56 protein-coding genes and 2 pseudogenes (2 of these 58 running past the window's edge) are annotated in these 57,420 nt (G+C 54.6%); 22 read left to right on the top strand and 36 right to left on the bottom strand.

Translation table 11 applies throughout. From position 1 onward, the window contains the following. On the top strand, positions 1-868 hold the 3' end of the coding sequence (glgX, locus tag QLG09_RS16705; RefSeq protein ID WP_032680984.1) for a glycogen debranching protein GlgX. 1,208 nt of this gene lie to the left of the window's left edge; only the last 868 of its 2,076 coding nucleotides appear in the window; its start codon lies off the left edge, out of view; it ends in the stop codon at positions 866-868. Here glgX and QLG09_RS16700 read toward each other — a convergent pair whose 3' ends face one another. Beyond that, positions 869-1,417 (bottom strand): winged helix DNA-binding protein, encoded by a 549-nt coding sequence (locus QLG09_RS16700; RefSeq protein ID WP_047744670.1) that lies wholly within the window; start codon positions 1,415-1,417, stop codon positions 869-871. Positions 1,418-1,661: 244 nt separating this feature from the next. On the opposite strand from QLG09_RS16700, the gene QLG09_RS16695 reads away from it, so the two are divergent. The 3 genes from QLG09_RS16695 to QLG09_RS16685 are packed head-to-tail and all read left to right on the top strand — an operon-like array spanning position 1,662 to position 4,389. Beyond that, positions 1,662-2,384 (top strand): DUF969 domain-containing protein, encoded by a 723-nt coding sequence (locus QLG09_RS16695; RefSeq protein WP_282489112.1) that lies wholly within the window; start codon positions 1,662-1,664, stop codon positions 2,382-2,384. Further along, positions 2,381-3,367 carry a DUF979 domain-containing protein gene (locus tag QLG09_RS16690; protein WP_014170090.1) on the top strand — a complete coding sequence of 329 codons (987 nt, stop codon included), beginning with the start codon at positions 2,381-2,383 and terminating at the stop codon, positions 3,365-3,367. The genes QLG09_RS16695 and QLG09_RS16690 overlap by 4 nt, the downstream gene beginning before the upstream one ends. A gap of 26 nt (positions 3,368-3,393) precedes the next feature. Beyond that, a complete protein-coding gene (locus QLG09_RS16685) occupies positions 3,394-4,389 on the top strand; it encodes a DUF2891 domain-containing protein (protein WP_182268588.1) in 996 nt (331 codons plus the stop codon). Positions 4,390-4,424: 35 nt separating this feature from the next. On the opposite strand, the gene QLG09_RS16680 is transcribed toward QLG09_RS16685, so the two are convergent. Next, positions 4,425-5,834 (bottom strand): MFS transporter, encoded by a 1,410-nt coding sequence (locus tag QLG09_RS16680; RefSeq protein WP_138013850.1) that lies wholly within the window; start codon positions 5,832-5,834, stop codon positions 4,425-4,427. A gap of 116 nt (positions 5,835-5,950) precedes the next feature. Here QLG09_RS16680 and QLG09_RS16675 point away from each other — a divergent pair, with 116 nt between their 5' ends. Continuing rightward, complete coding sequence (locus QLG09_RS16675) at positions 5,951-6,874, top strand: LysR family transcriptional regulator (protein WP_282489111.1); 924 nt, start codon at positions 5,951-5,953, stop codon at positions 6,872-6,874. Here QLG09_RS16675 and QLG09_RS16670 read toward each other — a convergent pair. Together QLG09_RS16670 and silR are read right to left on the bottom strand one after the other, a co-directional pair. Then, positions 6,861-8,321 carry a Cu(+)/Ag(+) sensor histidine kinase gene (locus QLG09_RS16670; RefSeq protein WP_282489110.1) on the bottom strand — a complete coding sequence of 487 codons (1,461 nt, stop codon included), beginning with the start codon at positions 8,319-8,321 and terminating at the stop codon, positions 6,861-6,863. The two genes, QLG09_RS16675 and QLG09_RS16670, sit on opposite strands and share 14 nt — an antisense overlap. Continuing rightward, entirely contained in the window at positions 8,311-8,994 is a 684-nt protein-coding gene (gene silR, locus QLG09_RS16665; protein ID WP_032670366.1) for a copper/silver response regulator transcription factor SilR, read from the bottom strand. Before silR ends, QLG09_RS16670 begins: the two co-directional genes overlap by 11 nt. Positions 8,995-9,184: 190 nt before the next feature. Here silR and QLG09_RS16660 point away from each other — a divergent pair, with 190 nt between their 5' ends. From QLG09_RS16660 to QLG09_RS16640, 5 genes are all read left to right on the top strand, one after another. Next, the gene (locus tag QLG09_RS16660) at positions 9,185-10,570 is read left to right on the top strand and encodes an efflux transporter outer membrane subunit (RefSeq protein WP_282489109.1); all 1,386 of its coding nucleotides are present in this window, start codon (positions 9,185-9,187) and stop codon (positions 10,568-10,570) included. A gap of 33 nt (positions 10,571-10,603) precedes the next feature. Further along, a complete protein-coding gene (gene cusF / locus QLG09_RS16655; protein ID WP_014170083.1) occupies positions 10,604-10,945 on the top strand; it encodes a cation efflux system protein CusF in 342 nt (113 codons plus the stop codon). An 11-nt stretch (positions 10,946-10,956) separates the two neighbouring features. Next, positions 10,957-12,207, top strand: a complete 1,251-nt coding sequence (locus QLG09_RS16650) for an efflux RND transporter periplasmic adaptor subunit (RefSeq protein ID WP_282489108.1) — start codon at positions 10,957-10,959, stop codon at positions 12,205-12,207. A 10-nt stretch (positions 12,208-12,217) separates the two neighbouring features. After that, positions 12,218-15,352 (top strand): Cu(+)/Ag(+) efflux RND transporter permease subunit SilA, encoded by a 3,135-nt coding sequence (gene silA / locus QLG09_RS16645; RefSeq protein WP_282489107.1) that lies wholly within the window; start codon positions 12,218-12,220, stop codon positions 15,350-15,352. 221 nt (positions 15,353-15,573) lie between these two features. Next, complete coding sequence (locus QLG09_RS16640) at positions 15,574-15,885, top strand: hypothetical protein (RefSeq protein ID WP_049022559.1); 312 nt, start codon at positions 15,574-15,576, stop codon at positions 15,883-15,885. A 155-nt stretch (positions 15,886-16,040) separates the two neighbouring features. On the opposite strand, the gene QLG09_RS16635 is transcribed toward QLG09_RS16640, so the two are convergent. Together QLG09_RS16635 and QLG09_RS16630 are read right to left on the bottom strand one after the other, a co-directional pair. Then, entirely contained in the window at positions 16,041-17,243 is a 1,203-nt protein-coding gene (locus tag QLG09_RS16635; protein WP_282489106.1) for a serine hydrolase domain-containing protein, read from the bottom strand. Positions 17,244-17,320: 77 nt separating this feature from the next. After that, positions 17,321-17,836: pseudogene (locus tag QLG09_RS16630) on the bottom strand (putative quinol monooxygenase); the annotation flags it as partial. A 1-nt stretch (position 17,837) separates the two neighbouring features. Here QLG09_RS16630 and QLG09_RS16625 point away from each other — a divergent pair. Further along, positions 17,838-17,927: pseudogene (locus QLG09_RS16625) on the top strand (LysR family transcriptional regulator); the annotation flags it as partial. 49 nt (positions 17,928-17,976) lie between these two features. On the opposite strand, the gene QLG09_RS16620 reads toward QLG09_RS16625, so the two are convergent. Together QLG09_RS16620 and QLG09_RS16615 are read right to left on the bottom strand one after the other, a co-directional pair. Next, complete coding sequence (locus QLG09_RS16620; protein WP_049022561.1) at positions 17,977-18,561, bottom strand: hypothetical protein; 585 nt, start codon at positions 18,559-18,561, stop codon at positions 17,977-17,979. A gap of 292 nt (positions 18,562-18,853) precedes the next feature. After that, positions 18,854-20,473, bottom strand: coding sequence for a mechanosensitive ion channel domain-containing protein (locus tag QLG09_RS16615; RefSeq protein WP_049022562.1), 1,620 nt, complete (start codon positions 20,471-20,473; stop codon positions 18,854-18,856). Between the two features lie 224 nt (positions 20,474-20,697). Between QLG09_RS16615 and QLG09_RS16610 the strand changes: the two genes are divergently transcribed. After that, complete coding sequence (locus tag QLG09_RS16610) at positions 20,698-21,060, top strand: DUF4406 domain-containing protein (RefSeq protein ID WP_020884136.1); 363 nt, start codon at positions 20,698-20,700, stop codon at positions 21,058-21,060. A 60-nt stretch (positions 21,061-21,120) separates the two neighbouring features. Here QLG09_RS16610 and QLG09_RS16605 read toward each other — a convergent pair whose 3' ends face one another. Beyond that, a complete protein-coding gene (locus QLG09_RS16605) occupies positions 21,121-21,894 on the bottom strand; it encodes a DeoR/GlpR family DNA-binding transcription regulator (RefSeq protein ID WP_020884137.1) in 774 nt (257 codons plus the stop codon). An 86-nt stretch (positions 21,895-21,980) separates the two neighbouring features. Between QLG09_RS16605 and QLG09_RS16600 the strand changes: the two genes are divergently transcribed. Further along, positions 21,981-22,565, top strand: a complete 585-nt coding sequence (locus QLG09_RS16600; protein ID WP_014170069.1) for an NUDIX domain-containing protein — start codon at positions 21,981-21,983, stop codon at positions 22,563-22,565. Between the two features lie 82 nt (positions 22,566-22,647). Next, positions 22,648-23,406, top strand: coding sequence for a trans-aconitate 2-methyltransferase (gene tam / locus QLG09_RS16595; RefSeq protein ID WP_282489104.1), 759 nt, complete (start codon positions 22,648-22,650; stop codon positions 23,404-23,406). A 6-nt stretch (positions 23,407-23,412) separates the two neighbouring features. Here the strand turns inward: tam and QLG09_RS16590 are convergent, their stop codons facing one another. From QLG09_RS16590 to QLG09_RS16570, 5 genes are all read right to left on the bottom strand, one after another. Beyond that, entirely contained in the window at positions 23,413-24,603 is a 1,191-nt protein-coding gene (locus tag QLG09_RS16590; RefSeq protein WP_063435114.1) for a cytochrome c biogenesis protein/redoxin, read from the bottom strand. Between the two features lie 137 nt (positions 24,604-24,740). Then, positions 24,741-26,039, bottom strand: coding sequence for an ATP-binding protein (locus tag QLG09_RS16585; RefSeq protein WP_049022781.1), 1,299 nt, complete (start codon positions 26,037-26,039; stop codon positions 24,741-24,743). After that, positions 26,036-26,776: a response regulator gene (locus QLG09_RS16580; RefSeq protein WP_025204193.1), complete on the bottom strand. Its 741-nt coding sequence runs from the start codon at positions 26,774-26,776 to the stop codon at positions 26,036-26,038. The genes QLG09_RS16585 and QLG09_RS16580 overlap by 4 nt, the downstream gene beginning before the upstream one ends. A gap of 44 nt (positions 26,777-26,820) precedes the next feature. Beyond that, a complete protein-coding gene (locus QLG09_RS16575) occupies positions 26,821-27,816 on the bottom strand; it encodes an alpha/beta hydrolase (RefSeq protein WP_282489103.1) in 996 nt (331 codons plus the stop codon). A gap of 145 nt (positions 27,817-27,961) precedes the next feature. After that, a complete protein-coding gene (locus QLG09_RS16570) occupies positions 27,962-28,402 on the bottom strand; it encodes a GNAT family N-acetyltransferase (protein WP_047356495.1) in 441 nt (146 codons plus the stop codon). Positions 28,403-28,545: 143 nt separating this feature from the next. On the opposite strand from QLG09_RS16570, the gene QLG09_RS16565 reads away from it, so the two are divergent. Continuing rightward, complete coding sequence (locus QLG09_RS16565; protein WP_282489102.1) at positions 28,546-29,094, top strand: GNAT family N-acetyltransferase; 549 nt, start codon at positions 28,546-28,548, stop codon at positions 29,092-29,094. On the opposite strand, the gene QLG09_RS16560 is transcribed toward QLG09_RS16565, so the two are convergent. From QLG09_RS16560 to sad, 9 genes are all read right to left on the bottom strand, one after another. Continuing rightward, positions 29,082-29,996, bottom strand: coding sequence for a bestrophin family protein (locus QLG09_RS16560; RefSeq protein ID WP_014170060.1), 915 nt, complete (start codon positions 29,994-29,996; stop codon positions 29,082-29,084). The two genes, QLG09_RS16565 and QLG09_RS16560, sit on opposite strands and share 13 nt — an antisense overlap. Before the next feature lie 202 nt (positions 29,997-30,198). Next, positions 30,199-31,650 (bottom strand): tagaturonate reductase, encoded by a 1,452-nt coding sequence (locus tag QLG09_RS16555; RefSeq protein WP_282489101.1) that lies wholly within the window; start codon positions 31,648-31,650, stop codon positions 30,199-30,201. A 117-nt stretch (positions 31,651-31,767) separates the two neighbouring features. Next, on the bottom strand, positions 31,768-32,295 hold the full coding sequence (locus QLG09_RS16550) for a GNAT family N-acetyltransferase (RefSeq protein ID WP_032678147.1): 528 nt from the start codon (positions 32,293-32,295) through the stop codon (positions 31,768-31,770). Between the two features lie 82 nt (positions 32,296-32,377). Beyond that, a complete protein-coding gene (locus QLG09_RS16545; RefSeq protein ID WP_014170057.1) occupies positions 32,378-33,343 on the bottom strand; it encodes a sensor domain-containing diguanylate cyclase in 966 nt (321 codons plus the stop codon). A gap of 109 nt (positions 33,344-33,452) precedes the next feature. Further along, entirely contained in the window at positions 33,453-34,898 is a 1,446-nt protein-coding gene (locus tag QLG09_RS16540) for a sensor domain-containing diguanylate cyclase (protein WP_282489098.1), read from the bottom strand. Between the two features lie 113 nt (positions 34,899-35,011). Beyond that, the gene (locus QLG09_RS16535) at positions 35,012-35,368 is read right to left on the bottom strand and encodes a DUF4186 domain-containing protein (protein WP_282489097.1); all 357 of its coding nucleotides are present in this window, start codon (positions 35,366-35,368) and stop codon (positions 35,012-35,014) included. Continuing rightward, positions 35,368-36,294 carry a glutaminase B gene (gene glsB / locus QLG09_RS16530; RefSeq protein ID WP_025204200.1) on the bottom strand — a complete coding sequence of 309 codons (927 nt, stop codon included), beginning with the start codon at positions 36,292-36,294 and terminating at the stop codon, positions 35,368-35,370. Before glsB ends, QLG09_RS16535 begins: the two co-directional genes overlap by 1 nt. Positions 36,295-36,356: 62 nt before the next feature. Continuing rightward, positions 36,357-37,946 carry a methyl-accepting chemotaxis protein gene (locus QLG09_RS16525; RefSeq protein WP_040017476.1) on the bottom strand — a complete coding sequence of 530 codons (1,590 nt, stop codon included), beginning with the start codon at positions 37,944-37,946 and terminating at the stop codon, positions 36,357-36,359. Between the two features lie 116 nt (positions 37,947-38,062). Beyond that, on the bottom strand, positions 38,063-39,451 hold the full coding sequence (sad, locus tag QLG09_RS16520; RefSeq protein ID WP_041162600.1) for a succinate-semialdehyde dehydrogenase: 1,389 nt from the start codon (positions 39,449-39,451) through the stop codon (positions 38,063-38,065). 99 nt (positions 39,452-39,550) lie between these two features. Between sad and QLG09_RS16515 the strand changes: the two genes are divergently transcribed. After that, positions 39,551-40,429: a LysR family transcriptional regulator gene (locus tag QLG09_RS16515; protein WP_078774042.1), complete on the top strand. Its 879-nt coding sequence runs from the start codon at positions 39,551-39,553 to the stop codon at positions 40,427-40,429. Here the strand turns inward: QLG09_RS16515 and QLG09_RS16510 are convergent. After that, on the bottom strand, positions 40,383-40,865 hold the full coding sequence (locus QLG09_RS16510; protein WP_014170050.1) for a GNAT family N-acetyltransferase: 483 nt from the start codon (positions 40,863-40,865) through the stop codon (positions 40,383-40,385). The two genes, QLG09_RS16515 and QLG09_RS16510, sit on opposite strands and share 47 nt — an antisense overlap. Positions 40,866-40,926: 61 nt before the next feature. Next, entirely contained in the window at positions 40,927-41,838 is a 912-nt protein-coding gene (locus QLG09_RS16505; RefSeq protein ID WP_226778048.1) for a LysR family transcriptional regulator, read from the bottom strand. A 92-nt stretch (positions 41,839-41,930) separates the two neighbouring features. On the opposite strand from QLG09_RS16505, the gene QLG09_RS16500 reads away from it, so the two are divergent. Next, positions 41,931-42,893 (top strand): NmrA/HSCARG family protein, encoded by a 963-nt coding sequence (locus QLG09_RS16500; protein ID WP_282489094.1) that lies wholly within the window; start codon positions 41,931-41,933, stop codon positions 42,891-42,893. Positions 42,894-42,944: 51 nt separating this feature from the next. On the opposite strand, the gene QLG09_RS16495 is transcribed toward QLG09_RS16500, so the two are convergent. Further along, on the bottom strand, positions 42,945-43,745 hold the full coding sequence (locus QLG09_RS16495; RefSeq protein WP_032681016.1) for a PhzF family phenazine biosynthesis protein: 801 nt from the start codon (positions 43,743-43,745) through the stop codon (positions 42,945-42,947). A 27-nt stretch (positions 43,746-43,772) separates the two neighbouring features. Beyond that, positions 43,773-44,561, bottom strand: coding sequence for a PhzF family phenazine biosynthesis protein (locus tag QLG09_RS16490; protein ID WP_020884156.1), 789 nt, complete (start codon positions 44,559-44,561; stop codon positions 43,773-43,775). Positions 44,562-44,738: 177 nt separating this feature from the next. Between QLG09_RS16490 and QLG09_RS16485 the strand changes: the two genes are divergently transcribed. Then, positions 44,739-45,935, top strand: a complete 1,197-nt coding sequence (locus tag QLG09_RS16485; protein ID WP_020884157.1) for a sugar transporter — start codon at positions 44,739-44,741, stop codon at positions 45,933-45,935. 58 nt (positions 45,936-45,993) lie between these two features. On the opposite strand, the gene QLG09_RS16480 is transcribed toward QLG09_RS16485, so the two are convergent. Continuing rightward, positions 45,994-46,659 carry a MarC family NAAT transporter gene (locus QLG09_RS16480; protein WP_014170045.1) on the bottom strand — a complete coding sequence of 222 codons (666 nt, stop codon included), beginning with the start codon at positions 46,657-46,659 and terminating at the stop codon, positions 45,994-45,996. 256 nt (positions 46,660-46,915) lie between these two features. Here QLG09_RS16480 and marR point away from each other — a divergent pair, with 256 nt between their 5' ends. Genes marR through marB form a run of 3 tightly spaced genes read left to right on the top strand, consistent with a single transcriptional unit; the run spans position 46,916 to position 48,002 of the window. After that, positions 46,916-47,350, top strand: coding sequence for a multiple antibiotic resistance transcriptional regulator MarR (gene marR, locus QLG09_RS16475; RefSeq protein ID WP_020884159.1), 435 nt, complete (start codon positions 46,916-46,918; stop codon positions 47,348-47,350). Between the two features lie 20 nt (positions 47,351-47,370). Next, entirely contained in the window at positions 47,371-47,751 is a 381-nt protein-coding gene (gene marA / locus QLG09_RS16470) for an MDR efflux pump AcrAB transcriptional activator MarA (protein ID WP_008502237.1), read from the top strand. A gap of 32 nt (positions 47,752-47,783) precedes the next feature. Further along, a complete protein-coding gene (gene marB, locus QLG09_RS16465) occupies positions 47,784-48,002 on the top strand; it encodes a multiple antibiotic resistance protein MarB (RefSeq protein WP_014170042.1) in 219 nt (72 codons plus the stop codon). A gap of 38 nt (positions 48,003-48,040) precedes the next feature. Here marB and eamA read toward each other — a convergent pair whose 3' ends face one another. Continuing rightward, complete coding sequence (gene eamA / locus QLG09_RS16460) at positions 48,041-48,940, bottom strand: O-acetylserine/cysteine exporter (RefSeq protein WP_282489091.1); 900 nt, start codon at positions 48,938-48,940, stop codon at positions 48,041-48,043. A gap of 152 nt (positions 48,941-49,092) precedes the next feature. Between eamA and ydeE the strand changes: the two genes are divergently transcribed. Beyond that, the gene (gene ydeE / locus QLG09_RS16455; RefSeq protein WP_309217783.1) at positions 49,093-50,382 is read left to right on the top strand and encodes an efflux MFS transporter YdeE; all 1,290 of its coding nucleotides are present in this window, start codon (positions 49,093-49,095) and stop codon (positions 50,380-50,382) included. A 48-nt stretch (positions 50,383-50,430) separates the two neighbouring features. Here the strand turns inward: ydeE and zinT are convergent, their stop codons facing one another. From zinT to QLG09_RS16420, 7 genes are all read right to left on the bottom strand, one after another. Beyond that, positions 50,431-51,069: a metal-binding protein ZinT gene (gene zinT / locus QLG09_RS16450; RefSeq protein WP_251884457.1), complete on the bottom strand. Its 639-nt coding sequence runs from the start codon at positions 51,067-51,069 to the stop codon at positions 50,431-50,433. A gap of 52 nt (positions 51,070-51,121) precedes the next feature. Further along, positions 51,122-51,820, bottom strand: coding sequence for an urea ABC transporter ATP-binding subunit UrtE (urtE, locus tag QLG09_RS16445; RefSeq protein ID WP_014170038.1), 699 nt, complete (start codon positions 51,818-51,820; stop codon positions 51,122-51,124). 9 nt (positions 51,821-51,829) lie between these two features. Then, complete coding sequence (gene urtD / locus QLG09_RS16440) at positions 51,830-52,627, bottom strand: urea ABC transporter ATP-binding protein UrtD (RefSeq protein WP_282489089.1); 798 nt, start codon at positions 52,625-52,627, stop codon at positions 51,830-51,832. Further along, entirely contained in the window at positions 52,627-53,700 is a 1,074-nt protein-coding gene (gene urtC, locus QLG09_RS16435; protein ID WP_050736783.1) for an urea ABC transporter permease subunit UrtC, read from the bottom strand. The genes urtD and urtC overlap by 1 nt, the downstream gene beginning before the upstream one ends. Then, entirely contained in the window at positions 53,700-55,274 is a 1,575-nt protein-coding gene (gene urtB, locus QLG09_RS16430) for an urea ABC transporter permease subunit UrtB (protein WP_282489087.1), read from the bottom strand. The genes urtC and urtB overlap by 1 nt, the downstream gene beginning before the upstream one ends. A gap of 24 nt (positions 55,275-55,298) precedes the next feature. Further along, a complete protein-coding gene (gene urtA, locus QLG09_RS16425; RefSeq protein ID WP_020884166.1) occupies positions 55,299-56,570 on the bottom strand; it encodes an urea ABC transporter substrate-binding protein in 1,272 nt (423 codons plus the stop codon). A 203-nt stretch (positions 56,571-56,773) separates the two neighbouring features. Then, a protein-coding gene (locus tag QLG09_RS16420) for a cobalamin-independent methionine synthase II family protein (RefSeq protein ID WP_047356507.1) crosses the window boundary here: on the bottom strand, positions 56,774-57,420 show its 3' portion. Its footprint extends 457 nt past the window's final position; the window shows 647 of its 1,104 coding nt (coding positions 458-1,104); the start codon falls outside the window, past its right edge; the stop codon is at positions 56,774-56,776.

The following is a 57,420-nucleotide window of genomic DNA, read 5'->3' as shown; positions in this document are numbered from 1 at the left end:
AGGCTGGGGGGAGTGGAACGACAAATACCGCGATACCGTACGTGAGTACTGGAAGGGCGATAACGTGTCTAACGACTTCGCCGCGCGCCTGCTCGGTTCCGGTGACTTGTATGACCTGCGCGGACGCCGTCCGTGGGCCAGCATCAACTTTATTACCGCCCACGACGGCTTTACGTTGAACGACCTGGTGTCTTACAACGAAAAACATAATGCCGACAATGGTGAAGACAATAACGACGGACATAACGATAACCGGTCGTATAACTACGGAGAGGAAGGGCCGACAGAGAATCCGGATATTATCGCTACCCGGGAGCGGCAGAAGCGTAATTTCCTCACCACGCTGTTGTTCTCTCACGGCACGCCAATGCTGCTGGCCGGGGACGAGTTTGGCCGAACGCAAAAGGGCAACAATAACGGGTATTGCCAGGACAGCGAGATCTCCTGGATCGACTGGAAGGGGTTATCGGAAAACGACACCGCCCTGCGCGACTTTACCCGCCATCTGATTGCCCTTCGCGCGAAACAGCCATTGCTGCGGCGAGAAAGCTGGCGCGACGGACTTGAGATCCGCTGGTTTAACGCCGGCGGCGGCCCGCAGCAGGATGAGCAGTGGGATGAAGGTTCAACCCTCGGCGTATCCATCAGCAGACCGGACCTCAGACAGGAGCCGGGCCTCTGGCACGATGTGCTGATGCTGTTTAACCCGTTTGAAGGCACCGTGCCGTTCCAGATCCCCCAGTTTGGCGAAGGAGGCTGGGTACTGGAACTCTCCACGGCGGATGACGTTGTCCCCGGGACGGTCATCACCAAAGCCGTGGAATACCATCTGGCCGGACGAAGTATTTCGCTTTTCAGACGCCCTTAACTACAGTGATGCCGCCGCCCGCGCGGCGGTGTCATACAGGGAAGATATGGTCCGGAGCAGCTGGGCGGTGTCACCAATAGACGCTCCGGAAATCCCGCTCTCCGCATGGATATTGATCAGACACGCTTCCCGCACGTCGCGGTATTTCATGCATAGCGCTTTCCCTTCCTTCGTCGTTGAGAAATAGAGCTCTTTTCCGGCTTTTTCACTCGTCACGTAGCCCGCCTTGACCAGCTTCTTCAGTGCATACGTCACCACATGGGTATCTTCCACGTTCAGGACAAAACAGATGTCGGCCAGCTTTTTCTTGCGATCGCGGTGGTTCACGTGATGCAGAAGCGAGACATCAAAAGCGCCCATATCTGGCTCACCGGCGGCGGTCATGCAGCGCACCATCCATTTGTTAAACGCGTTGCTGGTCATGATCAACGCGTACTCCAGCTCTGATAATTCCGCGCAACGTTCCGATACCAGATGGCGAGAGGACACGATACGGCCATCGGTTATATCGTCGTGATTTGATGATCCAGCACTCTTCTTTGCAGTCATAACGTTCCTTACGGGGGGTGACGTTGGCCCGGAAATGTAAACTCATCGATAAAATAAGAACATTTTATTGATAAATTGTTTACATGTTTTTGTGGTTCAGATATAGCTTTTTAGTGCAGGTTCTGCGGAGCCTGACGCAAAACACAACATCGCGCGCCGCACTGCATCCCGCTTCGCCATGATGCGAAGTATTAAAAAAATAGCCGCCGGCGCGCAACGCTCACTTTGGATAGGGTAAACGTTTATGGACGGTTCGACACTGTTGCCGCTCATCGGTATACCGGTGGTGGTTATTGGTTTTGCTCTGCGTTTCAACCCGCTACTGGTGGTTGTGGTGGCGGGGCTGGCTACCGGACTGCTGATTGGCATGGATTTTGGGATGTTGCTGGAGACCTTTGGCGAGAAGTTCGTCAACAGTCGTTCCCTGGCGACCTTTATTCTGATCCTGCCGGTTATTGGCCTGCTGGAATATTACGGGTTGAAAGAGCGGGCGCAGGCGTGGGTGGCAAAGATTGCCAGCGCCACCTCGGCACGTATTCTGATGCTCTATTTTGTGGCGCGTGAAGGGACGGCCGCGCTGGGATTGATGTCGCTGGGTGGGCATGCTCAGACGGTTCGTCCGCTGCTGGCACCGATGGCCGAAGGCGCAGCGCTCAATGAGTATGGCGAACTGCCGCAACATATCCGGGACAAGATCAAAGCGCATGCCGCGGCGTGCGACAACATTGCGGTTTTCTTTGGCGAAGATATTTTTATCGCGTTTGGCGCGGTGCTGCTGATAGACGCTTTCCTGAAAGAGAATGGGATACAGGGCATTGAACCGTTGCATATCGGCCTGTGGGCCATTCCGACCGCCATCGCGGCATTGATTATTCATATGACGCGCCTGTTGCGTCTGGATGCCAGCATCCGTCGTGACGTTATGTCCTGGCGCGCTGAGCAGGGTACACAGGAGATCGCGCCATGATGACCCTGATCACCATTAACCGCGTGTATTACCTGATCGGCTTTGTCGTGATGCTGCTGGTCGTGATGACCCTGCGCGATCGCGCGAATCCTAAACGTTTTACCACCGCGCTGTTCTGGTTCCTGTTCGGCGGGATCTTCCTGTTTGGCGACCTGATGGTGCAGGAGCTGGGAAAATCCCTTGCTTATCGAATTATCGGCGGCTGCGTCATTGTGATTGCTCTGCTGGCGGGCTTTGGTCTGGTCGGGAAGGGGCATTATAAAATGGCTACCGATGCCGAGCGCGAAGCCTCGTCAACGCGGCTGAAAAACTGGTTGTTCCTGCCTGCGCTGATGATCCCGGTGGTTACGGTGATCGGGACATTATTCCTGAAAGGGGTGTCGATAGGGGGCGTATTCCTTCTTGACCAGAAACAGCTCACGCTGGCGGCACTGTGTGTCGCCTGTGTGGCGGCGATCCTGACCGGCTGGTGGCTGACAAAAGGCACGCCATTGCAGGCTATTCGCCAGTCCCGACGCCTGGTCGACACCATTGGCTGGGCGGTGATATTGCCACAGATGCTGGCCATGCTGGGCGGGGTGTTTGTGGTGGCGAACACCGGCGAGTCAGTCCAGAAGGTCGTAAGCCTGTTTGTGAACCCCGACAGCCGGTTCATGCTGGTGGTGATTTACTGCGTGGGCATGGCGCTTTTCACCATGATCATGGGCAACGCCTTCGCGGCATTCCCGGTGCTCAGCGCCGGTATCGCCTTGCCGTTTCTGATTAACGTTCACCATGGTAACCCGGCACCGCTGCTGGCGATTGGCATGTACGCGGGCTATTGCGGCACGCTGATGACGCCGATGGCGGCCAACTTTAATATCGTTCCGGCCGCGCTGCTGGAGCTTAAAGATAAGTACCAGGTGATCAAGATCCAGATCCCAACGGCGTTAACCCTGCTGGTGGTCAACGTGTTCTTAATGTATTTCCTCGTTTTTCGCTAAGCGCGGCAACGATCTAAGGAGCTGATATGGAATTAACGCAACACCAGGCCGACGCGTTTGCCCGCATGCCTTTGACCTATTTACGCCAGGAATATCCGAACCACATTATGCACCTGCTTAATGATGATGGTGATGTCCTGCCACCCCGCGAACTGCACCCCATTTTTTATGGCTGCTTCGACTGGCACTCGGCGGTGCACGGCTACTGGCTGCTGCTGCGCTGCGTGCGGCTTTACCCTGAACTGTCGTGCCGGGATGAAATTGTCGCCCTGTTTGATGAACACATCACGCAGGAGAAGGTGGCGAAAGAGCTGGCCTATTTCAAGGCACCGTTTCGCGCCTCGTTCGAGCGCCCTTATGGCTACGGCTGGCTTCTGGCGCTGACGCAGGAGCTGAAGCAGTCCGCGTTACCTCAGGCCGCCAGCTGGTATCAGACACTGCAGCCGTTAACGCAGGACATTCGCGACAGACTGGTGGATTACCTCAGCAAGCTCACCTATCCGATCCGTGTCGGTACGCATTACAACACCGCTTTTGCCCTGGCGCTGGGGATTGATTACGCCCGTGAAGTGCAGGATAACGCCCTTGAACAGGCTATTCTGACGGCGGCGACGCGCTTTTATCTGGCTGACACGCATTACCCGGCCCACTATGAACCGGGTGGTGATGAGTATATTTCCGGCGCGCTGACGGAAGCGCTGTTGATGAGTAAGGTGGCGGAGCATTTCCCGACGTGGTTTGACGCCTTTCTTCCTGATGTGGGGTCTGTTTCGGCCCTGATGCACCCGGCAGAAGTGAGCGATCGTACCGACCCGAAAATTGCCCATCTGGATGGGTTAAACCTCAGCCGCGCCTGGTGCATGAAGCATATTGCCCGCGCGTTGCCGGATAACCATCCGGGACAACAGGCGCTGCGCGAGGCAGTCAACCGACATCTGGCGGCAAGCGTCGAGCATGTGGTGGGAAGCCACTACAGCGGCGGACACTGGCTGGCGAGTTTTGCGCTGCTGGCGCTGGAGTAAATCACAGGTGCAGCGCGTAGTGCGCTGCACCGTGTTTATGCCGTAGCCTGACGCGTGGCGCGCAGCCGGCTCACGCTAAACACGACAGAAACCGCTGAAGCAATGACCGCAATCCACAGTGCATAATGAACGGCCCGATCGTCAAAAGCCGGCTGATTCTGCGTTGTGGCCAGCAGAACGCCGACCACGGCAGCCCCCAGGCATTGTCCAAACGTCCGCACGATAGCCAGTACACCGGATGCGTAGCTGGCATACTCCCGTACCACGTTAGAGAGCATTTCCCGGTTATTGGGACTCTGGAAACAACCAAAACCGATCCCGCACACCAGGCTTCGCAGGCATATATTCCAAGCGGAAGGGCTGGCGGGCAGTGTCGCGAGCAGGATCAATCCCACCACAAACACGATAAGCCCGAGGGTAGATATTAGCGGGGCTGAAATTGTGTCTGCCCAGCGGCCCGCATGCGGCGCAATCAGTACGATACCTATCGGCCAGGGTGTGAACAGCAGCGCGGAGACCACCGGACTGTAGCCATATACGCTCTGAAACAGGAACGGCAGGGCGATAAAGGTGATGCCTTGGCTCACAAACGAGGCCAGCGACGTGAGCGCGGCGAGCGTAAAGCGTCCGTTGTGAAAAATAACGGGAGGCAGTATGGGGCTTCGGGCGCGGCGAATATGCCAGACAAAGGTGATGGCGCTAATCGTGGCGAGCAGCGCCCAGCTGATAGCCTCGTGGCTGATGTGGTGCGAAGCACGCTGGAAACTGTTGGCCGTCATGATCATTGCCCCCAACAGGACCGCGGAGAGCAGTGCCCCCGGGGCATCGAACGGAGAAGGATCTAAAGCCGGCTGTCGTGGTAAGGCCTTCCAGGCCAACAGCAGGGCAATCGTTCCGGGAACAAGGTTAATGGCGAATAACCACTGCCAGCGCAGTACGTCCAGGATCGTCCCGCCCAGTACGGGTGCAATGGCCGTGCTGGAGGCTATAAGCAGGGCGTGCAGTCCCAGAATGCGGCCAAGCAGTCGACCGGGGAAGACGGCGCGCAGTATCGCCGGGGCAATACTCAGTGTGGCCGCCCCGCCAATCCCCTGCAAAATCCGCATCCCGATCAGCATGTCCGGGGTGCGGGCCAGCGCGCAGCCGAGCGAGGTGAGTGTAAAGACGGCAAGTCCGGTCAGAAACACCGGGCGGTAGCCAACGCGGGCCGCCAGGGCAGCGAAGATGGCCAGAGTCATGGCCGCGGACAACAGATACCCATTGGCGAACCAGACGGCTACATTCGCGGGCACCTGCATCGCGCTGGCCATCGAAGGCAAGGCGATGTTGATCATGGTGCCATCAAAAACGCCCATCAGCGTGGTGGTCATTACCGCGGCCATCACCCGGGCGCGTTCATGGCCGGGCAATCCTTCGTCGCCGGGCTGGTTTGAAAATAGCGTCATCGTCGTAACTCCGGAAAGAATGTTGATGACGAAACTATAATCATGGGATATACAAGGCGGAAGACGCAGCAGTTGCACTGTTCAGTTGCATACAACGCCTTATCTGAGGATGCATCATGTCCGATCCGGATTTTAATTTACTTGTCGCCCTCGACGTTCTGCTGGCCGAAGCCAGCGTGGCGGGCGCGGCGCGGCGTTTAAACCTGAGTACGTCAGCCATGAGCCGTACTCTGAGCCGGCTGCGAGAGGTGACCGGCGACCCTATCCTGGTGCGGGCAGGGCGTAATATGGTGCTGACGCCCTGGGCCGAGGCCACCCGGGAGCGAGCCAGAGGGGCCGTGTATGAGGCAAGAGCCGTATTGCAGCCCTCCACTGAAACGCTGAAGGTGGAAAACCTCGAGCGGCTGTTCACCATCAGAGCCAATGATGGTTTTGTGGTCGCATTTGGCCCATTGCTGATTGCCGCCGTGGCCGAAGCTGCGCCCGATGTGTGTATTCGGTTCTCGCCGAAGCCCGAGAAAACGTCACGCTATCTGCGGGAAGGGCTGGTTGACCTGGAAATTGGCGTGCAGAGCAACATGGGACCTGAAATACGCCTGCAGCGATTATTTCAGGATCGGTTCATTGCCGCGGTGCGTAAGGGACATCCGCTGGCGGCACAACCCACGGTCAGCCTTCACGATTATGTTTCCTGGGGCCACGTGGTTGCCGCGCCCGACGGGTCGCTACACGGCTTTGTCGACGATGCGCTGGCAGAAGTGGGGATGAAGCGCAAAATTGCCAGCGTCGTGCCCGGTTTCCCGACGGCGCTATCCGTGGCGCTGGCGTCCGATCTGATCGCTATGGTTCCGGCATTGTATCTGCTGAACCAGCCGATGGCGCAGAGTGTGCATGTTTTTGAACTGCCGTTTAAAACCCGAACCATTACGGTATCGCAGATGTGGCACCCGCGAATGGAAAGGGATCCGGGGCACCGCTGGCTGAGAGAGAAAGTGCTGGACGTGTGTCGGGCTGTGCAGCAACCACTCAGTGATGAGTAACCCGCTTAGGCACGGACAAGATAAAGCGTGTCGACTGAGCATCCGATTCGACGCGGACTTTGCCATGATGCGCGGTGACAATTGACTTCACAATTGCAAGACCAATCCCGCTGCCTTCGCCTTTTCGCTGCCTGGAAGGATCCACCCGGTAAAAACGGTCAAACAGCCTGGGTAGATGTTCTTGCGGGACAGGTTTCCCGGGGTTGGCAATCATCAGCTCAAAATCGTTTTCCCGTTCGGCGATTGAGACGGTTACCGTCTTGCCTTCCGGCGTATAGCGCAGGGCATTGGATAACAGGTTGTTGATTGCGCGTCTGAACATCTGCGGATCGCCTTCGATCAGGCAGGGCATCCCGTGAAACGTCAACGTGATATGACGTTCTTCCGCCCAGGCCTCGAAGAAATCAAAGACTTTAATGACCTCCGCGCTTAAATCAAACATCACCCTGTCCGGGATCAGCTGATTATTATCCGCCTGCGCCAGGAACAGCATATCGCTGACCATCCGGGTCATCCGGTTATACTCTTCAAGGCTGGAGTAGAGGATATCTTCCAGCTCTTTCGGCGTCCGGTTCTGGCTGAGTGCGATTTCAGTCTGGGTCACCAGATTGGTGATGGGGGTTCTGATTTCGTGGGCGATATCGGCAGAAAAATTCGCCTGGCGGGTGAACACATCTTCAATCTTTTCAATCATATGGTTGAACGAAATCACCAGTTGCTCCAGTTCAACCGGAACGCGTGACGGTTCCAGCCTCGCATCGAGATTTTCAGAGGTGATATTTTTAATGGCATTGCTGACGTTACGCAGCGGCAGGTGTCCCTGACGGACCGCGATTCGAATGATAAGAATAATCAGCAGGCTGATCACCACGGCAATCGCAATCAGGTTCTTTTTCAGCGCATCGAGGTAATGGAGATGGAAATTAATAGAAAGCCCGATCAGCATAACGTAATTCTGCGCTTTTCCCTGCAGCGTTGCCGTGCCTGACGAGGCGATAATCCGGTACGTGTCACTTTTCATCTCAGCGCCGGAATGACGCTGCAGGGTGGGGGCATCTACCGTCCAGAGAAACACATCCCGTGCCCGACTGTGCGTGCTGAACGCCGCCGTGTTCACGGCAGGGCGTAACGCTGACCCCTGCGCCGTACTGAACAACACCTCCCCACGCGCGTCGAGAAGCAGAACCGCAACGTTACGATAGCTGGCAATTGACTCTTTGATTTTACTGATTTTCTTCTCGTCCGGATCTGCCGGGGACTGCAGGATACGGTGCATCGCGGTACTGATTTGCTGCAGATCGTTGATATCCTGCTCGGCAAAATGCTTTTCAACGGAGTGCAGCATAAACCAGGTGAAGGCGAAAAATGCCAGTATCGTGGAGAGGCTGATAAAAAACGTTAGCCTGAGGGCTAATGAAAAAGGGCGTCTGGGTAATTTAACGCGCATCCGGTGCCTCCAGCATGTACCCCACGCCGCGGACCGTCTGGATCAACTTCGGCTCATAATCATTGTCTATTTTCGCGCGAAGCCGTTTGACGGCGACATCAATCGCGTTGGTGTCGCTGTCAAAATTCATGTCCCAGACCTGGGATGCAATCAGGGAGCGGGGCAGCACTTCCCCCTGGTGTCGCATAAAAAACTCCAGCAGGCTGAACTCTTTACTGGTCAGCAGGATGCGGTTTCCCGCGCGGCTCACCTTTCTGGACACGAGATCAATCATCAGATCAGCCACCTGAAACTGGCTTTCCGTGATCACCGTATTGCCCCGTCGCAGAAGCGTCCTGACGCGGGCGAGAAGCTCCGCAAAGGCAAAGGGTTTGATCAGGTAATCATCCGCGCCCAGTTCAAGACCCTTCACCCGGTGTTCAATAGTGCCAAGGGCTGAGAGTAACAGAACCGGCATTCCCTTCCCGGCGGAACGTAGCATGCGGATGATATCCCAGCCGTTCACGTCGGGAAGCATGATATCCAGAATCAGGAGGTCATACTCGGCGGTCATGGCGAGATGATATCCGGTCAGGCCATTGTCAGCGTGGTCCACCACAAACCCCGCCTCAGTCAGCCCCTTGCTGAGGTACTCCCCGGTTTTTATCTCGTCTTCAACGATCAGTATTTTCATCTTACTCCCCTGACTGGCTGCTCTGGACATTCTAGAGAGCCTCAAACCGTTATCAATGACTTACGTTAAGAATGACAACATTGTCATTATCCTGTCACCAGGCAAACAGGAAGCACTCTGTAGAGTAACCCTGGTAATACTCTGGACTTCATTTGAAACATTTACCAGGTCTGCCTGGACGAGAAGCGTGATGTGCACATTAAAACGACTTAGCATTAGCACAATATTTTTCCTGGCAGGCTGCGTCTCGCTGGCACCAGAATATGCGCGTCCGCCAGCACCGGTTCCGCAGCAGTTCTCTTTATCCCGAAATAGCCTCACGCCGGTGGTGGCGGGGTATCACAACAGCGGATGGCGTAGCTTTTTTACCGATCCTCAGGTCGCAGCACTGATCGCCGAAGCCCTGAATAACAACCGTGATTTAAAAATGGCCGCCCTCAAGGTTGAAGAGGCGCGTGCGCAGTTCAACGTGACGGATGCCGACAGGTATCCGCAGGTGAATGCCTCGTCAGGTGTAACCTACAGCGGTGGGCTGAAAACGGACAAGCCGACCACACAGCAGTACGACGCAGGGTTGAACCTCAGTTACGAACTCGATTTCTTCGGCAAACTCAGGAATATGAGTGATGCTGACAGACAGAACTATTTTGCCAGCGAGGAGGCTCGCCGTGCCGTGCATATCCTGCTTGTCTCCAGCGTGTCGCAGAGCTATTTCAGCCAGCAACTGGCCTACAAACAACGTCGTATTGCCCGCGATACGCTAAAGAACTATCAACAATCCTGGGCTTTTGTTGAACAACAGCTGGTAACGGGCAGCACCAACGTTCTGGCACTTGAACAGGCCCGGGGGCAGATTGAAAGTACCCGTGCAGAAATAGCGAAAAGAGAAGGCGAGCTGGCTCAGGCCAATAATGCCCTGCAGCAGGTTCTGGGAACCTATCGCGCGCTGCCGGCAGAGAAAGGAGGCGGCGTCGATGAGATTACACCCGTCAAACTGCCGCCTCGTCTGCCGTCAGAAATATTGCTTCAGCGCCCGGACATTATGGAAGCGGAGTATCAACTGAAAGCGGCTGATGCCAATATTGGCGCGGCGCGCGCCGCCTTTTTCCCGTCCATTACGCTAACCAGCGGGCTTTCAGCAAGCAGTACGGAATTATCCAGCCTCTTCACCGCAGGAAGCGGGATGTGGAATTTTATTCCGAAAATTGACATTCCTGTTTTTAATGCCGGAAGGAATAAAGCCAACCTCAAACTGGCTGAAATTCGCCAGCAGCAGTCAATCGTCAATTACGAACAAAAAATTCAGGCGGCTTTTAAACAGGTCGCCGACGCGCTCGCATTGCGGGACAGCATCAGTCAGCAACTCGACGCCCAGCAGCGTTATCTTGATTCGCTACATATCACCCTGCAGCGAGCCAGAGGTTTATATTCCAGTGGCGCGGTCAGTTACATTGAAGTGCTTGATGCCGAACGTTCTCTTTTTGCAACACAACAAACCATTCTCGACCTTATCTATTCCCGACAGGTGAATGAAATTAACTTATTCACCGCGCTGGGCGGCGGTTGGGTTGAGTAATTTCTTTTAATTACTCCATCAGGAAATCAAAAAATGAACAGTTTATTTAACGCGGTCGTACTGGGCGCACTCTCCGTTATATTTTCTGCAGGCCTGCATGCTGAAACACATCAGCACGGGGAGATGAGCACAGCAGCACAAGCCACGCCAGAGCAGGTCATCGCGGGAACCGGCGTGGTGAAAGCGGTTGATCTGAGCACTAAAAAAATCACTATCGCGCACGATGCTATTCCAGCGATTGGTTGGCCCGCCATGACCATGCGTTTCACCTTTGTCCAGGCAGACGAAACTATTCTCGCCTTAAAAGCCGGCAGCCACGTTAATTTTACGTTTGTTCAGCAGGGCAATATCTCTTTACTCAAGAGCATTAAATAGCGAGAAAAAGCATGGCCTCTTTAAGAATAAAGTTTGCTGCCGTCATCCTCGGCAGCCTTATTGCAGGAGGGCTGATTTCAGTTATCGCCTGGCAGTCGGTGCATCCCGCAGAAAAAACAGAACAGACCACGACGGAGAGAAAAGTTCTTTTCTGGTATGACCCGATGAAGCCGGATACCCGGTTTGATAAACCCGGCAAGTCTCCGTTTATGGATATGGATCTGGTGCCGAAATATGCCGATGAAAATGACGAAAAAAGCAGTGAGGGTATTCGTATTGACCCGACGCAGGTTCAGAACCTGGGACTCAAAACGCAGAAAGTGACGCGGGGAGCGCTGAATTACGCCCAGACCATACCGGCCAACGTCAGTTATAACGAATATCAGTTTGTCATTGTGCAGGCGCGTTCTGAGGGTTTCGTTGAGAGAGTGTACCCACTGACCGTGGGCGATCATGTTAAAAAAGGGACGCCGCTTATCGATATCACCATTCCGGAATGGGTAGAAGCGCAAAGCGAGTTCCTGTTGTTATCGGATACCGGCGGAACCCCAACCCAGATAAAAGGTGTTCTGGAGCGACTACGTCTTGCCGGCATGCCGGAAGAGGATGTTCAACGACTGCGTGCGACCCGGAGTATCCAGACCCGTTTTACTATCAAGGCCCCTATAGATGGCGTGATTACGGCGTTTAACCTGCGCGCGGGCATGAACATTACCAAAGATAATGTGGTGGCACAAATTCAGGGGATGGATCCGGTCTGGATCAGTGCGGCCGTGCCGGAATCCATTGCGTATCTTCTCAAAGACAGCTCGCAATTTGAAATTTCAGTGCCCGCGTACCCGGATAAATCGTTTGCCGTTGAAAAATGGAACATTCTCCCCAGCGTGGATCAAACTACCCGCACGCTGCAGGTCCGTCTGCAGGTCTCCAACCAAGACGAAAGCCTGAAACCCGGCATGAACGCCTACCTGAAACTGAACGCCAGGAGCCAGGAGATGCTGCTGATCCCATCCCAGGCCGTGATTGATACGGGCAAAGAACAGCGGGTGATTGTGGTCGATGCGGAAGGGCGTTTTGTGCCAAAAAACATTCATGTTCTGCATGAATCTCAGCAACAGTCCGCGATTGGCAGCGGACTGAACGAAGGCGATTCTGTCGTGGTCAGCGGTCTGTTCCTGATTGACTCCGAAGCCAATATTAGCGGTGCGCTGGAGCGCATGCGTCATCCTGAAAAAACTCACGACGCGCATTCGGGCCATTAAGGAGACGATGATGATTGAATGGATTATCCGGCGCTCCGTCGCCAACCGTTTCCTGGTGATGATGGGCGCTTTGTTTCTCAGCGTCTGGGGAACATGGACTATCATCAATACCCCTGTGGATGCATTGCCCGATCTGTCTGATGTGCAGGTGATCATTAAAACCAGCTATCCCGGTCAGGCTCCGCAGATTGTTGAAAATCAGGTCACGTATCCGCTCACGACAACCATGCTGTCGGTACCCGGCGCAAAGACCGTGCGTGGTTTTTCCCAGTTTGGTGACTCCTATGTTTACGTCATTTTTGAAGACGGTACTGACCTCTACTGGGCTCGCTCGCGCGTTCTGGAATACCTGAACCAGGTTCAGGGCAAATTGCCTGCCGGTGTAAGCTCAGAAATAGGACCAGATGCCACCGGTGTCGGCTGGATATTTGAATATGCCCTGGTGGATCACAGTGGAAAACACGATCTTGCAGAACTGCGTTCCCTTCAGGACTGGTTCCTGAAATTCGAACTGAAAACCATCCCTAACGTCGCGGAGGTTGCGTCAGTAGGCGGCGTGGTTAAGCAGTATCAGATTCAGGTTAACCCGTTGAAGCTGGCGCAGTACGGTGTCACGCTGCCCGACGTTAAACAGGCTCTCGAATCATCTAACCAGGAAGCAGGGGGATCATCCATTGAAATGGCGGAAGCGGAGTACATGGTCCGCGCCAGCGGTTACCTTCAGTCCATTGATGATTTCAATAATATCGTCCTGAAAACGGGCGAGAACGGCGTGCCGGTTTATCTGCGCGATGTGGCCCGCGTGCAAACGGGCCCGGAAATGCGGCGTGGCATTGCAGAACTTAACGGCCAGGGCGAAGTTGCTGGTGGCGTCGTGATCCTGCGCTCGGGGAAAAACGCACGTGAAGTTATTACCGCAGTGAAAGACAAACTGGAGACGCTGAAAGCCAGCCTGCCAGAGGGTGTCGAGGTGGTGACCACCTACGATCGCAGCCAGTTAATTGACCGCGCCATTGATAACCTGAGTAACAAACTCCTTGAAGAGTTTATCGTGGTGGCCATCGTCTGTGCGCTGTTCCTCTGGCATATCCGCTCTGCGCTGGTGGCGATCGTTTCTCTGCCGCTTGGCCTGTGCATTGCCTTTATCGTCATGCATTTCCAGGGGCTAAACGCCAATATTATGTCTCTGGGCGGGATTGCCATTGCCGTGGGGGCGATGGTGGATGCCGCCATTGTGATGATTGAAAATGCGCATAAACGGCTGGAAGAGTGGGATCATCAACACCCTGAGGAGCAGATAGACAACGCAACCCGCTGGAAGGTCATTACCGATGCGTCCGTTGAAGTGGGCCCGGCGCTGTTTATCAGCCTGCTGATCATCACCTTGTCGTTCATCCCCATTTTCACGCTTGAGGGACAGGAAGGGCACCTGTTTGGGCCGCTGGCCTTCACGAAGACGTATGCCATGGCGGGCGCGGCCGCGCTGGCGATCATCGTCATTCCTATACTGATGGGGTTCTGGATCAGAGGGAAAATCCCCGCGGAGACCAGCAACCCGCTGAACCGACTGCTGATTAATGCCTATCACCCGTTATTGCTTCGCGTGCTCCACTGGCCGAAAACGACCTTGCTGGTTGCGGCGTTAACTATTTTTACGGTCATATGGCCGCTGAGTCAGGTCGGGGGGGAATTTCTGCCAAAGATCAATGAGGGCGATCTGCTGTACATGCCTTCAACGTTACCTGGCGTATCGCCGGCAGAGGCTGCCGCGCTCTTGCAGACGACAGACAAATTAATCAAAACCGTCCCTGAAGTGGCCTCCGTATTTGGTAAGACCGGTAAGGCCGAAACGGCGACCGACTCCGCGCCACTGGAAATGGTCGAAACCACCCTTCAGCTTAAACCTGAAGATCAGTGGCGACCAGGAATGACGATTGACAAGATCGTTGATGAACTGGATAAGACCGTGCGTTTGCCCGGCCTGGCTAACCTCTGGGTACCGCCGATCCGTAACCGTATAGATATGCTCTCCACCGGCATTAAAAGCCCAATCGGTATCAAGGTGTCTGGCACCGTTTTGTCTGATATTGATGTCACGGCACAACGTATCGAAGCGGTGGCCAAAACCGTGCCGGGCGTGGTTTCAGCACTGGCAGAACGTCTGGAAGGCGGACGCTACATCGACGTGGATATCAACCGCGAGAAAGCATCCCGATACGGAATGACGGTGGGTGATGTGCAGCTGTTTGTCTCATCAGCCATCGGTGGCGCAACAACCGGCGAGACGGTTGAGGGCGTAGCCCGTTACCCGATCAATATCCGCTACCCTCAGGATTACCGAAACAGCCCACAGGCACTGAAACAGATGCCCATTCTGACGCCCATGAAACAGCAAATTACCCTGGGCGATGTCGCTGATATTCGTGTCGTTTCCGGACCTACCATGCTGAAAACGGAAAATGCCCGTCCTGCCAGCTGGATTTATATTGATGCTCGTGGCAGGGATATGGTGTCGGTTGTAAACGACATTAAAACCGCTATCAGCCAGCACGTAAAATTAAGACCGGGCACCAGTGTCTCTTTCTCCGGACAGTTTGAATTGCTGGAGCACGCCAATAAAAAACTGAAACTGATGGTGCCAATGACGGTAATGATCATATTCATTTTGTTATATCTGGCATTCCGTCGTGTTGATGAGGCACTGCTTATTCTGATGAGTCTGCCATTCGCACTTGTCGGCGGAATTTGGTTCCTGTACTGGCAGGGCTTCCATATGTCCGTGGCGACCGGAACCGGCTTTATTGCCCTGGCCGGGGTGGCAGCAGAGTTTGGCGTGGTGATGCTGATGTATTTGCGTCATGCCATTGAAGCCCATCCGGCGCTTGCCCAGCGGGAAACCTTTACCGCGGAAGGGCTCGATGAAGCCCTTTATCAGGGGGCGGTACTCCGCGTGAGACCGAAAGCGATGACCGTGGCGGTTATCATTGCCGGTCTGTTGCCCATCCTCTGGGGAACCGGTGCGGGCTCAGAAGTCATGAGCCGGATAGCCGCGCCGATGATTGGAGGAATGATTACGGCTCCGCTGTTATCCCTGTTCATTATTCCGGCCGCCTACAAATTAATCTGGCTGCGAAGACATAAATAAACGCGCGACGATATTAAAAGGACACGCTGGAGTGTCCTTTTTTATGCGTATGGGGCAGGGGGTTATTCCCCGTATGGCCCAGTGACAGAAATGTCATCAGCCCGTCACGGGATAAACAGAGGTCGGTTTTTATAATCAATGATAATTCAGACGCCGATGCATTTATCTCTGACTTTTCATTCAGCGATATTGCAGAGCATGTAAACTTAGGAGATTCGACCATGAAAAAGATCCTGTTATCCATTGTCACCATTATGGCTGTCACCTCATCTGGCTGGGCAGCAGAAACGATCAACATGCACGACCAGGTTAATAACGCTCAGGCAACTGCGCATCAAACCATGGCTGAGATGCACAAGAAAATGCTCAAAGCTGGCCCCTGTAATACTACTCCCGAATCGGCAAAGTCTTTCTCTGCGATGAATGAGCATGAGAAGGCCGCCGTTGTGCATGAAACGGCGAACAATGGGCAGTCTTCTGTTATTCACCAGCAACAGGCAGAGAAACATCGCCGTATGAATCAGGCGAATTAACTGGCGCGTGGTGGATGTCACGGCTATACGCCCCTCGAGTGAGGGGCGTTTTCAGCATCTTTTAGAAGTTCTTCTAAAGATGCAGCCACCGCTGAGCAGTATCATGCCGATACGGAGAAGCGCTGCAGTTGGTTTGCAGGCATGACCAGGCGAGCTTACAGCGCGCGAGAATGTTCTTCTCTCTGGCTATCGTTTTTCGCCATATCCATTAATAGTGCGATACCAATATAGTTACTCCAGTTAAATGCATTTTGAAGCACGACTACCGCATTGCCTTTTTGTTTATCGAAACCGATAAAGCTTGAGTAGCCGCCAATATAGCCTACCTGATAAGTAATTTTTTCCAGACCGATAAAGTCGGTGGTCCAGGCAATACCCTGTACACCATCGGCGCGTTGAATATCGGTATTACTGACTTCAGCAAAGACGCTATCCAATAAGCGATTGTCGGTTGTCGCCACGTGATAGCGGGCATACGCGGCCAGATCTTCGGCGTTACTATATAAACTCGCTGCCGCTACCATGTTGTTGGAAAAATGCCAGTCGGGTGTCAGCTGCCCGCGCGTGATGAATTTGGGCTGATCGCCAGCATGACCAAGCGCACGCTGTGAGTATCCCTTTAACGTCTGGGGAGTAAAACTACTGTTAGCCATTTGCAGCGGTTGAAAAATATAGCGCGAGGCTAAACTCTGAATATCTTCGCCGGTTTTGTGTTTCAGGATATAGCCAATCAGGGCATAGCCGGTATTAGAGTATTGCGGCATTTTATGCTGCGGTGCATGCCAGTTGGCTAAATAGCGCAATACGTTATCGCTATCCAGTTCGCCATAAAAGTTATCGCCACTGCTTAAATAGCTGATGAATTTTCCCAGCATCGGAACATCCATATTCTGACGGGGCAGGCCAGAGGTGTGGGTCACCAGTTCCAGTAGAGTAATTTTTTGTGCATCTGCGCTTAAGGGCGTACCCGGTGGCAGCAATGTCGCCAGGTTATCGTCCCAACTCAGCCTTCCTTCGTTCACCAGACAAGCCACCACTTCCGCCGTAATCCCTTTGCTGAGCGAACCGAGGGCAAACAAGGTATTGGACCCGATCGGGTAGCGATTGGCCACATCGGTTACGCCCCAACTGTAAAACTGCGGAGAACCGTAATTATGGATCACCGCAACCGTCATCCCGGGAACGGATTTTTGCGCCATATAGTGACGGACCACGCTATCAACGTCGCCGTCCAGCGATTTATGGGTGAGGAGTTCCTGTGTTCCTGCCGGGGAGGACATTTGCGAGAGGGTGCCACAACCGCTCAGTGACGGGATAACAAGCAGAAGCCAGCGAAAATGTTGAGTTATGTTCTGCATACCTGTCATGTGTGGTGGTCATTAGAGCGCCCGGAATGTATCACACCTGGCCTGCGTAAACGCCATTTTTCTACGCTTTAGCCGCCAGGGGCGATTTCTGCGGTTATCCCGCCTTTATTACGCAGAAATAGTGGTTTGACAGGAATAGACGTTTTACGGGTACTCATGTGCGCCGTTTGCTTTAGATAATCCCTAAAGTGCGGCGTCTGTCTGTGGAGTTGATAATCTTCCTCACTGGCGTAAATCTCATAGAAATACCAGCGGTGGGGATCATCTACGTCTGTCGCGGCATACATGGCAAGCACGCCTTTTTCTATGTTGAGCGACTGAGCCATTTCAGGAAGGACAATGTTTTTGAATTCGGTCTGATATTCCGGCTTCACCTCGACTACCACCAGATTATTGATGGTCCGCTCATCGGGTATGATGTGTTTGTCCCCTGTAAATTGCGGCACCAGTGTGATTTTCAGCTTCCGATCAATCATATCAGGAGCTTGAGCATCAAACGCTTTGTATGGAGCGGCATCCAGATGTTTGCGGTAGGCCAACTCGCTTGCATAAAGCTCAACCATATATGCCTGACGCGCATTGTCGCCAGTGTATCTCTATTACCCGAAAAACGCGGGGAAAACGAAAAGGGTGAAAGCCCTGATTGATTTTCTGATCTCCGCGACCGAGCGATAAGGTTGCGCAGGCACAGGGCGAAGTCCCGCCAGTAGTGGCGGGAATGTGTTTAACGCTGCATGTTATTGCGTGTCTGGCGGATTTGCTGGCGCCAGGCGCGGTTATGAAGGGTAAATAGCAGCATCTTATAGAAGGAAGGAGATCGTATACAGAAACCGCTGAGCAGCAACATGACAACACTCACCAGTGCGGCTGTTAAATTGACGCCTGGCCAGATGGTGCCGCTCAGAGCCGCAATCAGATAAACGACCGTCAGCAGAAGGCTTATGAATGCCAGAGAAAGATGTACCCGCACGGCGCGAATACTGCCTTTACCCATCATAAACATCGTCAGACCGTTGATGCCGGCGAACAGAAGGGCAATCAGCACTACCCACACAAATACCTTTTCTGCCGGCTGATTGAGTGCGGCGAATACGCCGTAGCCCAACCATAGCTGCGGAATAGCAAAACTGACAATCACCCCGAGGGTGCTGATTGCCGCAGGGATACCCATAGTATGTAGCCCCACGGGCTTACCCATCTGCTGGACCAACTGCGTTTTCAGTTCTTGCAGCTGCGAATCGTTGGCATTGTTTATACGTACCGCTATGTCGTTACAGTGTTGTAGACGACGGGATAGCTCTTTAAGCATTTGAATACTCTAGGCTTAAGGCTTAATTTATGATTTCGATGATAGCAGTGTTAAAACGTTGAGCCAATATCCTGTGGTCAGCCAGGATGGCCTGGAATTAGAAAAGGGTAGGATTGCATAATGAGTGTTGCCCATGAATGGATCATAATAGTCAATTTAACATAATATACATTATGCGCACTTGCATGGATTAAGGCAGAATCTGGCTTTTTGTGGTCATCCTTGTTCTGGTGTTTGACAGCCTCTAATGCACCTTATCTGCTCCGAATCCTCTAAACCTGCATAGTCATCTTCACTCACGCTGTTTATTCTCTGGCTTCTCTGCCGGCGCAGCATACCAGTTATCTTCCGTCACGACGACCGCGCCTTCTGGTTGCATCACAAAGTTTGGCGACATGATTTGTACATTAAACTCGTTAAAAACATCCTGAATATTGCTGTGCAGTTCATTGCGGGCCTCCGCCAGTGATTGCCCGGCACGCAGCTTCACCTGAAGTTCATAAGCAATATACCAGTCCATCAAACTCAATTGTCTTACCAGCGGCTGTTGTGACTGATCGATACATTTCGCCCGTCTGGCGGCAATCTCCAGCATGGCATGAACTTGCCGCCATGGCGTGTCGTATCCGATAGTGACACCTGTCGTCAGGTTCACGCCACCATCTGGATTTTGCGCGCTGAGATTAGTGATTTTGCCGCTAACTACGACAGCATTCGGTACGGTTACAACGTAATTCTCCCGCGTAATGATTTTCGTCGCGAGCATACCTATCTCGGTGACCAACCCTTCGTTATCCGCGACCCGAATGATGTCGCCTTTTCTCAAGGCTCGCGAGTAAATCAGTACCAGGCCACTCATGGCATGGTTCATCACCCCGGCAGACCCCAGGGTCAACATTAGACCAAAGAACACACTGATACCTTTAAAGGCCAGTGAATTGGCCCCGGGTAAAAACGGGTATGCCGCGGACAGAGCAAATAACCACACCACTACAGAAATTAACTTCCGCGTCGCGCCGACGGTTTCAGGATGGATCCCGGGAAGGTGTAAACGCCCTGCTTCTACCTGATTTAACAAGACTTTAAGGAGTTTTAGAATGAAGGCTGTGATAAGAAAAATAATCAGGACGATCAAAATGCCCGGCATAGCCGAGACAATGGACAGTGCGATATCCCGCAGAACACGCATGGTCCAGTCACCCAGCGATGCCCCCCAAACGCGCGTCCAGGGAAACAGACTGAATGCCCAACTTAGCCAGATATAAAGCCCGAGAATACCCAGAATAATCATCAGCAAAGCATACAAACGAGTCTCAATCGCGCCGACAAACCTGCGCCAGCTTTGTGGAATGATACTGCGGTTCTCAAGAATGCGGCCTCGATAAAAACGCCTTACTCCACGCCATGACCGCCAGGCACCGTACCAGAAAACAAACAGTGCCAGCAGCCCTGCGGCCGTTTTGCCTGCCGATAATGCCAACCACCCGGCGTCATATTGATCGCGAAGCGCCGTACGTTGTGCCTCCATTCGGGTCAGCACACGTTGAGCAGCTTCATCAAGCGTCAGGTCGTCACCCTCATCGAGATCGGCTTGTGCCAGTAACATCACCGGCTTGCCGTTCATCACAATCAGTCTTCCCGGTTGGTTGTAACGGGTAACCGGAATAATTTTCAGGGGCTCCCGAACATCCTGTTGAGAGAAATTGCGCAGCGTATTACGAATGCGCAAAACTCGCTCTTCAGGCGTGGTCAGACCGAATTTTGCCTGCAGCATAACAATCGGCTGATGGAAAATATAAACCGTTCTGGCGCGCTCCCGATCTGTCGGCTCCTGGCGCGGCTCTGCGGCTACGCTGAGAAAGGAGATTACCGAGAGCAAGCATGACAATGTAACGAGCAGGATCCTCTTCATTCCCCCCCCTGAAACGCAAGATTATTGTTATTTTTCAATACGCCCAGAGAATGGCTGATCTCTGCTTTTTGAGCATAGACCAGCTCGACTCTTCTGCAACTGTCTTAAAAAAACAATAATGCACAATATTGCTTGAAATTGCACGAAATTGGCGACTAATATGAAGCCAGAAAAAAAGACGCACAAACGTGCAAACTCATGCATTTTTACTTACTGAGGTTGATATGACACAACAGTTGATTTTAATCGCCGGCCCCTATCGTAGCGGCACCGATGGCGTGCAGGCGCGCATTGATGAAAACCTTGCTCGTCTTGAAAATGCGGCGTTAGCCGTCTATCAACGTGGCCACGTTCCGGTTATTGGCGAATGGCTGGCCTTACCGTTGGCAAAAGCGGCTGGCTCGAAATCGATGGGTGATGAAATCAGTGAAGCAATGCTGTATCCCGTCGCGCACCGACTCATTGCGAAATGTGATGCTATCTACCGGATTGCCGGCGCGTCCAAAGGGGCCGATATGGACATTGAGGTGGCGCAAACGCTGGGGCTTAAGATTTACACTGCGCTTGAGGATATCCCTCAGGTTTGATGTTGCCTGCCAGCCTGTCGGCTTACCGACAGGCCGGATCATAAAGGCTTTTCGCGTGGGTTATGCCTTTTCCGGTTCAGAGGTCATCACCACGGAAACCCCCTTTTCTTTTACCGCGTTAATCCAGGCGCTATCGGTATCGTCTTCAACGACAATCGTGTTCACCAGCGACAGATCGCCAATCACAAAAGATGACGCGGTATTGATTTTTTCGGGGGAAGCCAGCACAACCGTTTCGGCGGCTCTGCCGGAAAATGCGCGTTTGATACTCGCCTCTTCAAAATCACCGGTCGTCAGGCCCGCATCAGGATGGATGCCAGTCACTCCCATAAAGAACAGGTCCGCATGGATTTTTTCGATGCCTTCGATAGCAGCCGCGCCGACCGCAACAATAGAGTGTTTATACAGACGGCCACCGATCAGGATAACCTCAATGGAGGGATGTTCGACAAGTCCCAGCGCAATGCCTGGGCTGTGCGTGACCACGGTTATCTTCAAATCAGGAGGCAGAAACGTAATCAGCTCTGACGTGGTCGTGCCACCGTCAATGATCACCACCTGGCCGTCAGAAATCAGCTGCGCACCTTTACGGGCGACATTTTTCTTGGCATCCATCTTTACCGATTTACGCTCAGCAAACGGGGCAATGGCCGAGGATGACGGCAGCGCCCCGCCGTGAACACGCTGTAAACGCCCTTCTGCCGCCAGCTCGCGTAAATCGCGCCGAATGGTGTCTTCAGACACCGCGAAGAGCGTGCTGAGCGCTTTCGACTGGACCTGACCTTCAGCCTCGAGCTTTTCAAGGATCAATTGTTTTCGCTGCGTTGTGAGCATAAGGAATTCCTGATATTGCACGTTTAATCTTGAAACTGCACGACAATGCTGTTTATGATAATTACTCTACGTAAGGAGGAACAAACGTGCAATCAAAACGTGCAGATGTACGCATCATAGAAAGTGAAACACTGTCTGATAACTGGTACATCCTGAAAAAATTTACCTTTGATCTGCAGCGACGCGATGGCGAATGGCAGCGGCAAAATCGCGAAGTTTACGACCGGGGAAACGGAGCCACCATCCTGCTTTATAACCGGGATAAAAAGACGGTGATCCTGACCCGCCAGTTCCGCTTCCCTGTCTTTATTAACGGGCACGAAGATGACCTTATTGAAGCTGCTGCGGGCTTGCTCGATAACATGGATCCGGAAAGCCGGATTAAAGCAGAAGCGGAAGAAGAGACCGGCTATAGCGTTTCCCGCGTTGAGAAAATTTTTGAAGCTTACATGAGCCCGGGCTCCGTCACTGAAAAACTCTATTTTTATCTCGCCGAATACCAGCCGAAAGACAGAACCAGTGAAGGCGGTGGACTCAAAGCGGAGGGTGAGGATATCGACGTACTGGAAATGACGCTTGAAGAGGCACTGCGCGGCATTGAAACGGGCAGGATTGTCGACGGGAAAACCATCATGCTGCTTTATCATGTTGCCCTGAAAGGCATTCTGTAATTGCCGCAGGACAGACACCTGCCGCAGTGCAGGTGTCTGCGTGTGCTATTCTTGCTGAAGCATGCACAACGGAGATGCAAAGATGGCTGACTGGAACCCTTCCCTGTACCTGCGATACGGAGCCGAACGTACGCGGCCCGCCGCTGAATTGCTCGCCAGAATTCCCCTGGATGACGTGTCATCCATCGTCGATCTGGGCTGCGGGCCTGGAAACAGTACGGCGCTGTTAAAACATCGCTGGCCTTCAGCGCACGTCACAGGGGTCGATAACTCACCTGCGATGCTCGACGAAGCCCGCAGCGCCTTACCGGATTGCCACTTTGTTGAGGCCGATATCCGCCAGTTTAAGCCCGGCCAGCCGCTGAGCCTGATTTACGCCAATGCCTCGTTGCAGTGGGTGCCCGACCACTACGATCTCCTGCCGCACCTGGTCTCTCTGCTCACGTTAAATGGCGTACTGGCCATTCAGATGCCTGACAACTGGCTTGAGCCTACTCATGTGGCGATGCGTGAAGTTGCCTGGGAACAAGGCTATCCCGATCGGGGTCGTGAAGCCTTGCCCGGCGTGCATGCCTATTACGACATTCTGACAGACGCCGGTTGTGAAGTGGATATCTGGCGGACAACCTATTTCCATAAAATGAGCTCACACCAGGCCATCATTGACTGGGTAAGCGCGACCGGTTTACGTCCGTGGCTGCAGGAGCTTAATGAGAGCGAGCAGAAACGTTTTCTCAAGCGCTACCATGAAATGCTGGAAGAGCAGTATCCGCTCCAGGAAAACGGGCAGATACTGCTGGCTTTTCCACGGTTGTTTATCATTGCTCAAAGTCAGCCCTGAGCAACGTTATGAGCGGGCCTCTTTAAGCAGCTGCTGGATAACTTTTTCCTGTTCTTCATAGTTACCTTCGCCAAAAGAGGTATAACGTAACTGCCCTTTGGCATCGAAATAGTAATGTGCCGGCCAGTACTGGTTCCCGAAGGCATTCCAGATCTGGTAGTTATTATCCGTCACGACCCGATACGGCAGTTGCCATTTGTTCACCGCGTTTTTCACCGACGAGAGCGGTTTTTCCCACGGATATTCAGGCGTATGCACGCCGATGACCACCAGACCCTGGGACTGATATCGTGTGGCCCAGTCGCGGACATGCGGGAGCGTATGCTGGCAGTTGATGCAGTCCCAGGTCCAGAAATCAATCAGGACGACTTTACCCCGCAAAGATTCAGACGTGACAGGGTCACCATTAACCCATCCGGTTCCGCCACTTAACGAAGGCAACTGACTGCTGGGTTCGGTCATTGCGACCGGCTGCAGTTTTACTGGCGCAGTGGCGGGCTTCGCCAGGGTTAACAGCGTGGTTTCAAGACGGTCTGCCACCCCATTTGCACCTTTCAGCACCGAGTTCATCCCCGTGGCGTTGAACGCCACAGCCGCTAACATCACCACGCCCGCCCCCTTGCGCAACCTTTCCATCAGCGCTGATTTGGCCCGCAGCGGTGCCATCAGTTTCCGACCACCGGCCATAAGCAGGCCCAGCATAAGCGCACATCCGCTGCCATACGCCGCTAGCAGCGCGCCGGTGGTGATGGCCGAATGACCCGCAATATTGATACTGAAAATAGCCCCGAGGATCGGTCCGGCACAGGGAGACCAGAGCAGACCGACGGCAAGTCCGGCCAGGAAAGCGGAAAACATTCCGCGCGTTTGTCCGCTGCGGGTATTGAGGATATTGCCCGCGCTAACCGCAGGCCCGGCTATGCGCTGGGCGAAGGACGGGAAAATCAAGGCCAGCGCGGCTGTAGCCAGAATAATGAGTGCCAGCCAGCGCCCTATTATCGTGGCATCCGTGATCCATTCGCTGGCAACCGTGACAACCATCGCCACCACGGTAAACATCACGATCATCCCTGCCAGCAGAGCCAGGATATGTCTTCGCTGCCCCTGAAAACCGGCAAACAGAAGAGGTATTACCGGGAGCGTACATGGACTGAGCAGGCTTATCATCCCGCCCAGAAACGCGATTATCAAAAACATAAAAACCTCACATTACAGATGGCCTGCGACGCTGCAGTGAGGGTATTTCATCGTACGGATGTGTTTGGGATGTGTGCAAAACGGGACGATTTGTCTGCTCTCGTATCGGTCACGCAACCGGATACAAAACCGTACAATTAGCGACGCGGCAGCGTTACCGTGACCTTCAGCCCGCCTTCAGGAAGATTTGCCAGCCGCAGTTTCCCGTCAAGCTGCGCGGTCAGCTGCGCGGCAATCGCCAGCCCCAGGCCGGTTCCGCCGGTATCACGGTTACGCGATGTTTCTACCCGATAAAAAGGCTGTAATACCGCGTCGAGTTCAGCCTCGGGTATCCCCGGCCCGCCGTCCAGAATATGGATAGCAATGTGTCCGGCTGAAGAATCATCAATCTCAATAACGGCATAGTCACCAAACTTAAGCGCGTTATCCAGGAGGTTGGTCATCACCCGGCGAAGCGCCTGCGGCCGAGTCACTATCGGCAGGCGGGCGTCGTTTGCCTGAAACTGCACGTTTTTACCAATGTCCTGATAATCACAGGCAATGCTGTTTACCCAGGCATTGAGCTCCAGCTTTAGCGAGGTCTCTTCCAGGGATTCTGATGACCGGGCATAGGCAATCCCCTCCCGCACCAGACGGGTCATGTTATCGAGGTCGTTCAATAACTTGTCGCGTAACTCGGGTTGATCGGCCATCTCGACGCGCAACTTCATGCGCGTGATGGGCGTCTGCAGGTCGTGAGAAATGGATGCCAGGATCTGCGCGCGTTCGCGAAGATAGGATTGAATGCGCGCCTGCATCGCGTTAAAGGCATGCGCGGCTCTTTGCACTTCTACCGGCCCCTTCTCCGTCATTGGTGTGTTTGCCGCCGGGTCCAGCGCGTCAACCGCACGGGTAAACTGTGAGAAAGGTCGAATCACCTGACGCACGGCGATCCAGGCACAGACCGCAAGCAACAGCAGCTGCAATACCAGCACGACAGGTAACCAGCTGGCAACCGGCGGCATGCGTGGTGTCAGATCGATGGTCAACGGTGCGCCATCCCGTAAGGTGAGATGCGCCTGAATATGGGAAATGGGACCGGGAACGGCGGTAAACGTGAGCGGGTAGTCAGCCGTAAGGGTCTCTTTTAGCGTTCGAATGGCATCGCGTGAACGCTTATCCTCAGGCGGTGCGCCCGGTTCTCCAGGCCCAAGAATATAGCGATAGTTGCCACGCTCCAGCCGCGGCAGCCAGGCCGCCCGCTCCTGGGCGGGAAGTCGGTCAAGAATGGCCACGCTAGTGGCTACATCGTTTTCCAGATTACCCAGCATTACGGTGCGGGCGCTGTGCATGCGTTCAACCATCACCAGCGTCAGGCTGAGAGTATTCGCCAGTAAGAGTCCAGCCAGCACGATGACCAACAGCCGGGACAGCAACGAGCGTGGCCAAAGCGTCATTCATTGGCCTCTTTTATGGTCACCGGCATTGTAAAGACATAGCCTTCACTGCGCACGGTCTTGATATAGGCCGGCGTGCGGGCGTCTTCATTCAGACGCTGACGCACCCGGCTCACCAGCAGATCAATCGATCGTTCAAAAAGCTCGGCATCGCGCCCCTGGGTCAGATTTAGCAGTTGATCCCGGGTCAGGACGCGCTGAGGGTGATCGAGGAATACGCGCAGAAGACGATATTCCGCCCCGCTGAGCGCCACCACCATCCCTTCACTGTCGATTAAATGACGGGCCACGGTGTCCAGTTGCCATTCTCCGAACGTGACCAGTCGTCCGGCTTCCGTCACCTGTAAATTGGGGGGCATTGTGCGGAAACGACGTAAAATGGCTTTGATCCGCGCGAGTAACTCGCGTGCAACAAAAGGCTTCACGACATAATCGTCTGCCCCCATCTCCAGCCCCAGGATCCGGTCTGTTTCCTCGTTACGCGCCGTGAGCATCAGAATGGGCAAGTCTTTATGTTTACCGCTTCGGAGCTGACGGCACAGCGTTAATCCGTCATCGCCGGGCATCATGACATCCAGCACCACAAGATCGATATGCTGTTTATCAAGCACAACTCGCATCTCTTTGCCATTTGCCGCGCCAGAGGCGCGATATCCGGACTTAACGAGGTAATCGACAATCAGCTCACGAATATCCCTGTCGTCATCGACGACAAGGATATGATCAATATGCTCCACAGAAATCTCCAGACTGAAGGGTAACGTATTGAAAATAGCACATTTCAGAGTTTATCTGCGTCCACAACTGCGTTGACGAAATCCTGCGGATCTTCCTGCGGAGGATTGTGACCTACGGTTTTGCCAAAGGTACGGTGTTCATACTTACCGGTGAATTTCCCGGCGTAGGCCTGTGGAGCAGGATGCGGCGCCCCGTTGTTTCCACCTTCGATGGTGATCGTCGGGACGGTAATATTCGGAAGCGTTGCCAGTTTTTGCTCATAACTGTCGTATTTGCGCTCCCCTTTTTCCAGCCCTAAACGCCAGCGATAGTTACTGAGCGTCACCGCGACATGGTCCGGGTTATCAAGGGATTTGGCACTGGCGTTAAACGTTGCATCGCTAAATTTCCAGTCAGGTGATGCCTGCGACCAGATCAAACGGGCGAAGTCATGGGTGTTTTTGGCGTAGCCTTCAGCACCACGTTCGGTGGCGAAATAGAACTGATACCACCACTGAACTTCTGCTTTCGGCGGTAAGGGTTGTTTGCCAATCTGCTGGCTGCTGATCAGGTATCCGCTGACGGAGACCAGCGATTTAACGCGTTCTGGCCACAGCGCCGCGACGATGTCCGCCGTACGGGCACCCCAGTCGTATCCTGCAAAAACGGCCTGCTTGATGTTCAGGGCATCCATCAGGTTCACAATGTCTTTCGCCATGGCCGAAGGCTGGCCGTTACGCGGCGTTTTGTCTGAGAGGAAACGGGTAGTTCCGTAGCCACGCAGAGAAGGCACAATCACCCGATATCCTTTGGCAGCCAGCGCGGGAGCGACTTGCGCATAACTATGAATATCGTAGGGCCAGCCGTGTAATAAAATGATCGGTTGACCATTTTTCGGGCCGATGTCGACATAACCGACGTTAAGGTCGCCGGCGTTAATCTGCTGAGGATGATCAAACGCCGTCGTGAAATCAGTACCGGTTGCTTCGGCCTGACAGGACATGACGGTACCAAGAGAAACGGTTAATGCGAGAGTTGAGTATGCGAGTTTGCTGAACATGTTGTTATCTCCGATTGAGTACGATTCACGGGGATATAACAACATCGGTTTGTATAGCGGATATGTGCGAATGGGCCTTTATTGCAAGCCTGTGTATGTATCAGAGGCGTTGATACAATGTGATACAAACACAGGTCATTGCGTCTTAAAGCGAGACGCGATAACGAACGTAATCGTCGGCTTCGCCATATTGGTCGTAGAGTTTACGTGCCGGGTTGTTCTGCCGCGTGACCCAGTAAAGTTTCGACCACCCTTCGCGCTTGCCTTCGTCCATCAGGGCGTCAATGAGCGCTTTTCCGGTCCCTGCTCCCCGTTGGCTGGCTGCAACAAACAGGTCTTCCAGATAACAAACGGGCGCTGTCGACCAGGTTCCTTCGTGCAAAATACACATGGCGAAGCCGATGACGCTGCCGTCGCTTTCCGCAACCCGGCAAAACATCGATGATCGCTCGTCGAGCGCCCTTTGCCATGTCGCGGCGGTCACGGACTCATCGAGGACACAGTCATAAAAATGGGTGTAGCCGTCCCACAGCGGACGCCACTGGGAATAATCTTCTGCGCGTAAAGCTCTTACCGTAACAGCCATATATTCCTCTTATTACAAATCGAAAGCCTTTTAAAAGCAGTTATTGGTAATAAAGAATTCCAGCACACCGAAAAAGAATGTGATAGAGATGAAAATATCAGAAGGTGAACAAAAACATAACGCTTAAACAGGGAGAACCACGGATGACAATACCGACGCTAACGACAGACCGCCTGTTACTCATTCCCCTGGTCGCGGAAGATGCCGCCCAGATACAGCGGCTTTATCCACGCTGGGAAATCGTTCGCTATATGGTCTCCTCAGTGCCCTGGCCCTACCCGGATAACGGCGCGGAGTATTATGTTAATAACGTTGCGCTGCCGGATATGGAAAAAGGCATTGCCTGGTTCTGGAGTATTCGACGTCGCGAGGCACCGGATGAGCTGATGGGGATTATCTGCCTGTACGATGTCGAAGATAACAACCGTGGGTTCTGGCTGGCGCCGGAGTTTCAGGGTAAGGGATACATGCGTGAGGCCAGTATTGCGGCGACGGATTATTGGTTTAACACCCTGAACAAGCCGGTGTTGCGTGCGCCAAAAGCGGCTGCTAACAGCCGCTCACGTCGTATTTCAGACAGTAGCGGCATGCGGCTTATCAGGACAGAAAAGAAAGCGTACGTCAGCGGCATGCTGGATTCCGAACTGTGGGAAATCACCCGTGACGAATGGAATGCCCGTCAGGTCAGTTGATAATACTTATCCGGTAACAGTCTTTCGGGGATCTCTTCTTCATCGTTCATCTGCAACAGGTCACGTTCCATCATGTTGCAGATGGCGTCCAGCGGCAGGTCGTTATCTTCGGTACCAAACGGGTCTTCCAGTTCTTCCGCCAGCGTATCCAGCGAGATAAAGGTGTAAGAAATCAGCGCCGACACAAAAGGCGTCATGTAGTGCAGATCGACGACCAGCGCGAACGGCAGCATGATGCAGAACAGATACACCGTACGATGAAGGATCAGCGTGTAAGCAAACGGTACGGGTGTCGTCAAAATACGCTCGCAACCCGACAGGACGATGGACATGTCGTTCAGCCGGTTGTTGAGACTGTGGAACAGGATATCTGAGAGCTCGCCATTGCGGCGCCTGACGGCAAGCCACTCCCCCATGATCAGTAAAATACGGTTCGCCGGCGAGTTGGCGTTCATCACCTTGCGTAAATCATCTTCCGGAAGATAACGGGAAAGTTGTTCGGCGTTCGTTTCCCGGCGAAGGGTCATGCGCAAACAGTTGGCAAAGGCAATCTGCAGTCGAACAAACTCGCCGAGATGTTTATCGTCCGGCAGGGTGTTTTTTACCTCGCGAAACAGAGAGCGTGCCGCTATCATCAGTTGCCCCCAAAGCTGGCGCGCCTCAACGTAGCGGGAATAGCAGGCGTTGTTTCGGAAACCGAGAAAGATAGCGATCGCCACACCGAGAATGCTAAATGGCGCAACGGTAAATTTGATGCCAAGGGACGTGTACCACGGCAGCATCAGGATCACGGCGATAGAAAGCAAAAAGTTGAGTAGCAAGCGGGTATAAATTTTTGGCAGTACCGAGCCATGCCAGACAAAGATGAGTTGTAACCAGTGCTGTTTAGGACGAACAATCATAGTGAGTTTCAGGAAAGAAAAAGAGCGTGGCTATTAAACGTGATCCCCCTCACGGTTGCAAGCATGTTAATAAAACATTGAATTTTCTGACCTGCCTAGCCTAAACCGCACGGTGTCAGAGGTGTTTTTTAAAAACAGAGCAAATAGTATGTTGTAACTAATAAAATCCCCATTAAAACCCGGCCGAAGCCGGGCAACGGTGTTAGCAGAGCGGTTTAACCGCCGCACGCATTCCTTGAAGCAGAATAGCATCCAGATCCCGCGTAACCTGCTCAACCAGGCCGTTAACCTGCGTAAGATCTTGCTCCCAGTGTTCGCTCACGCTCAGTACCGATTTTACCAGTTGGCGGGTAGTGATCTGGCGATCGTGATGCTGTGTCCACAGCTGCTGGAAACGCGCCAGCCAGTGCGCGTCGTCCTGTACCGGGTAACTTTCCCCGTTACGCTCCCCGCGATAAAACGCAATCAGTGCCGCTAAAGCAAACGTCAGTCGCGCAGGCAATGACCCGGTTGCTTTCTGCCCTGCCAGCAGCTGCGGCAGAATGCGGGTGCGGAACTTGGTCATCCCGTTGAGGGCAATCGACAGCAGCTGATGCCGGATGTAAGGGTTACGGAAACGACCCGTTACCGCACTGGCGAACGATTCCAGCTCATCACGCGGCAAATCCAGTACCGGAATAATTTCCTCATAGATAGCTTTTTCGACAAAAGCGCACACGTCAGCATCGTTCATCGCCTCGCCTACCGTGTCCAGCCCGGCCTGGAAGGCTACCGGTACCAGCGCCGTGTGCGCACCGTTCAGAATGGCGACTTTACGCTCTTTGTAGGGCCGGATGTCATCCACGATCAATACGTTGAGCGGGAACTTATCAAGACGCAGTTCGCTGGCAAGGGAGTCAGGGCCCTGAATCACAAACAGATAGAAGTGTTCGGCGGTATCCAGGAACCCATCCTGATAACCCAGTTCAGCCTGCAGGGCGGCCACTTCGTCACGCGGGTAACCCGTTACAATGCGGTCAACCAGGGTCGAGCAGAAGCAGTTGGCATCGTTCAACCATTCAGTAAAGGCCGTCGGCAGCGCCCAATCCTGCGCGTAGCGCAGCACCAGTTCCCGCAGCGCATCCCCGTTGTAGTCAATCAGTTCACACGGAATGATGACCCAGCCTTTGTCTGGCGCACCGTTAAAATGACTGAAACGCTCGAAGAGCAATCGCGTCAGTTTCGCCGGGTAGCTGATGGCAGGCGCATCTTCAAAGGTGTCGCCCGCGTGATAACCGATCCCGGCTTCCGTGGTATTCGAGAACACAAAGCGCATCTCCGGGTTATGAGCCAGCCTGAGGAACGCATCGTATTCATTATAAACGTTGATTTCGCGGTTAACGGAACGGATAAGACGCGCATCGCTCACCGCGTCGCCCTTCTCGTTCAGGCCGCGAATGATCGTGGTATACAGACCATCCTGCGTATTCAGCGACGGCGGAAAATCACTTTGAATGGGACGAACGACCACCACACCGGCGTTGAGATCGGTATGTTCGTTTAACAGGTCGATTTGCCAGTCGATAAACGCCCGCAGGAAATTGCCTTCACCAAACTGAATGATACGTTCCGGATAGTGTGGACCGGGAAAATCATGACGGTTAAGTGTGTTCACAATGGGTTCCTTTTATAATTAGTCATACAGCCTGATAAGATTGGTACGATAACTTATCAAAACTTTACGACCGGGAACCCTGTTTTGATCAATTCATGATGGAGTTGTGAAAAATAATTATAAGAACTTATAGAACACGGAGGTGGCGGTCATCTCGCCATCCGGCATCAATGCATAGCGCGGGATCTCCCCCACTTTTTGCCAGCCAGCACGCTGGTAGAACGTCTCGGCACCGCTGCCGGTGGACGTATCCAGTACCAGGACCGAAATACCTCTGGCTCTGGCCTGTACTTCAAGTTCTTCCATCAGGGCCATTGCCGCCCCTTTACGGCGCGCTTTTTCATGGACCAGCAGTTTTGCCACATCCGCGCGATGCGGCTGATTCTCCGGCTGATCGGTGATCAACTGTACCGTGCCGATAACACCGTCCTGCGGATCGATACTGGCCAGCACAAGACGTTCATTGCGTCCCACGCTCTCAGCAATACCGCGCCAGAAAGCACGTGCTTTTTCCGGGCTAAAGGGCAACATAAAACTGACGGATGCGCCGCCGTTAACGCAGTTTTCGAGGATCGCGGACAACGCATCGAGGTGGGTGAGGATCTCTTCCCGGGTGAGGTTTTTGATGTGCAGTGAGGTATTCATTGTTTTTCCTTAAGTTGAATACCGTCACTGTGCAATTAACATCTTATTAACGCAAACGGATCGATCATAGGCTTTTGTTATGTCATCTTTCGCGATGGCGCTGCTGCTTCATGGCATACATCTTTTCATCGGCCTCTTTTAGCCACTGTTGGAGGTCATGACCATTGTGGTCGAATTCACTGAGGCCCCACGAGAACAGAAGCGACCACGGATGCAGTTTGCGGGCATTATAATTTTCGACCTGCTCGGCCAGATACTGCATCGCAATCCAGGCCCCCTGCTCATCCGTATCGGCGAACAGCACGGCAAACTCATCCCCGCCAAAGCGAACCAGCAGATCCGCCTCACGGAAGGAGGAACGCATCAGTTGCGCCATCACGTTCAGCGCCTTATCCCCTTCCTCGTGACCGTAGCGATCGTTTATCTCCTTAAAACGATCCAGATCTAGCCAGCCGAGGGTTAACGGCTCTGCACGGCGTCGGGCGACGGACAGGGTAAACCGGACGAGCTGATTAAAGCCCCGACGGTTGAATAAGCCCGTCAGTTCATCGGTAGTCGCCGCACTGACGGCGGCAAATTCATCTTCTGCCAGCGCGCCCAGGTCTCCCAGCACGGCAAGATCGGCCGCCGTAAACTCGCGCGGAGAATAATCAATCAGGCAAAGCGATCCGACACTCGCGCCGTCGCGCAGACGCAGCGGGAAACCAGCGTAGAAACGAACGCCGGGCTCACCGGCCACCAGCGGATTATCGGCAAAGCGGTCATCCTGACGCATGTCCCCCACCACCAGCGGCGCTTCGCTGAGGATCGTATGGCCACAAAATGAGATATTGCGCGGGACCGAGTCCGGTGCCTGGCCATCCGCTGACTTCACGATCAGCGAATGCTCATCGATAAGATTGACCATCGCCAGCGGCACCTGGAAAAAGCGTTTTGCCAGACGCGTCAGGCGATCAAAGGCCGGCGAACTGTCGATTTCAAGCAGGCCTGATTCGCGCAGCGAGTTCAGACGTTCCGTTTCGTTTTCAGGGGTTGCAGGTGTTTTCATAACGTCTCCTGACGCAAGCTTTACTAAAAGCGTAGCTTAAACAGAGACATTGTCAGTGTACGAATATCCTGTTCAGACGCTATTTGTTAACGTCACTGGCTCATGACGACTAATGCAGTGATGTTTCGCTGCCGGAGGTTGCAGTAACCTGCTCATCCGACAGCCGGGCGCTGGTCCGATTTCGCCCCGCTTTCTTTGAACGATAGAGATGATCGTCCGCTTCAGCCATCAGCTTATTAAAGACCTCCGTCAACTGCCATGATTCAGATTTACCGCTGCCCAGGCCAATGCTGACGGTCAGATACAGCGTCTGCTGGCGCCAGATAAACGGATGATGTGCGACGGTGGTTCGGATGCGTTCAGCCAGTTCAAAACCGTGCTGCGCATCCCCGGAGTTCACGACCACCGCGAACTCTTCTCCGCCCATTCGCGCTACCATACCGTCCTCACCGACAACCTGCTGAACCTGCCGGGCAAAGGCCGCCAGTACGCGGTCACCGCACTCGTGACCGTAGTTATCATTGATGCTTTTGAAGTAATCGATATCCAGCAGCATGACGGTTAAAAAACGCGAATGCCGGTGCGCCTCTTCTTGCTTTAACGCTTCATAAAGCCCGGATCGGGAATAGACATGCGTCAGAAAATCATAATCTGCCCGCAGTGACACCTGACGAATCAGTGAATTAATGGCCGCCACGCTGACGGAGACCATCACCGGACAAATAGCCATGGTGGCAATGCCCAGCCGGGCTGAGAACATCATCGGGGTCGAAAGCGGTGTCGCAACGGCAATATTGATAATGGAGTTGGCAACCAGAATGATCTCAACGGCACCCGTGAGAAACGTCAGTAAACAGGTGACGGGCAGCGGGTAGCGTACCGCACACCAGATAAGCGCCGGCAGCGGAAAACAGAGGCTCCCCGCGCCGCCAATCATCACCGACGCGACCACCGAGACTATCAACGCCATAACCGGGAACAGCTGCTCCAGGCGTAGCTGAATATCACGCACGGGCAGGCTAATCGTCAGCATACACGGCACAATCAGCACCCCCGTTGAAAACTGCTCGCTAAACCAGTCGGCAAACAGCGGCCAGAAGGTGTGACTGTCGATACCGACCGACCCCACCGCGCCAAGCAAGGCACACAGCAGCGCGGCAATCAGGCAGTAGTTAAACAGACGCAGCGCATTAAGCGGATCGGGGGTTTTCATCAGCCGTTTATCACGCAGAACCAGTATGGCGACCACGACGATAAAAATCATATTCGACAGGTTAATCACCAGCGAGGCCATTCCCCAGCTGGTGGTGACCGCGTCGTACATCAGCATGGCAACATACGCGACCGCGTAGTTATGCAGACGATTCAGATAAGCATAACGGGCGAATACTCCCGCCATAACGCCATTCAGTGGCCAGAACAGCGACAACGCTTCAACCAGACGCAATTCAGCACCCACAAAATAGAATAAGGTGGTGAGAATAAAGATCCACGACGCATTACGCAGCGGAGTATCGGGTTGAAAAAACCTGAAGGCAGAGAGAGCAGAACGCATTAAATATCATTCCGTATAATAACTTATGGCGATTATGTCGATCGTCAGCAGGATCTGAACTAACTTAACCTGCATCTATAACACAAATACAACAGGATCATAACTCGTCAAATTTAGGCGTTCATCTGCAGCACCAGCCAGTGGTGGATCACGCTGACAATATAATGCTGTTGCTGCGCGCTGAGCTGAACACCCTGCGGAATGTTATGCCACTTTGCCAGACAGCCACGACAACAGGTGGCGGTGGCATGCTGAGCGATAAACACCGGATGACCGCGCATGGGCGTCTGTTTCCCGTCATTGGTGGGATGGGCCGGTGCAAGGCGCCGGGCAATAAAATCGGCGGCGTGCTGGTCAATGGTTTCGGCACCTTTGTCCCAGCAGTACTGCCGTTCCTTCGTACCTAAGCGAAAGCGCGAACGAAAAGGCGATCGCGCCAGGCGGACAAAAAGCGGATCCATGGTCGACATCAGTATACGGAACGTCCCAGACGTTGGGTCAGTTTCTCCAGAACTGCCACACCGGCAAGTGAATTTCCCGTTTCATCCAGCTCCGGGCTCCAGACGGCAATCGCCATTTCGTGAGGCACGATTGCCACCACCCCGCCGCCGACACCCGATTTAGCCGGAAGACCGACGCGCCAGGCAAACTCTCCGGCGTTCTGATACATCCCGCTGGTCGCCATCAGGGCATTCACCTGACGCGCCTGCATGGGCGAGACAACATCTTGTGCGAGGTGCGGCGCATGCCCCTGATGGGCGAGGAACAAGAATGTCTGTGCCAGTTCAACACAGCTCATTTCCAGCGCGCAGTAATGGAAATAGTTTTGCAGCACGGTGGCGACATCGTTATGGAAGTTACCAAACGATTTCATGAGCCAGGCGATAGCCGCGTTACGGGCAGAGTGTTCAAACTCCGAGCGCGCCACCACCGCATTGTAGGCAATATCCGCGACGCCCGAGAGCTGGCGGACAATTTCAAGCATACGCTGGCGAGGGGCGCTGAGACGGCTTTGCAGCATATCGCAAACCACCAGCGCACCGGCATTGATAAACGGGTTACGCGGTTTACCCTGTTCAATTTCGAGCTGAAGCAGTGAGTTGAAAGGCTGCCCGGACGGATCTTTCCCCACGCGATGCCAGATTTCGTCTTCCTCATACTGGCGCATGGCCGCAACCAGACTGAGTACTTTTGAAATGGACTGAATTGAAAAACGCTCGGTGGCGTCACCGGCCTGGTAACGCTGCCCGTCTACCGTACAAATGGCAATACCCAGCTTGTTCCCGCTGACCGAGGCAAGGGCCGGAATATAGTCGGCAACCTTCCCTTTTCCAATTAACGGACGAACCTGCGACAGAATCTCGTCCAACATCTCATTATGGATGACCGCAGCCACACTTTGCTCCTTGCCCTCAGGCTAAAACGGGCTGCGAGTATAACAGAGGCTTATATGTTGCGTCAGGCGCTAAGACGAAAACGCGAAACCGCCTGCAATAAAAGATCGGATTGCTTATGCAGCCGTTCAGAGGCATCCGACGCGTCAGACACCAGCATGTCGGTCTGACGGGAAACCTGATTCAACGCCTGAAGCTGCCGCGTCATCTGATGAATGCTCTCCCCCTGGCTCAGGGTCGCGACCGAGATCTCATTCAGCAGACTGCTTAAATTAGCCACCAGCCCGATCACCTGCTGCAGATTATCTTCCAGCAGGTTAACGGCCCGGGAACCGTCTTCGATGCCCTGCAAAGAGTGATTGATCAGCGCCTGAATAGTCTGCGTCGAGTGGCTGCTCTTTCTGGCCAGCAGCCCCACTTCCCGGGCGACAACGGCGAACCCGCGCCCGTGGTTCCCCGCATGGGCGGCCTCGATGGCCGCATTCAGTGCCAGAATGTTGGTCTGAAACGCCACGCTGTCGATCATCGCCACGATCCCGCGCATCTCTGACGATCGGTCAACGATCGCCTGCATGGAGGCATTGACGGTTGTCATCATCCGATCGCCACCCGCGGCTACCTGGCGCGCCTCGTCCGCCCGTGAGCTGGCGAGTTTTGCATAACCTGTATTCCCTTCCACGTGGTTTTCCAGCGCGGCAATGTGTGTCGTCACATCCTCAAGCTCTTTCGCCTGACGAGCCGACTGCAGATACAGCTTCTGGTTGCCCTGCGCCAGCGAGCCTATATTTTCGACCATTGCGTGGGTGGCATTGCTGACCTGGGTCACCAGTTCCTGCAGTCCGTGCTGCAGGGTGGAAACACTGTCGCTCAACTGTCCGATCTCCTTGTTAAAGCGCAGTACGCCCGGCGGTGTACCGGACAGGTCTCCTGCCGCCAGCTGGTTAATGTGAGCAATCAACCGACGCAGCGGCGTAATGACCCAGCGGGACATGCCGAACCACACCAGAATGGCGATGGCAAGTAGCAGAACCGGCGCTATCAGAAAAAGCGTTTGCAGGCCAGAGAGTTGCGCCATCAGGCTCTGGCGGCCCTGCATCGCCTGCTTCTCACTGGCCTGCTGATAGCGGGCATAGTTTTCGTTGAAGTCAGTCTGGAAAGCCTGGGCAGGTACGGCAAAAAAGGCGTCGATCGTGTTGGTCTTGATGAGCCCTTCCGCCTGCTCCTTGATGGCACCGTAGAAAAGCTGGTAGCTGGTGATCAGGGCATCATCTTTTGGCGGATTGAGCGCCAGCCAGGCGTTCCAGGCCTGCTGAGAAACCGTCAGCGACGCCTGAGCTTCGTCCATCAGGCTGTGCCAGCTTCCTTCAGAGCCGGTCTCTTTATCCTGCATAAACCAGACGCCGGAGCGGTTAAGCAGATCGCTTGCTGCCAGCAGAGACACGCGGGCCAGATCCAGTTTGCTCTGTTGCTGGTACGCCAGCAGATTTTGCTGCTCGTTGCGCTGAGCGTCTTTCAGGGAAGCATTAAGCAAAAATGAAGAGGAGAGTTGCAGTGCGGAGAAAAGACCAATAATACAGAAAATACCGGTCAGCAGGCCAAACTGACGAGGGATGAGGCGCTGCGCAATACGGCGAAAAATTTGCGTTAGGTTCATAATTTTCTTCAGTAACAAGACGTTAGACGCGTGCGAGTCTACGAAACGAAAATGACAGAACCATTGCAGGAAAATGACAACGGCCTTCGTGCTGAAGGCCGTTATCGGAGAGCGAACTAGACTCTGTTCTTCCATACCGTCTGCACGTTACAGAACTCGTGCAGACCGAAGTGGGAAAGCTCACGACCAAAACCGCTCTTCTTCACGCCGCCAAAGGCCACGCGCGCATCGCTGGCGCTGAAACCATTGATGAACACCCCACCGCACTCCAGCTCACGGGAAAATTTCTCCGCCAGCGTATCGTTCGCGGTAAAGACGGTTGCGGACAGACCAAAGTCGCTGTCGTTAGCCAGCTGCAGCGCGTGCTCCGCGTCTTTCGCAACGCTAACCGCCGCAACCGGACCAAACAACTCCTGACGAAATGCCGTCATGCTGGCAGTGACATTCCCCAGCACGGTCGGTGCATAGTAGTTACCTTCACCGGCGACTTTCTCCCCGCCAAGCAGCAGCGTGGCGCCTTCGGCCAGCGTGGCCTGCACCTGCTGATGCAGTTCATCACGCAGGTCAAATCGCGCCATCGGGCCAATAAAGTTTTCTTCGCTATCCGGCGTCCCCATCTTCAGGGCTGCCGTCGCCTCGACAAAACGCTGGGTGAAAGCATCAGCGATGCCCTCTTCCACAATAAAGCGCTTAGCGGCGGCGCAAACCTGTCCGGTATTCTGATAGCGTCCGGCCACGGCTGCTTTCACCGCCAGATCCAAATCAGCATCATTGAGCACAATAAACGGATCTGAACCGCCCAGCTCCAGGACGCATTTCTTGAGTGCTGCCCCCGCCTGCGCACCGATCGCCGCCCCCGCGCGCACGCTGCCGGTTACGGTTACGGCAGCAATACGACGGTCGTTGATCGCCTGGCTCACGCCCTCATTCGTGGCATTCACCCAGCCAAAGACACCCTGCGGAAAACCGGCGTCAGCAAATACCTGCGCAATAAGGTCGGCCGAGCCGAGTACGTTTGGCGCATGCTTGAGTAGATAGCTGTTCCCGGCCAGCAGGATGGGTACCGCGCCACGCAGTACCTGCCAGAGCGGGAAGTTCCACGGCATGACGGCAAGAACAGGTCCCAGCGGCCGGTATTCAATCACCGCGTTCTGGTTTTCTACCAGGGTCGGTTCAGGCTGCAGCATTGCCGGGCCGTGTTCCGCATACCAGTCGCAGAGGCTGGCGGATTTTGCCACTTCAGCACGCGCCTGCAAAATGGGTTTGCCCATCTCACGGGAGATCATTCGGGCCATCTCGTCTGCACGGTTTCGCAGCGCGCTGGCGAGATCGCGCAGCTTTTGCGCCCGGTCTGAAACGCTTACGCGTCTCCACTGACGAAAACCGGCATCAGCCTGCGCAATTGCGCGTTCAACGTCGTCGGTGCTCGCCCACGGATACGCCGCGAGCGTCTCACCGGTGGCTGGGTTAACAGAGAGGGCATGTGTAGCAGAGGAATAAGTCATGATGGTCTCCACGTAATAACGGTTGATTCATTGTGGCGCACTCTGCTATTTCTTAAAAATGAATAATACTAACCACCTTGTTCACGAATCGAGAATGGTATGGACTTAACTCAGCTTGAAATGTTTAACGCCGTGGCGCTCACCGGCAGCATCACCCAGGCGGCGCAAAAGGTGCATCGCGTTCCGTCGAACCTGACCACCCGCATCCGCCAGCTGGAGGCCGATCTTGGCGTGGAGCTGTTTATTCGTGAGAACCAGCGTTTACGTTTATCCCCCTCCGGGCATAACTTCCTGCGCTACAGCAAGCAGATCCTGGCGCTGGTCGATGAGGCACGAATGGTCGTCGCCGGTGATGAACCGCAGGGATTGTTTGCGCTTGGTGCGCTGGAGAGTACCGCCGCCGTGCGTATTCCGGAAAGCCTGGCGCAGTTTAATCAGCGCTATCCACGTATCCAGTTTGCCCTTTCTACCGGGCCGTCCGGCACAATGATTGACGGCGTACTGGAGGGAACCTTAAGCGCCGCGTTTGTCGATGGCCCCCTTTCGCATCCGGAACTGGAAGGCATGCCGGTTTACCGGGAAGAGATGATGCTGGTCACGCCCGCCGGGCATGCAGAAGTGGCACGCGCCACGCAGGTAAGCGGCAGTGACGTCTACGCCTTTCGCGCAAACTGTTCGTATCGCCGACATCTGGAAAGCTGGTTTCACGCCGACAGAGCCACGCCCGGGCGTATTCATGAGATGGAGTCTTATCACGGCATGCTCGCCTGCGTCATCGCGGGCGCCGGTATCGCGCTGATGCCTCGTTCGATGCTGGAAAGTATGCCAGGCCACCATCAGGTGGAAGCCTGGCCGCTGGCAGAAAACTGGCGCTGGCTCACCACCTGGCTGGTCTGGCGCCGCGGGGCTATGACCCGCCCGCTGGAGGCTTTTATAGCGCTGCTAAACGAACGTCAACCACCAGTGCCTTCTCCATAAACAGGCTCAGCGGGTCATCAACATACGGCGGAAACGCCGGACGTTGCTCATAGCCGCACTGCTCATACAGACGGACGGCGGCATGTTGCCGGATGCCCGTCTCCAGGCGAAGCGTGTGGCAGTGACGGCTCAGGGCTTCATCTTCCAGCGCCGCCAGCAGCATCTCGCCGAGATGTTGCCCGCGATGAGCCGGATCGATATACACCCGTTTCATTTCACCGGTCCCGTCGCCGTTGAGCACCACGGCACCACACCCGACGGCATGAAGCTGCCGGTCCCGAATAATCATCAGGATCAGCGAGGCTGTCGGCAGTTCGGTCAGATCGAGCAGGTGGTTACTTTCAGCGGGATAGAGTTCGCTCTGATAGCGGTCAAGCGCGGCAATCAGATGCAAAATATCAGGGTGATGTGCAGATTCAGCGGTAATGGAATACATGGCGGGCTCCTTGTTGTTTTTATTTCAACATAGCGCAGCCCTGCACACGTGCTTCATACCGTTAACTTATATCAGCATTGCGGTTCAGGCTGACGAGGGTATCTCTTAGCCAGCGGTGTCCTGCGTGGTTATGGCTGCGTTCATGCCAGATAAGACTGACGTCAAACGTCTCTTTCAGCCAGGGGAGTTCCACCACGGTGAGCGGGTTAATGGTTCCCATAATTAATCGTCGGGGCACAAGTGCTACCAGATGGCTCATCTGCACCATGCCGGGAACAAACAGAAATGATGCCGCAGACACCGCAACCTTACGTTGCAACCCTGACTCCGCCAGCATGACATCCAGCGGCGTGGTAAAACCGCCCCCCGAGGGGGACACGATAATATGCTCAAGTTTTGCGAACGCTTCCATTGTCAGTTGGTCGTTCAGTTCAGGATGCTGAGGGCGCCCGATAAGCACGTACGATTCGTCATAGAGATATTGCGTTCTGAGCTGCGCCTGAGCAGGGTCTGGCGTGGCTATGGCAGCATCAACATCGCCTGAGCTCAGTTGATGGGCCAGCTGATGCGGATCGTAATTCCTGACAGCAATACGCACGCCGGGGGCAATCTCTTGCAGGGTCACAATCAGCGGCATAATGACCGCGGCCTGCACGTAATCAGTACAGGCCAGAGAGACCGTTAGCGAATCGTGCAGCGGATCAAAGTCCTCATGTGATTGCAGCGTATCCCGTATTTTTGCCAGCGCCCCGCCAAGCGTCGCCATCAGCTCAAGAGCTTTGGGGGTTGGCGTCATCCCCCTGCGCCCCGGGATCAATAACGGATCGTTAAACATCCCCCTCAGCCGGTTAAGCTGCGCGCTGACGGCAGGCTGGCTAAGACAAAGCCGGCTGGCGGCCCTGGTGACATTTTGCTCCGCGACCAGCGCTTCCAGAGTCAGCAGCAGGTTTACGTCAGGCTTTTTGGTATTCATAGGATGGATATCATGTAAGAAATAAATCGATTTCACGCTCGCCGTCCGCATTCCGATAATGCACTACCGCAACAACACAGAGCGAGAATGAAATGTCGTATGATAATAAACCACTCATAACAGTTTTTGGTGCCACCAGTAAACAAGGACGTAGCGTAACCAGAACCCTGCTGCAAAGTGGGCGCTATCGGGTGCGCGCCTTAACGCAAAACACGGACTCTCCTGCGGCGAAACAGCTGGCGGAACGGGGTGCTGAACTGAGACAAATCACCCTTCAGACGGGCAATGATGCGCATCTGATCGGGGCGTTTGCCGAGTCAGACGGGGCGTTCCTGATGACACCAGGTTTCATCCCCGTATCGACGCAGATGCCAACGGGTGAAACGGCGCTGGGTTACAGGCTTGCAGATGCCGCCGTCAACGCCGGGGTAAAACACCTTGTCTTCAGCAGTCTGGAAAACGTCGAGAGAATAACGGCCGGAACTCTATGGGCTCCTCATTTCAGCGATAAGGGCCGAATTGAGGAGTACATCCGCACACTCCCCGTCAGCGCGTCGTTTATTCAACTGGCGTTCTTTTACACCAATCTGGCCGAATATTATCCGCCGCGTAAAGAAGGCGACGAGCTGATCTTTCCCCTCTATCTCCCGGAAGACGTTCGGGCGCCCTTTGTCGACCCGCTCACGGCAACCGGCCCTGCGGTGCTTGAGATGTTCGATAACCCCGAACACTACAACGGCATGACGTTACCCGTTGTCGGTGAGTGTCTTTCGCCGCGTGAGATGGTGGAAACCTTCACGGAGGTCACCGGCATAAAAGCCCGGTATCGCTCAGCCTACACGCGAGAAGCACTCCTTCACCACTTCCCCGATTTCGCAGACAACGCGGCACTGGTCAGTGAAATTACCGGCATGACGGAATATGCCGTGAACTACGGCTATTACGGAAAAGACCGGGATCTCACCTGGAGCAGAACCATAAACCCTGCCACCTTAACGTGGCGTGAATTTCTGATTACGTCTGGCTGGCAAGGGGAAAAACGAACGTTTGATTAACGCAAGCCACCGTCATTCCCGATGATGAAATGACGGTGGCCCATTCCTGGCTTACATCGCCTGGCGTAAATAGATATGCCCTTTCAGATACAGGGTGGCCTGACCGCCGATTAACACCCGGTCCCCCGCCAGTTCACAGCGTAAATCCCCGCCCCGTCGCGAGACCTGGCGCGCGTTCAGCACGGTTTTGCCCAGTTTTTCGCTCCAGTAGGGAATCAACATGCTGTGAGTGGACCCCGTAACCGGATCTTCCGGCACCCCTTCTCCCGGACAGAAGAAGCGGCTGACGAAGTCATATTCATCGCCCGGTGCCGTGACGCAGACCATCTTATCCAGCGGAATCATTGCCGAGATATCTGGCGTAAGGGCCTCTACCTGCTGCTGGTTCTCCAGCACCACCATGTAGTCGCGCCCGACACGCACCTCTTTTGCCCGCTCAATGCCCAGCGCGCTCAACAGCAGCGCTGGCGGATTATCGACGACCGCCGTCGGCCAGGCCGGGAAGTTGAGCGTCAACCAGTCACCGCTGCGTTTTACCGTCAGCTCGCCGACGAAACGGGTGGTGAAGGTGATTTCCGTGTGTGGATAATCAAGGTATTCGAAAATGACATGCGATGCCGCCAGTGTGGCATGTCCACACAGGTTAATTTCGTCAAGGGTAGTGAACCAGCGCAGCTCGAATCCGCCGTCAGTGCGTACGAAAAAAGCCGTCTCAGACTGATTGTGCTGTTGCGCCATGTTGAGCAGCGTCTCGTCCGGCAGCCACTCTTCCAGGGGGCAAACCGCCGCTGCGTTGCCGCCAAACGCCCTGTCGCTGAAGGCATCGACCAAATAGAAATCAATTTCCTGCATTGTCTTTTCCTCTTTTGTTATGGTTATTTAGCGCAGAAAGACGGTGCCTTTCAGATAAAGCGAGGCCTGCCCGCTCATCAGCACGCGTGAACCTTTCAGTTCGCAGCGCATATCACCGCCACGAGCCGACACCTGACGGGCAAACATCGCTGTTTTACCCAGTTTTTCACTCCAGTAGGGAATAAGCATTGTATGCGCGGATCCGGTGACCGGATCTTCCCAGACGGCAACTCCCGGTGAGAAAAAGCGGCTCACAAAATCATAATCCCCCTCTCCCCGCGCCGTCACGCTGACCTTATGTTCGCCAGGCGTCATTGCCGAGATATTCGGCGCAAGCGCCTCAACCTGCTGGCGGTTTTCCAGAACCACCACCCAGGCACGCCCCTTACGGGCTTCTACGTAATGGCCGATCCCCAGCGCCGCAAGCATCGCCGGCGGGGGCGTCTCTTCCTGCGTCGGGCATGCCGGGAAGTCCAGCGTCATCCAGTCCCCTTCCCGGCTAACCGTCAGCTGGCCAGAGGCGGTATCAAAGTGGATACGCGGGTCAGGATAGTTGAGTTCATTAAACAGGACGTACGCGGCTGCCAGTGTGGCATGTCCGCAAAGGTTGACTTCGGTAAGGGTGGTAAACCAGCGTAACTCAATTCCCGCTTTACTGCAGACGAAAAACGCCGTTTCCGACTGATTATGCTGCTGTGCCATTCTGAGCAGTGTCTCATCAGGCAACCATGCGTCTAACGGGCACACGGCCGCCGGGTTTCCACCAAAAGAGGCATTGCTGAACGCATCTACCAGATAAAAATCAATCTCCTGCATTGTCTTACCGCCTGTTTTTGTTGTGATGTTCTTTTATATTCAATGAAAACCATGCCCCCGGCTACCGCTTTTACCAGGTGAATTTTGAGATCTGCATCACATAATGGTTGAGTTTTCGCCGGTTGACGTTTTAAGATCGTCTCCTCTTCTTTTCAGCAACGAATCTCCGACATCGCTATGACAACGAACACAGTTACCCGCAGAGTCGCGTGGCTACGCGTGGTCACGCTGGCAATTGCCGCGTTTATTTTTAATACCACAGAATTTGTTCCGGTTGGGCTGTTGTCTGACATCGCTGAAAGTTTCCAGATGGAAACCGCGCAGGTGGGCATTATGTTGACCATCTATGCCTGGGTGGTGGCACTGATGTCACTGCCGTTTATGCTGCTGACCAGCCAGATGGAACGGCGGAAGTTGCTGATCGGGCTGTTTGCCCTGTTTATCGTCAGCCACGTCCTGTCGTTTCTGGCGTGGAACTTTACGGTGCTGGTCATCAGCCGCGTCGGTATCGCCTTTGCCCATGCCGTGTTCTGGTCGATCACCGCGTCACTGGCCATCCGCCTGGCACCTGCGGGAAAACGCGCGCAGGCGCTGAGCCTGATCGCCACCGGCACGGCACTGGCTATGGTCCTGGGCCTGCCGATTGGCCGTATCGTTGGGCAATACTTTGGCTGGCGAACCACGTTCTTCGCTATCGGCATGGGGGCAATGATCACACTGGTCTGTCTGATTAAACTGCTGCCGAAGCTGCCAAGCGAACACTCCGGCTCGCTGAAAAGCCTGCCGCTGTTAATGCGTCGTCCGGCATTGCTGAGTATCTATCTGCTGACGGTCATTGTGGTCACGGCGCATTACACCGCCTACAGCTATATTGAGCCGTTCGTTCAGGTCGTGGCCGGCTTTAGCGCCAACTTTGCCACCGTTCTGCTGTTGATCCTGGGGGGCGCGGGCATTATTGGCAGTATTCTGTTTGGTAAGCTCGGCAATCAGCACGCGTCGGCGCTGGTCAGCAGCGCCATTGGTTTACTGCTGGCGTGCCTGGTGTTACTCATGCCAGCGGCGGGCAGCGAGGGTCATCTGGCCGTCCTGAGCCTGTTCTGGGGAGTGGCGATCATGATTATCGGTCTGGGTATGCAGGTGAAGGTGCTGGCCCTCGCCCCGGACGCAACGGATGTGGCGATGTCACTGTTCTCGGGGATTTTCAATCTCGGTATTGGCGCGGGCGCGCTGCTGGGAAATCAGATTAGCCTTCACGTGTCGATGTCGGCGATTGGCTATCTGGGTGCCATTCCGGCACTGGTGGCGCTCATCTGGTCCCTGCTCATCTTCCGTAAATGGCCGGTCGCACTGGAAGAACAGGCCCATCACGGGTAGACCGCAGTCAACGTAAAACGGCAACCGAGGTTGCCGTTTTGCATTACCGGGCGGGTGCTTAATGGTACGTCTTAATAATCTCCAGCACGCCGTTGATAATAAACTGCACGCCCATACACACCAGTAAGAAGCCCATCAGGCGGGAAATCGCCTCAATGCCGCCCTTGCCGACCCAGCGCATGATCGCGCCTGAACTGCGCAAGGATGCCCATACGATGATACCAATCAGTGCAAAAATCAGCGGGGGCGCAACCGTGATGACCCAGTCCGGGAAGGTCGAACCATCCCGCACCGTTGACGCGGAGCTGATGATCATCGCAATCGTTCCTGGCCCCGCCGTACTGGGCATCGCCAGCGGGACAAAAGCAATATTCGCGCTGGGCTCGGTTTCCAGCTCTTCGGATTTGCTTTTGGCCTCAGGTGACTCATGCGCTTTCTGCGCAGGGAACAGCATACGGAACCCGATGAAGGCGACAATCAGTCCGCCGGCAATACGCAGACCCGGGATGGAGATTCCGAAGGTGTTCATCACCAGCTGTCCGGCGTAGTAAGCCACCATCATGATGGCAAACACATAGACCGAGGCCATCATCGACTGATGGTTACGCTCGGCGCTGTTCATGTTCCCTGCCAGCCCCAGGAAGAGCGCAACCGTCGTTAGCGGGTTAGCCAACGGCAGCAATACCACCAGCCCCAGACCAATTGCTTTAATCAAATCCAACATAGTGCGTCGTTGTCCTTATCCATGTTTATCACCGCAATTATAGGGTGAAAGTGTGACGTTCAGCCATTCGCTCAACGTAACGATTATTTACGGTCATTAACGATAACCCTTCGTTATCTATTTGAATTGAAAGCATGCAAAAAAAGTTCATGAAACGTTTTAGCAATTCGTGGCATCCGCTGATCCATTCAGTTGACTTATACTTGCCTGAGCAATAATATCTGCCGTGACTAAACTACTTGCCAGGGCAACCATTGTGAAAAGCACCAGTGATCTCTTTAACGACATTATTCCGCTGGGTCGTCTTATTCATATGGTTAACCAGAAAAAAGATCGCCTGCTCAATGACTATCTGTCACCGCTGGATATCACCGCCACGCAGTTCAAAGTGCTGTGCTCCATTCGCTGCGAAGTGTGTATCACGCCGGTTGAGCTGAAAAAGGTGCTCTCTGTCGATCTGGGTGCGCTAACCCGCATGCTCGATCGTCTCGTTTGCAAAGGATGGATAGAACGAAGCCCTAACCCGAATGACAAACGCGGCGTCCTGGTGAAACTCACCAGCGATGGCGCGGCTATGTGCGAGCAATGTCATCAACTAGTAGGACAAACACTGCATCAGGAACTAACAAAAAACTTAACGGCAGATGAAGTGGCAACGCTTGAGCTTTTGCTTAAGAAAATACTGCCGTAAACAGAAAAAGAGGTATGACGATGTCCAGACGCAATACTGACGCTATTACTATTCATAGCATTTTGGACTGGATCGAAGATAACCTGGAATCGCCGCTCTCCCTTGAAAAAGTGTCAGAGCGTTCAGGTTACTCCAAATGGCACCTGCAACGGATGTTCAAAAAAGAGACCGGCCATTCATTAGGTCAATATATTCGCAGCCGCAAGCTGACGGAAATTGCCCAGAAGCTGAAAGAAAGCAATGAGCCGATCCTTTATCTGGCGGAACGTTACGGTTTTGAATCACAGCAAACCCTGACGCGTACGTTTAAGAACTACTTCGACGTGCCGCCTCACAAATACCGTATTACCAGCGTGCCGGGTGAATCCCGATACCTGTATCCACTAAAACATTGTAGTTAATCATCGCCTGTAAAGACGTAACCGAGGAAATCATGAAAGTTACAGCCTCCGCCGCCCTCGCCTTGCTGGTGCTGTTTTCCAGCCAGACCTTCGCGGAGCAAACCCCTCGTGCAACGCAGCAAAATAATCGTGACACGATGATTTTGCCGTCAGCACATGACCAGTCACCTTATGACTTCAACCACATGGGTGCTGGTAGTGACAAATCCGACGAGTTAGGCGTGCCTTATTATAATCAGCACAGCTTCTGATTCGTTTTTGCCCCGCGGATGCGGGGCTTTTTTTATGCCTATCCTCTTGCCCGCGTTACCCGACGCACGCGCAAACCAAACACGTTGATGTACAGCCCGGCCATGATCAGCACGGCCCCCAGCAGCTGCAGCGCACTCAGCTTTTCATCGAGCAACAGCGCGGCGCTGGCCAACCCTACCACCGGAACCAGCAGGGATAACGGCGCCACGCGCCAGGTTTCGTAGCGGCCCAGCAGCGATCCCCAGATCCCGTAACCAATAATGGTGGCCACAAACGCAAGGTAGATCAGCGATAAAATGGTGGTGAGATCGATTTCCACCAGGCTTTTCAGCATCACGTCCGGCCCATCAAAAACGAGCGCCGCAACCATAAACGGAACAATGGGGATCAGTGCGCTCCAGACCACCAGCGACATCACCTTCGGGCGCGCCTCATGCTGCATAATCAGCTTGTTGAAGATATTCCCGCAGGCCCAGCTCAGCCCCGCTGCCAGCGTTAACATAAAGCCCAGTAACGCCACGTGCTGCCCGTTCAGGCTGGCTTCTATCAGCACCAGCACGCCGAACACCGCAAGGGTGATCCCCGCCAGCTGTTTACCCTGCAGACGCTCGCCAAAGACAAACGCCCCGAGAATGATGGTGAAGAACGCCTGAGCCTGTAACACCAGAGAAGCCAGACCGGCGGGCATCCCGAACTTAATGGCGCAGAACAGAAATGCGAACTGGCCAAAGCTGATGGTCAGGCCGTATCCCAGTAAGAGTCTGAACGGAATTTTCGGGCGCGCGACAAAGAAGAGCGCCGGGAAGGCCACCAGCAGAAAACGCAAACCGGCCAGCATGAGTGGGGGCATGTTATGCAACCCAAGCTTGATGACCACAAAATTCAGACCCCATACGATGACCACCAGCAACGCCAGCAGCCCGTCTTTTCGCGTCATACTCTGCCCCTGAATGATTAAATTTTTGTAAACACTTCAAGGTAACGAAAAAAACATGCCACGAGAAGATCATTATTTCTGGCAGTCAACTGAAGCACTTACGGATAAATTAGGCGCTATACAAGCCCCTTATGTCGTGATACTCCTGATATATACCTAAAATAATACACGTTGCAGGATGGCGGCGAGCAAGCGCGGCCAGAATCTCTGCGGCTCAAAAAAAACAAACGCAATTGTCAGGCAGGAATATGAAACCATCACTCAGGCGCTCAACCGCAGCGCTGCTGGCGTCGTCGTTATTATTAACCATTGGTCGTGGGGCAACGCTGCCGTTTATGACCATCTATCTCACGCGCGTATTTAATATGAGCGTTGAGAATATTGGTTATGCCCTGACCATTGCGCTTACCGTCGGTGTGGTATTCAGTATGGGGTTTGGCATCCTCGCCGATAAGTTTGATAAAAAGCGCTACATGCTGATTTCTATCGTCGCCTTTATTGCCGGGTTTGTTGCTATCCCGCTGGTGGATAACGTCACGCTGGTGGTGCTCTTCTTTTCCCTGATTAACTGCGCCTATTCGGTATTTTCAACGGTGCTGAAGGCCTGGTTTGCCGATGTGCTAACCTCGAGCCAAAAAGCGCGCGTTTTCTCGCTAAACTATAGCTTCCTGAACATTGGCTGGACGATCGGGCCGCCGGTGGGAACCTTACTGGTGATGTACAGCCTGCAGCTGCCGTTCTGGCTGGCCGCTTTTTGTGCCGCACTGCCACTCGGTTTTATCCATTTCTTCGTGCAAAAAAGCGTTGCGCTCGATGCCACCGAAGAGAAAATGCCGTGGCAACCGTCAGTACTGCTTAAAGACCGCGCCCTCTTCTGGTACACCCTTTCCGGCCTGCTGGCGTCGTATGTGGGCGGGTCATTCGCCAGCTGTATTTCGCAGTACGTGTTGGCTGCGAATGCCGACAGCAACTTTGCGCAAAACGTGGTCGCCGTGGTGCTGCCGGTGAATGCTGCGGTGGTCGTCACCCTGCAATACGTTATCGGTCGCAAGATCTCCGCCACCAATATACGTCCGCTGATGACGGTGGGAACACTCTTCTTCGTCCTGGGTCTGGGCGGTTTTATGCTCTCCGGGGAAAACCTGGTCTACTGGGGCATTGCGGCAGCGGTGTTTACGCTGGGTGAGATTATCTATGCACCTGGCGAATATATGCTGATCGACAATATTGCCCCGCCGGGTATGAAAGCGAGTTACTTCTCTGCCCAGGCGCTGGGCTGGCTTGGGGCGGCGGCAAACCCGATGATCACCGGTATTATCCTTACCAACCTGCCGCACTGGTCACTGTTTGCGATCATGATGGTTGCCATCGTGATTGCCTGGCTGATGATTTTGCGTGGGATGAGCGTGAAGGCGTGGTGCGAAATGCCGAAAGTGGCTTAAGTCCTCAACGCCGGGCGGCATGACGCCCACCCGGCATCGGGCAGGCCATTAATGGTGCAGCATCTCGTCGACCACCTGCTGTTTGTACATTTCGTTCGGGTAGTACGTCGGCCAGTTATCCATCTCTTTTAGCAGCGCCTCGTGGGAGGTGTTGCCCATAAAAATATGGAAATGGGAAGAGGCTTTTGGGGCGATGGTATGGTCGCTGAACTGGACAAACTTCGGCGCCTTGCTGTCCGGATCTTTACACTCGAACAGATAGCGAACCCCTTTCTTACCTGATGCATAAGTCAGGATCTTATAGCCGCTGTAATCATACTGGCAGCGACCGATCGCCTTACCTTTGTGGAATTCCATCATGTTGTTTTCGATGCCGATAGCCTCAACGTCCGTCGCATACCCTGTGCGGTAGTAAGCTTTCACCTCGTCGAAGGATTTTTTATCCTTCTGCGCTTTCTGTTTAAAAACCGGATCCAGCGCGCCATCGAGCAAAAACGGATAGACGGATTGCCATGTCCCATCCCAGTCAGACAGCTTTCTGTCTTTGACGTCTTTATCCTCAAAGACGCCGTTCGCCGCCTTCTGTTCCGCTTCCGTCATCTGATGTCCATGCGAATGGGCAAACAGCTGACCGCTTACCAGCAGCGCCCCCAGAGTCATTGCAAATTTGCCAATATGTGCAGCCAAAACAAACTCCTCACTCCGTTTTATAAGAATGAGGATGTTATAATATAACATTTCAAATCGCAACCAGTCCGCGAACGCCCTCTTGTTCCATTGTATCGCCCCGTCCACGCTGAATGATGGTCCCGCGCGACATCAGCAGATAGCTGTCGGCAAGTTCAGCGGCGAAATCGTAAAACTGCTCTACGAGCAGGATTGCCATATCCCCTCTGTCCGCCAGCTTGCGGATAACCAGGCCTATTTCTTTGATTACCGACGGCTGAATACCTTCCGTGGGTTCATCGAGGATTAACAGCTGCGGCCGGCTCGCCAGGGCGCGACCAATCGCCAGCTGTTGCTGCTGACCGCCGGAGAGATCGCCTCCACGACGATGTTTCATCTCTTTAAGCACCGGGAACAACTGCCAGATATCCTCCGGGACGCGCTTTGCGTCGCGGGCGGGGAAGCGTGACAGCCCGAGCAACAGATTCTCCTCGACCGTTAAGCGTGGAAAAATCTCACGCCCCTGCGGAACATAGGCCACACCGGACTGCACGCGCTGGTGCGGTTTGCTGTGGGTGATTTTTTTCCCCTGCCAGATAATGTCGCCTGTTTTTACCGGGATCAGGCCCATCAGACACTTGAGCAGCGTGGTTTTCCCCACCCCGTTGCGCCCCAGCAGACAGGTCACTTCACCGGTCGCCGCTTCAAAACTGACCCCGCGCAGAATATGACTGCCGCCGTAATACTGATTCAGTTCGTTCACCTGTAACATGACGGCTCCTTAGCGTCCCAGATAGACTTCTATGACCTGCTCATTCGCCTGTACCTGGCGAAGTGACCCCTCCGCCAGCACGCGTCCCTGGTGCAGCACCGTCACGTGGTCGGCAATGGTTTCGACAAAGCCCATATCGTGCTCGACCACCATCAGAGAGTGTTTGCCCGCAAGGGTTCTGAACAGCTCAGCCGTATAGTCGGTCTCCGCGTCGGTCATTCCGGCCGCCGGTTCATCCAGCAACAGCAGATGCGGGTCCTGCACCAGCAGCATGCCAATCTCCAGAAACTGCTTTTGCCCGTGCGAAAGCAGCCCGGCGCGGCGATCGCGCTCGCCGCCAAGCCGCAGCAAGAGCAGCATCTCGTCAATACGGTCCCGCTGCTCGCCGTTGAGTCTGGCCCGCAGGCTCGCCCAGACGGATTTATCGGTTTTCATCGCAATCTCAAGGTTTTCCCACACCGTGAGCGCTTCAAAGACCGTGGGCTTCTGGAACTTACGTCCGATGCCCCGGCGGGCAATCTCGGCGGGTTCAAGCGCCGTCAGGTCGATGGACTGATCGTACAGCGCTCTGCCGCTTTTAGGCCGCGTCTTGCCGGTAATCACGTCCATTAATGTCGTTTTTCCCGCACCGTTTGGGCCAATCACGCAGCGCAATTCACCCACGCCAATGTTCAGTGAGAGGTCCGTCAGCGCCTGAAAACCATCAAAATTCACGTTGATGGCTTCAAGTTGCAGTACCGGATCGGTCTGGTCGCGATAGCGATCCCCGGGTAACTGGCGGGTAAATAATTCTTCGGCTGGCTGCATTAGTGTTCTCCCTTACGAAACAGACCGTAGACACCGCGCGGTAAAAACAGCGTCACGGCGATGAAAATCAGCCCCAGAAACAGCTGCCAGTATTCCGGCAGGGCAACGGTAAAGACGCTCTTCGCACCGTTCACCAGCGCCGCGCCTATCACCGGGCCGACCAGCGTGCCGCGCCCCCCCAGCGCAACCCAGATGGCCGCTTCAATTGAGTTGGTTGGCGACATTTCACCCGGGTTGATAATGCCCACCTGCGGCACATACAGTGCGCCAGCCAGACCGCAGAGTACGGCTGAAAGTGTCCACACCAGCAGCTTGAAACCGCGGGGATCGTACCCGCAAAACGTCAGGCGGTTTTCGGCGTCACGCACCGCGGTCAGAATGCGACCGAACTTACTTTTCGCCAGCGCGAAGCCTGTGCCCAGCGCTATCAGCAACAGCATCACGGTAGCCAGAAACAGCGCAATACGGGTGGTGGTCGCGGTAATAGAAAACCCAAGCAGCGTGGTAAAACCGGTAAAACCGTTATTTCCGCCAAAGCCGGTTTCATTGCGAAAGAACAGCAACATCCCCGCGTAAGTCAGCGCCTGGGTCATGATCGAAAAATAGACCCCTTTGATTTTTGAGCGAAAGGCAAACCAGCCAAACACCAGCGCCAGCAGCCCCGGTACCATCACAATTAATACCAGTGCCCAGACAAAGTGCTGCGTCCCCCACCAGAACCACGGCAGTTCGCTCCAGGAGAGAAACGACATAAACGCGGGCAGCCCGTCACCCGCCGCCTGGCGCATCAGGTACATGCCCATCGCATAGCCGCCCAGCGCGAAGAAGATACCGTGGCCCAGGGAGAGCATTCCGGCATAGCCCCACACCAGATCGAGCGCCACGGCGACGATGGCATAACAGAGGATCTTACCCGTGAGCGTGAGCATCCAGGTCGAGATCGCCAGCGGATGCGTCGCGGGTAGTAAGGCGAAAAACGGTAATACCAGCAGGCAGGCCACGATCAGGCTACCGGCTATCTGCGTCGTGCGTGGCGCTTTACGCGCCAGCGTTAAGGTAAGCGGCTGGCTCATCAGTCAGTAACCCTCCCTTTCAGTGCGAATAACCCCTGCGGACGTTTCTGAATAAACAGAATAATCGCCACCAGGATCAGGATTTTGCCCAGTACCGCCCCCATTTGCGGTTCGAGGATTTTATTAAAGATCCCCAGCCCAAACGCCGCGGCCACGCTACCTGCCAGTTGACCCACCCCGCCAAGCACCACCACGAGGAACGAGTCGATGATGTAACCCTGGCCCAGTTCTGGCCCAACGTTGCCTAACTGCGATAATGCCACGCCCCCCAGACCCGCAATCCCCGAGCCAAGCCCAAAGGCGAGCATATCGACACGACCTGTCGGTACCCCGCAGCAGGCCGCCATGCTGCGATTTTGCGTCACTGCGCGCACGTTCAGACCAAGACGGGTTTTGTTCAGAATGAGCCACGTGAAGAACAGCACCAGGAGCACAAAACCCAGTACCACAATGCGGTTCCACGGCAGCGTCAGATTGGCAAACACCCGCACGCCACCGGACAGCCATGCCGGGTTTGCCACCTCCAGGTTCTGGGCGCCAAACGTCATGCGTACCAGCTGAATAATCATCAGGCTAATACCCCATGTCGCCAGCAGCGTTTCCAGCGGTCGGCCATACAAATGACGAATAACGGTACGCTCGAGCACCATCCCGATGCTGGCGGTCACAAGAAACGCCACCGGCAGCGCAACGATCGGGTAGAGCGCCAGCCACTGTGGGGCGAGCCCGGCCATCACCTGCTGAACCATCCAGGTGGCGTACGCGCCCAGCATCAGCATCTCCCCGTGGGCCATGTTAATCACCCCCAGCAGGCCGTAGGTAATTGCCAGCCCCAGTGCGGCGAGCAACAGTACCGACCCCAGCGAGAGCCCCATAAACGCCTGACCAAGCAGATCGCCCCACATCAGGCGATGCTCAATCTGTTTCAGACTTTCGGCAGCGGCGGCACGTACGCCGGCATCCGGCTCCGATCCTGCCTGCGTATACGGCGTCAGCCGGGACTGGACGTCCGGATCGTCTGATTGCCCTAACAGCGCCACAGCGTTCAGGCGCACCGCAGCCTGCGGACTTGCCAGCTGGAGGTTCGCCAGCGCCAGCTTCAGCGACTGACGGGCCACATCATCCGTTTCGCTGCTCACCCGTTTTTGCAGGAAATCGAGCATTTCAGGCTGCGCATCCCGCTGGAGTTGACGGGCTGCCGCACGCCTTTCCGTGACACTGTCACTCACGAGCTGATGGGTTGCCATTGCCGTCGCCACCAGATTGCGCAGCCGGTTGGTCAGACGCACGGCTTTGGTTTGGCCTGCTGCGGCTTTTGTTTCCCCCAGGGGAACCATTGCCCCCTGGCGTTGTGCAAACGCATGTTTCTGGCTGTCGGTGTAGAGACTTTCACTTTGTAGCGCCTGGAGCAGCGGCAACCGTGCCGCCTCCGGCGCGGTTGCCCACTGCGTCAACAGTTCTGCCTGCTGGCTGCGACTGGCGGCCACGAATTGGTCGGCATCCGATGCCTGCACCATCCCTGGCAGCAGTCCGGTAAGCCACACAATAGCGATGATCGTGCGTATGGCGTTCATGACTATTCTCCCTGCGGTGATAACTTAGTTGCTGGCGGTTTTCATCGGCTGATCGGGCTTTTTGTCATTACCGGCAATGAAGGGACTCCACGGCTGGGCGCGCACCGGCTGTTCCGTCTGCCAGACCACATTAAACTGGCCGTTACCTTCAATTTCGCCAATCATGACCGGCTTATGCAGATGGTGGTTGGTGGCATCCATGGTGAGCGTAAAGCCTGAAGGTGCCTTGAAGGACTGACCGGCCATTGCCGCCCGAACTTTATCGACGTCGGTGGTACCTGCTTTTTCAACCGCCTGCGCCCACATGTGGATCCCGACGTAGGTGGCTTCCATCGGGTCGTTGGTGACCACGGTGTCGGCATTCGGCAATTTGTGTGCCCTGGCATACGCTTTGTAATCCGCCACAAACGCCTGGTTGGTCGGGTTATCAACGGACTCAAAGTAGTTCCACGCCGCCAGGTTGCCCACCAGCGGTTTGGTGTCGATCCCGCGCAGCTCCTCTTCTCCCACGGAGAAGGCCACAACCGGAACATCGGTAGCTTTCAGGCCCTGGTTAGCCAGCTCTTTATAGAATGGAACGTTGGAGTCGCCGTTGATGGTGGAAACCACCGCGGTTTTCCCTCCGGCAGAGAATTTTTTGATACTGGAAACGATTGTCTGGTAATCGCTGTGACCAAACGGGGTGTATACCTCTTCAATGTCTTTGTCTTCCACCCCTTTCGAATGCAGGAAAGCACGCAAGATTTTGTTCGTGGTGCGGGGATAAACGTAATCGGTGCCTAACAGGAAGAAGCGTTTCGCGCTGCCTCCGTCTTCACTCATCAGGTACTCCACCGCCGGGATTGCCTGCTGGTTTGGCGCGGCACCGGTATAGAAGACGTTAGGTGACATCTCTTCGCCTTCATACTGCACCGGGTAGAACAGCAGTCCGTTCAGCTCCTCAAACACCGGCAGCACCGATTTACGCGACACCGACGTCCAGCAACCAAATACCACCGCCACTTTGTCCTGGCTCAGCAGCTGGCGCGCTTTTTCGGCAAACAGCGGCCAGTTCGAGGCCGGGTCAACCACTACCGGTTCCAGCTTCTTACCCAGCACGCCCCCTTTGGCGTTGATCTCATCGATGGTCATCAGCGCAACATCTTTAAGCGGCGTTTCGGAAATCGCCATCGTGCCGGAAAGGGAATGCATGATCCCCACCTTGATGGTATCGGCCGCCTGAGCGCCAAAACTCATCCCCATAGCTACGACAGACGCGGACAATGCGAAGGCTTTTAATAAGGTACGACGGTGCATATTTTCACTCCTGAAAAAGAAAGCTGTGCAAAGGCGTCCGTTACGGCGTGGACGCAGAAAATAAAAACGTCAGCTTAGAGAGAGCAAAAAGGATGCCAGGATGGATAAAGCGCTATGGCAGGAGAGGTAACGAAGGATGTAAAAAGAACGACTCAGAATGGTACAGCGCTGCACTTTTATAATGCAGCGCTGTGGCGGAAGGTTTACCAGACTTCGCTGGCGATCTGCGTCACCAGACGGACTTTGTCCCACTGCTGGGTTTCGCTCAGGCTGTTGCCCTCTTCGGTAGAGGCAAACCCGCACTGCGGGCTCAGGCAAATCTGCTCTTTAGCCACGTATTTCGCCGCCTCTTCCAGACGCGCCTTCACCCCTTCCGGGTTCTCCAGCTCGCCATTTTTGGTGGTAATAAGGCCGAGCACCACCTGCTGCTTGCCCGGGCGAACAAAACGCAGTGGTGCAAAATCACCGCTCCGGTCATTGTCGTACTCAAGGAAAAAGGCATCCACGTTGACCGTCCCGAACAGCACTTCAGCCACCGGCTCATAGCCCCCTTCGGAAATCCAGGTTGAACGGAAGTTTCCGCGACAGACATGCAGCCCGATGGTGAGATCGTCCGGCTTGCCCTCCAGTGCCTTATTCAGAACGCGGGCATATATACGCGCCAGCTCGTCGGCATCGTCACCACGCTCGCGGATCTGACGACGTTGATCGTCCGAACAGAGATAGGCCCAGACGGTGTCATCCAGCTGCAGATAACGGCAGCCCGCGTCGTAAAACGCCCGGATCGCGTCCCGCCAGGTGGTCGCCAGATCGTCAAAATAGTCCTTCAGATCCGGGTAGACCGTCGCAT

Origin of the sequence: Enterobacter sp. V89_11, assembly GCF_029967775.1 — a bacterium.
Lineage (GTDB): Bacteria > Pseudomonadota > Gammaproteobacteria > Enterobacterales > Enterobacteriaceae > Enterobacter > Enterobacter ludwigii.
This window is presented reverse-complemented; position numbering and strand designations above follow the sequence as displayed.

Bases quoted from the DNA above. Each gene is read 5' to 3' on its own strand.
- QLG09_RS16590 (WP_063435114.1), bottom strand. From the start codon at position 24,603: ATGTTTTTGATAATCGCGTTTCTGGGCGGGATGATAAGCCTGCTCAGT.
- QLG09_RS16695 (WP_282489112.1), top strand. From the start codon at position 1,662: ATGGACGGTTCGACACTGTTGCCGCTCATCGGTATACCGGTGGTGGTT.
- urtC (WP_050736783.1), bottom strand. From the start codon at position 53,700: ATGAGCCAGCCGCTTACCTTAACGCTGGCGCGTAAAGCGCCACGCACG.
- QLG09_RS16685 (WP_182268588.1), top strand. From the start codon at position 3,394: ATGGAATTAACGCAACACCAGGCCGACGCGTTTGCCCGCATGCCTTTG.
- QLG09_RS16610 (WP_020884136.1), top strand. From the start codon at position 20,698: ATGACACAACAGTTGATTTTAATCGCCGGCCCCTATCGTAGCGGCACC.
- sad (WP_041162600.1), bottom strand. From the start codon at position 39,451: ATGACTTATTCCTCTGCTACACATGCCCTCTCTGTTAACCCAGCCACC.
- silR (WP_032670366.1), bottom strand. From the start codon at position 8,994: ATGAAAATACTGATCGTTGAAGACGAGATAAAAACCGGGGAGTACCTC.
- QLG09_RS16635 (WP_282489106.1), bottom strand. From the start codon at position 17,243: ATGCAGAACATAACTCAACATTTTCGCTGGCTTCTGCTTGTTATCCCG.
- QLG09_RS16535 (WP_282489097.1), bottom strand. From the start codon at position 35,368: ATGTCGACCATGGATCCGCTTTTTGTCCGCCTGGCGCGATCGCCTTTT.
- QLG09_RS16540 (WP_282489098.1), bottom strand. From the start codon at position 34,898: ATGCGTTCTGCTCTCTCTGCCTTCAGGTTTTTTCAACCCGATACTCCG.
- urtE (WP_014170038.1), bottom strand. From the start codon at position 51,820: ATGTTACAGGTGAACGAACTGAATCAGTATTACGGCGGCAGTCATATT.
- QLG09_RS16510 (WP_014170050.1), bottom strand. From the start codon at position 40,865: ATGTATTCCATTACCGCTGAATCTGCACATCACCCTGATATTTTGCAT.
- tam (WP_282489104.1), top strand. From the start codon at position 22,648: ATGGCTGACTGGAACCCTTCCCTGTACCTGCGATACGGAGCCGAACGT.
- QLG09_RS16570 (WP_047356495.1), bottom strand. From the start codon at position 28,402: ATGGCTGTTACGGTAAGAGCTTTACGCGCAGAAGATTATTCCCAGTGG.
- QLG09_RS16575 (WP_282489103.1), bottom strand. From the start codon at position 27,816: ATGTTCAGCAAACTCGCATACTCAACTCTCGCATTAACCGTTTCTCTT.
- urtB (WP_282489087.1), bottom strand. From the start codon at position 55,274: ATGAACGCCATACGCACGATCATCGCTATTGTGTGGCTTACCGGACTG.
- QLG09_RS16605 (WP_020884137.1), bottom strand. From the start codon at position 21,894: ATGCTCACAACGCAGCGAAAACAATTGATCCTTGAAAAGCTCGAGGCT.
- QLG09_RS16650 (WP_282489108.1), top strand. From the start codon at position 10,957: ATGGCCTCTTTAAGAATAAAGTTTGCTGCCGTCATCCTCGGCAGCCTT.
- QLG09_RS16585 (WP_049022781.1), bottom strand. From the start codon at position 26,039: ATGACGCTTTGGCCACGCTCGTTGCTGTCCCGGCTGTTGGTCATCGTG.
- QLG09_RS16675 (WP_282489111.1), top strand. From the start codon at position 5,951: ATGTCCGATCCGGATTTTAATTTACTTGTCGCCCTCGACGTTCTGCTG.
- marB (WP_014170042.1), top strand. From the start codon at position 47,784: ATGAAAGTTACAGCCTCCGCCGCCCTCGCCTTGCTGGTGCTGTTTTCC.
- QLG09_RS16505 (WP_226778048.1), bottom strand. From the start codon at position 41,838: ATGAATACCAAAAAGCCTGACGTAAACCTGCTGCTGACTCTGGAAGCG.
- QLG09_RS16700 (WP_047744670.1), bottom strand. From the start codon at position 1,417: ATGACTGCAAAGAAGAGTGCTGGATCATCAAATCACGACGATATAACC.
- QLG09_RS16670 (WP_282489110.1), bottom strand. From the start codon at position 8,321: ATGCGCGTTAAATTACCCAGACGCCCTTTTTCATTAGCCCTCAGGCTA.
- eamA (WP_282489091.1), bottom strand. From the start codon at position 48,940: ATGACGCGAAAAGACGGGCTGCTGGCGTTGCTGGTGGTCATCGTATGG.
- QLG09_RS16640 (WP_049022559.1), top strand. From the start codon at position 15,574: ATGAAAAAGATCCTGTTATCCATTGTCACCATTATGGCTGTCACCTCA.
- cusF (WP_014170083.1), top strand. From the start codon at position 10,604: ATGAACAGTTTATTTAACGCGGTCGTACTGGGCGCACTCTCCGTTATA.
- QLG09_RS16500 (WP_282489094.1), top strand. From the start codon at position 41,931: ATGTCGTATGATAATAAACCACTCATAACAGTTTTTGGTGCCACCAGT.
- QLG09_RS16545 (WP_014170057.1), bottom strand. From the start codon at position 33,343: ATGAAAACACCTGCAACCCCTGAAAACGAAACGGAACGTCTGAACTCG.
- QLG09_RS16515 (WP_078774042.1), top strand. From the start codon at position 39,551: ATGGACTTAACTCAGCTTGAAATGTTTAACGCCGTGGCGCTCACCGGC.
- QLG09_RS16615 (WP_049022562.1), bottom strand. From the start codon at position 20,473: ATGAAGAGGATCCTGCTCGTTACATTGTCATGCTTGCTCTCGGTAATC.
- QLG09_RS16495 (WP_032681016.1), bottom strand. From the start codon at position 43,745: ATGCAGGAAATTGATTTCTATTTGGTCGATGCCTTCAGCGACAGGGCG.
- urtD (WP_282489089.1), bottom strand. From the start codon at position 52,627: ATGCAGCCAGCCGAAGAATTATTTACCCGCCAGTTACCCGGGGATCGC.
- QLG09_RS16660 (WP_282489109.1), top strand. From the start codon at position 9,185: ATGTGCACATTAAAACGACTTAGCATTAGCACAATATTTTTCCTGGCA.
- marA (WP_008502237.1), top strand. From the start codon at position 47,371: ATGTCCAGACGCAATACTGACGCTATTACTATTCATAGCATTTTGGAC.
- QLG09_RS16690 (WP_014170090.1), top strand. From the start codon at position 2,381: ATGATGACCCTGATCACCATTAACCGCGTGTATTACCTGATCGGCTTT.
- QLG09_RS16560 (WP_014170060.1), bottom strand. From the start codon at position 29,996: ATGATTGTTCGTCCTAAACAGCACTGGTTACAACTCATCTTTGTCTGG.
- urtA (WP_020884166.1), bottom strand. From the start codon at position 56,570: ATGCACCGTCGTACCTTATTAAAAGCCTTCGCATTGTCCGCGTCTGTC.
- QLG09_RS16525 (WP_040017476.1), bottom strand. From the start codon at position 37,946: ATGAACCTAACGCAAATTTTTCGCCGTATTGCGCAGCGCCTCATCCCT.
- QLG09_RS16480 (WP_014170045.1), bottom strand. From the start codon at position 46,659: ATGTTGGATTTGATTAAAGCAATTGGTCTGGGGCTGGTGGTATTGCTG.
- silA (WP_282489107.1), top strand. From the start codon at position 12,218: ATGATTGAATGGATTATCCGGCGCTCCGTCGCCAACCGTTTCCTGGTG.
- QLG09_RS16550 (WP_032678147.1), bottom strand. From the start codon at position 32,295: ATGAATACCTCACTGCACATCAAAAACCTCACCCGGGAAGAGATCCTC.
- QLG09_RS16680 (WP_138013850.1), bottom strand. From the start codon at position 5,834: ATGACGCTATTTTCAAACCAGCCCGGCGACGAAGGATTGCCCGGCCAT.
- QLG09_RS16490 (WP_020884156.1), bottom strand. From the start codon at position 44,561: ATGCAGGAGATTGATTTTTATCTGGTAGATGCGTTCAGCAATGCCTCT.
- QLG09_RS16620 (WP_049022561.1), bottom strand. From the start codon at position 18,561: ATGCTTAAAGAGCTATCCCGTCGTCTACAACACTGTAACGACATAGCG.
- QLG09_RS16565 (WP_282489102.1), top strand. From the start codon at position 28,546: ATGACAATACCGACGCTAACGACAGACCGCCTGTTACTCATTCCCCTG.
- QLG09_RS16485 (WP_020884157.1), top strand. From the start codon at position 44,739: ATGACAACGAACACAGTTACCCGCAGAGTCGCGTGGCTACGCGTGGTC.